This is a genomic window from Cellulomonas fimi, from assembly GCF_028583725.1.
GTDB classification, from domain to species: domain Bacteria; phylum Actinomycetota; class Actinomycetes; order Actinomycetales; family Cellulomonadaceae; genus Cellulomonas; species Cellulomonas fimi_B.
Genome location: NZ_CP110680.1, coordinates 3,908,389 through 3,966,059 on the forward strand (window position 1 = coordinate 3,908,389; position 57,671 = coordinate 3,966,059).

The 57,671-nt window shown below is 75.2% G+C and carries 53 protein-coding genes and 1 tRNA gene (2 of these 54 only partly in view); 19 read left to right on the plus strand and 35 right to left on the minus strand.

Annotation, left to right across the window (positions count from 1 at the left end; translation table 11 throughout):
- Together OOT42_RS17555 and OOT42_RS17560 are read left to right on the plus strand one after the other, a co-directional pair.
- Positions 1-547, plus strand: the 3' portion of a protein-coding gene (locus tag OOT42_RS17555) for a DedA family protein (protein ID WP_273652434.1). 104 nt of this gene lie to the left of the window's left edge; 547 of the gene's 651 nt are visible here — the last part of the coding sequence; the start codon falls outside the window, past its left edge; its stop codon occupies positions 545-547.
- Positions 548-581: 34 nt separating this feature from the next.
- The gene (locus tag OOT42_RS17560; protein ID WP_273652435.1) at positions 582-1,016 is read left to right on the plus strand and encodes a protein-tyrosine phosphatase family protein; all 435 of its coding nucleotides are present in this window, start codon (positions 582-584) and stop codon (positions 1,014-1,016) included.
- Positions 1,017-1,037: 21 nt separating this feature from the next.
- On the opposite strand, the gene OOT42_RS17565 is transcribed toward OOT42_RS17560, so the two are convergent.
- From OOT42_RS17565 to OOT42_RS17585, 5 genes are all read right to left on the minus strand, one after another.
- Positions 1,038-1,631: a DUF4203 domain-containing protein gene (locus OOT42_RS17565; RefSeq protein WP_273652436.1), complete on the minus strand. Its 594-nt coding sequence runs from the start codon at positions 1,629-1,631 to the stop codon at positions 1,038-1,040.
- An 87-nt stretch (positions 1,632-1,718) separates the two neighbouring features.
- The gene (locus OOT42_RS17570) at positions 1,719-2,750 is read right to left on the minus strand and encodes a LacI family DNA-binding transcriptional regulator (protein WP_273652437.1); all 1,032 of its coding nucleotides are present in this window, start codon (positions 2,748-2,750) and stop codon (positions 1,719-1,721) included.
- Positions 2,751-2,781: 31 nt separating this feature from the next.
- Entirely contained in the window at positions 2,782-3,681 is a 900-nt protein-coding gene (locus OOT42_RS17575) for a carbohydrate ABC transporter permease (RefSeq protein ID WP_273652438.1), read from the minus strand.
- Positions 3,678-4,643: a carbohydrate ABC transporter permease gene (locus tag OOT42_RS17580; protein WP_273652439.1), complete on the minus strand. Its 966-nt coding sequence runs from the start codon at positions 4,641-4,643 to the stop codon at positions 3,678-3,680. Before OOT42_RS17580 ends, OOT42_RS17575 begins: the two co-directional genes overlap by 4 nt.
- 121 nt (positions 4,644-4,764) lie before the next feature.
- Positions 4,765-6,087 carry an ABC transporter substrate-binding protein gene (locus OOT42_RS17585; RefSeq protein WP_273652440.1) on the minus strand — a complete coding sequence of 441 codons (1,323 nt, stop codon included), beginning with the start codon at positions 6,085-6,087 and terminating at the stop codon, positions 4,765-4,767.
- 228 nt (positions 6,088-6,315) lie between these two features.
- On the opposite strand from OOT42_RS17585, the gene OOT42_RS17590 reads away from it, so the two are divergent.
- The gene (locus OOT42_RS17590; RefSeq protein WP_273652441.1) at positions 6,316-8,361 is read left to right on the plus strand and encodes a beta-galactosidase; all 2,046 of its coding nucleotides are present in this window, start codon (positions 6,316-6,318) and stop codon (positions 8,359-8,361) included.
- A 136-nt stretch (positions 8,362-8,497) separates the two neighbouring features.
- On the opposite strand, the gene OOT42_RS17595 is transcribed toward OOT42_RS17590, so the two are convergent.
- The 6 genes from OOT42_RS17595 to OOT42_RS17620 all read right to left on the minus strand — a co-directional run bounded on the left by OOT42_RS17595 (position 8,498) and on the right by OOT42_RS17620 (position 14,006).
- Complete coding sequence (locus OOT42_RS17595) at positions 8,498-10,006, minus strand: hypothetical protein (RefSeq protein ID WP_273652442.1); 1,509 nt, start codon at positions 10,004-10,006, stop codon at positions 8,498-8,500.
- 109 nt (positions 10,007-10,115) lie between these two features.
- Positions 10,116-10,757, minus strand: a complete 642-nt coding sequence (locus tag OOT42_RS17600) for an RNA polymerase sigma factor (protein ID WP_273652443.1) — start codon at positions 10,755-10,757, stop codon at positions 10,116-10,118.
- Positions 10,758-10,850: 93 nt separating this feature from the next.
- Positions 10,851-11,417, minus strand: a complete 567-nt coding sequence (locus OOT42_RS17605; RefSeq protein WP_273652444.1) for a hypothetical protein — start codon at positions 11,415-11,417, stop codon at positions 10,851-10,853.
- 106 nt (positions 11,418-11,523) lie between these two features.
- Positions 11,524-12,999: a MinD/ParA family ATP-binding protein gene (locus OOT42_RS17610; protein WP_273652445.1), complete on the minus strand. Its 1,476-nt coding sequence runs from the start codon at positions 12,997-12,999 to the stop codon at positions 11,524-11,526.
- Positions 13,000-13,107: 108 nt separating this feature from the next.
- On the minus strand, positions 13,108-13,497 hold the full coding sequence (locus OOT42_RS17615; RefSeq protein ID WP_273652446.1) for an ATP-binding protein: 390 nt from the start codon (positions 13,495-13,497) through the stop codon (positions 13,108-13,110).
- 143 nt (positions 13,498-13,640) lie between these two features.
- Complete coding sequence (locus OOT42_RS17620) at positions 13,641-14,006, minus strand: VOC family protein (protein WP_273652447.1); 366 nt, start codon at positions 14,004-14,006, stop codon at positions 13,641-13,643.
- 195 nt (positions 14,007-14,201) lie between these two features.
- On the opposite strand from OOT42_RS17620, the gene OOT42_RS17625 reads away from it, so the two are divergent.
- From OOT42_RS17625 to OOT42_RS17645, 5 genes are all read left to right on the plus strand, one after another.
- The gene (locus OOT42_RS17625; protein ID WP_273652448.1) at positions 14,202-14,411 is read left to right on the plus strand and encodes a hypothetical protein; all 210 of its coding nucleotides are present in this window, start codon (positions 14,202-14,204) and stop codon (positions 14,409-14,411) included.
- Positions 14,408-17,308, plus strand: coding sequence for a helix-turn-helix transcriptional regulator (locus OOT42_RS17630; RefSeq protein ID WP_273652449.1), 2,901 nt, complete (start codon positions 14,408-14,410; stop codon positions 17,306-17,308). The genes OOT42_RS17625 and OOT42_RS17630 overlap by 4 nt, the downstream gene beginning before the upstream one ends.
- A 22-nt stretch (positions 17,309-17,330) precedes the next feature.
- On the plus strand, positions 17,331-17,888 hold the full coding sequence (locus OOT42_RS17635; protein ID WP_273652450.1) for an AAA family ATPase: 558 nt from the start codon (positions 17,331-17,333) through the stop codon (positions 17,886-17,888).
- Between the two features lie 84 nt (positions 17,889-17,972).
- Complete coding sequence (gene ligD, locus OOT42_RS17640; protein WP_273652451.1) at positions 17,973-19,043, plus strand: non-homologous end-joining DNA ligase; 1,071 nt, start codon at positions 17,973-17,975, stop codon at positions 19,041-19,043.
- A gap of 76 nt (positions 19,044-19,119) precedes the next feature.
- Positions 19,120-20,541, plus strand: a complete 1,422-nt coding sequence (locus OOT42_RS17645) for an MFS transporter (RefSeq protein ID WP_273652452.1) — start codon at positions 19,120-19,122, stop codon at positions 20,539-20,541.
- 64 nt (positions 20,542-20,605) lie between these two features.
- Here OOT42_RS17645 and OOT42_RS17650 read toward each other — a convergent pair whose 3' ends face one another.
- Positions 20,606-21,583 carry a M15 family metallopeptidase gene (locus tag OOT42_RS17650; RefSeq protein ID WP_273652453.1) on the minus strand — a complete coding sequence of 326 codons (978 nt, stop codon included), beginning with the start codon at positions 21,581-21,583 and terminating at the stop codon, positions 20,606-20,608.
- Positions 21,584-21,797: 214 nt separating this feature from the next.
- Here OOT42_RS17650 and OOT42_RS17655 point away from each other — a divergent pair, with 214 nt between their 5' ends.
- Complete coding sequence (locus OOT42_RS17655; RefSeq protein ID WP_273652454.1) at positions 21,798-22,808, plus strand: DUF3806 domain-containing protein; 1,011 nt, start codon at positions 21,798-21,800, stop codon at positions 22,806-22,808.
- A gap of 19 nt (positions 22,809-22,827) precedes the next feature.
- On the opposite strand, the gene OOT42_RS17660 is transcribed toward OOT42_RS17655, so the two are convergent.
- Positions 22,828-23,520, minus strand: coding sequence for a LiaI-LiaF-like domain-containing protein (locus OOT42_RS17660; protein ID WP_273652455.1), 693 nt, complete (start codon positions 23,518-23,520; stop codon positions 22,828-22,830).
- A gap of 127 nt (positions 23,521-23,647) precedes the next feature.
- On the opposite strand from OOT42_RS17660, the gene OOT42_RS17665 reads away from it, so the two are divergent.
- Positions 23,648-24,826, plus strand: coding sequence for an RtcB family protein (locus OOT42_RS17665; protein WP_273652456.1), 1,179 nt, complete (start codon positions 23,648-23,650; stop codon positions 24,824-24,826).
- 136 nt (positions 24,827-24,962) lie between these two features.
- Here the strand turns inward: OOT42_RS17665 and OOT42_RS17670 are convergent, their stop codons facing one another.
- The 13 genes from OOT42_RS17670 to OOT42_RS17730 form a co-directional block, all read right to left on the minus strand.
- The gene (locus tag OOT42_RS17670) at positions 24,963-25,250 is read right to left on the minus strand and encodes a hypothetical protein (RefSeq protein WP_273652457.1); all 288 of its coding nucleotides are present in this window, start codon (positions 25,248-25,250) and stop codon (positions 24,963-24,965) included.
- Positions 25,251-25,337: 87 nt separating this feature from the next.
- Complete coding sequence (locus OOT42_RS17675; protein ID WP_273652458.1) at positions 25,338-29,957, minus strand: FtsK/SpoIIIE domain-containing protein; 4,620 nt, start codon at positions 29,955-29,957, stop codon at positions 25,338-25,340.
- A gap of 71 nt (positions 29,958-30,028) precedes the next feature.
- Entirely contained in the window at positions 30,029-30,301 is a 273-nt protein-coding gene (locus OOT42_RS17680; RefSeq protein WP_273652459.1) for a WXG100 family type VII secretion target, read from the minus strand.
- Positions 30,302-30,396: 95 nt separating this feature from the next.
- On the minus strand, positions 30,397-33,222 hold the full coding sequence (locus OOT42_RS17685) for a LysM peptidoglycan-binding domain-containing protein (RefSeq protein WP_273652460.1): 2,826 nt from the start codon (positions 33,220-33,222) through the stop codon (positions 30,397-30,399).
- Positions 33,219-33,677, minus strand: a complete 459-nt coding sequence (locus tag OOT42_RS17690; RefSeq protein WP_273652461.1) for a pilus assembly protein TadG-related protein — start codon at positions 33,675-33,677, stop codon at positions 33,219-33,221. The genes OOT42_RS17685 and OOT42_RS17690 overlap by 4 nt, the downstream gene beginning before the upstream one ends.
- Positions 33,674-34,072, minus strand: a complete 399-nt coding sequence (locus OOT42_RS17695) for a TadE/TadG family type IV pilus assembly protein (RefSeq protein WP_273652462.1) — start codon at positions 34,070-34,072, stop codon at positions 33,674-33,676. The genes OOT42_RS17690 and OOT42_RS17695 overlap by 4 nt, the downstream gene beginning before the upstream one ends.
- 47 nt (positions 34,073-34,119) lie before the next feature.
- Positions 34,120-34,554 carry a TadE/TadG family type IV pilus assembly protein gene (locus tag OOT42_RS17700; RefSeq protein ID WP_273652463.1) on the minus strand — a complete coding sequence of 145 codons (435 nt, stop codon included), beginning with the start codon at positions 34,552-34,554 and terminating at the stop codon, positions 34,120-34,122.
- Positions 34,551-34,775: a hypothetical protein gene (locus tag OOT42_RS17705; protein WP_273652464.1), complete on the minus strand. Its 225-nt coding sequence runs from the start codon at positions 34,773-34,775 to the stop codon at positions 34,551-34,553. Before OOT42_RS17705 ends, OOT42_RS17700 begins: the two co-directional genes overlap by 4 nt.
- A gap of 69 nt (positions 34,776-34,844) precedes the next feature.
- On the minus strand, positions 34,845-35,765 hold the full coding sequence (locus tag OOT42_RS17710) for a type II secretion system F family protein (RefSeq protein ID WP_273652465.1): 921 nt from the start codon (positions 35,763-35,765) through the stop codon (positions 34,845-34,847).
- Positions 35,762-36,658 (minus strand): type II secretion system F family protein, encoded by an 897-nt coding sequence (locus OOT42_RS17715; protein WP_273652466.1) that lies wholly within the window; start codon positions 36,656-36,658, stop codon positions 35,762-35,764. Before OOT42_RS17715 ends, OOT42_RS17710 begins: the two co-directional genes overlap by 4 nt.
- Positions 36,658-37,968 (minus strand): CpaF family protein, encoded by a 1,311-nt coding sequence (locus OOT42_RS17720; protein WP_273652467.1) that lies wholly within the window; start codon positions 37,966-37,968, stop codon positions 36,658-36,660. The genes OOT42_RS17715 and OOT42_RS17720 overlap by 1 nt, the downstream gene beginning before the upstream one ends.
- Before the next feature lie 10 nt (positions 37,969-37,978).
- Positions 37,979-38,761: a hypothetical protein gene (locus OOT42_RS17725; protein ID WP_273652468.1), complete on the minus strand. Its 783-nt coding sequence runs from the start codon at positions 38,759-38,761 to the stop codon at positions 37,979-37,981.
- 2 nt (positions 38,762-38,763) lie between these two features.
- Positions 38,764-39,486, minus strand: coding sequence for an SAF domain-containing protein (locus tag OOT42_RS17730; protein ID WP_273652469.1), 723 nt, complete (start codon positions 39,484-39,486; stop codon positions 38,764-38,766).
- A 266-nt stretch (positions 39,487-39,752) separates the two neighbouring features.
- Between OOT42_RS17730 and OOT42_RS17735 the strand changes: the two genes are divergently transcribed.
- Positions 39,753-40,679, plus strand: a complete 927-nt coding sequence (locus OOT42_RS17735; RefSeq protein ID WP_273652470.1) for an FHA domain-containing protein — start codon at positions 39,753-39,755, stop codon at positions 40,677-40,679.
- Positions 40,680-40,746: 67 nt separating this feature from the next.
- Here OOT42_RS17735 and OOT42_RS17740 read toward each other — a convergent pair whose 3' ends face one another.
- Positions 40,747-41,772 carry a hypothetical protein gene (locus OOT42_RS17740; protein ID WP_273652471.1) on the minus strand — a complete coding sequence of 342 codons (1,026 nt, stop codon included), beginning with the start codon at positions 41,770-41,772 and terminating at the stop codon, positions 40,747-40,749.
- Complete coding sequence (locus OOT42_RS17745; RefSeq protein ID WP_273652472.1) at positions 41,766-42,365, minus strand: hypothetical protein; 600 nt, start codon at positions 42,363-42,365, stop codon at positions 41,766-41,768. Before OOT42_RS17745 ends, OOT42_RS17740 begins: the two co-directional genes overlap by 7 nt.
- A 200-nt stretch (positions 42,366-42,565) precedes the next feature.
- Here OOT42_RS17745 and OOT42_RS17750 point away from each other — a divergent pair, with 200 nt between their 5' ends.
- From OOT42_RS17750 to OOT42_RS17785, 8 genes are all read left to right on the plus strand, one after another.
- Positions 42,566-43,393: a hypothetical protein gene (locus OOT42_RS17750; RefSeq protein ID WP_273652473.1), complete on the plus strand. Its 828-nt coding sequence runs from the start codon at positions 42,566-42,568 to the stop codon at positions 43,391-43,393.
- Positions 43,390-44,835, plus strand: coding sequence for a hypothetical protein (locus OOT42_RS17755; protein WP_273652474.1), 1,446 nt, complete (start codon positions 43,390-43,392; stop codon positions 44,833-44,835). The genes OOT42_RS17750 and OOT42_RS17755 overlap by 4 nt, the downstream gene beginning before the upstream one ends.
- Before the next feature lie 9 nt (positions 44,836-44,844).
- On the plus strand, positions 44,845-45,129 hold the full coding sequence (locus OOT42_RS17760; RefSeq protein WP_273652475.1) for a hypothetical protein: 285 nt from the start codon (positions 44,845-44,847) through the stop codon (positions 45,127-45,129).
- Positions 45,126-45,767 carry a hypothetical protein gene (locus OOT42_RS17765; protein ID WP_273652476.1) on the plus strand — a complete coding sequence of 214 codons (642 nt, stop codon included), beginning with the start codon at positions 45,126-45,128 and terminating at the stop codon, positions 45,765-45,767. Before OOT42_RS17760 ends, OOT42_RS17765 begins: the two co-directional genes overlap by 4 nt.
- A gap of 40 nt (positions 45,768-45,807) precedes the next feature.
- Positions 45,808-46,245, plus strand: coding sequence for a DUF3093 family protein (locus OOT42_RS17770; RefSeq protein ID WP_273652477.1), 438 nt, complete (start codon positions 45,808-45,810; stop codon positions 46,243-46,245).
- Between the two features lie 408 nt (positions 46,246-46,653).
- Positions 46,654-47,925: a YibE/F family protein gene (locus OOT42_RS17775; protein WP_273652478.1), complete on the plus strand. Its 1,272-nt coding sequence runs from the start codon at positions 46,654-46,656 to the stop codon at positions 47,923-47,925.
- On the plus strand, positions 47,922-49,160 hold the full coding sequence (locus tag OOT42_RS17780) for a YibE/F family protein (protein WP_273652479.1): 1,239 nt from the start codon (positions 47,922-47,924) through the stop codon (positions 49,158-49,160). The genes OOT42_RS17775 and OOT42_RS17780 overlap by 4 nt, the downstream gene beginning before the upstream one ends.
- A gap of 86 nt (positions 49,161-49,246) precedes the next feature.
- Entirely contained in the window at positions 49,247-49,576 is a 330-nt protein-coding gene (locus OOT42_RS17785; RefSeq protein ID WP_273652480.1) for a ribonuclease E inhibitor RraB, read from the plus strand.
- 132 nt (positions 49,577-49,708) lie between these two features.
- On the opposite strand, the gene OOT42_RS17790 is transcribed toward OOT42_RS17785, so the two are convergent.
- The 7 genes from OOT42_RS17790 to topA form a co-directional block, all read right to left on the minus strand.
- Positions 49,709-49,784, minus strand: a tRNA-Thr gene (locus OOT42_RS17790).
- A gap of 79 nt (positions 49,785-49,863) precedes the next feature.
- Positions 49,864-51,441, minus strand: coding sequence for an alpha/beta hydrolase (locus OOT42_RS17795; RefSeq protein ID WP_273652481.1), 1,578 nt, complete (start codon positions 51,439-51,441; stop codon positions 49,864-49,866).
- 36 nt (positions 51,442-51,477) lie between these two features.
- Positions 51,478-52,035, minus strand: a complete 558-nt coding sequence (locus OOT42_RS17800; RefSeq protein ID WP_273652482.1) for a dihydrofolate reductase family protein — start codon at positions 52,033-52,035, stop codon at positions 51,478-51,480.
- Positions 52,036-52,111: 76 nt separating this feature from the next.
- Complete coding sequence (locus OOT42_RS17805) at positions 52,112-53,248, minus strand: DNA polymerase III subunit delta' (protein ID WP_273652483.1); 1,137 nt, start codon at positions 53,246-53,248, stop codon at positions 52,112-52,114.
- A complete protein-coding gene (gene tmk / locus OOT42_RS17810; RefSeq protein ID WP_273652484.1) occupies positions 53,245-53,943 on the minus strand; it encodes a dTMP kinase in 699 nt (232 codons plus the stop codon). Before tmk ends, OOT42_RS17805 begins: the two co-directional genes overlap by 4 nt.
- Positions 53,944-54,000: 57 nt before the next feature.
- On the minus strand, positions 54,001-55,005 hold the full coding sequence (locus OOT42_RS17815) for a Gfo/Idh/MocA family protein (protein WP_273652485.1): 1,005 nt from the start codon (positions 55,003-55,005) through the stop codon (positions 54,001-54,003).
- A gap of 64 nt (positions 55,006-55,069) precedes the next feature.
- Positions 55,070-57,671, minus strand: partial view of a type I DNA topoisomerase gene (gene topA, locus OOT42_RS17820; RefSeq protein WP_273652486.1) — the 3' portion only. It continues 149 nt past the right edge of the window; only the last 2,602 of its 2,751 coding nucleotides appear in the window; its start codon lies beyond the right edge, outside the window — the gene reads right to left on this strand; the stop codon is at positions 55,070-55,072.

The window sequence follows — 57,671 nt, forward strand, 5'->3', positions numbered from 1 at the left end:
CCCGCCGTTGCCCAGCGAGCTGATCCTCCCGCTCGCGGGCTTCACCGCCTCGCAGGGCGACCTCGTCCTGTGGCACGTCCTGGTCTGGACGACGACCGGCTCGCTGGTCGGCGCGCTCGTGCTGTACGCGCTCGGGGCGTGGCTCGGGCGCGCGCGGCTGCTGCGCGTCGCGGACCGGCTCCCGCTCGTGGACGTCACCGACGTGCACGCCGCCGAGTCGTGGTTCGCCCGGCACGGTCACCGGGCGGTCCTGCTGGGGCGGCTCGTGCCGATCGTGCGCAGCCTCGTGTCCGTGCCCGCGGGCGTCGAGCGCATGCCCCTGGCCAGGTTCGTCGTGCTGACGACGGTCGGCAGCGCGGTGTGGAACACGGCGCTGGTCCTCGCCGGGTACCTGCTCGGCGAGCAGTGGCACCGCGTCGAGGACGGCGTCGGCGTGCTCCAGAGGCTCGTCGTGCTGGCCGTGGTCGCCGGCCTCCTCGTCTGGCTCGTCCGCCGGCTCGCGGCGCGGTCGCGCGGCGACCGACCGCGGGAGGGCGCGGGGTGGTAGAGGTCGGAGCCGGGACGTGCGAGGGGGGACGGCGATGACGTGGCACCTGGGCGACGGGGTGGTCGAGCTTCCCGACGGGCGCCGCGTGCGCGGGCGCGGCCTGCGCTCGGCACCGCCCGCCGGGGCCGAGCCCGAGCTCGGCGTCTACCTGACGGCCGCTCCCCCGCCGGAGCAGGCGTGGGAGTCGCGCTGGGTCGCGTGGCCCGACTTCTGGCTGCCGCGCTCGACGGCCGACGCGGTCGCGGTGCTCCGCGAGGCCCACGAGCGCGCCGCCGCCGCACGGGTCGAGATCGCGTGCGACGGGGGCACCGGCCGGACCGGGACGGCGCTCGCGCTGCTCGCGGTGCTCGGCGGCGTGGCCCCGGAGGACGCGGTCGCGTTCGTTCGCAGCCGCTACCGGCGGCGTGCCGTCGAGACGCCCTGGCAGGCGCGGTGGGTCCGTCGCACCGGGCACCTGCTGCGCGGGTGAGCGGTCCCGCGCGCGGGGACGTCAGGTCGTGGTGGCGGCCGGGGCGCGCGGCGGGAGGCCGAGCTGCTTGCGGAACAGGCGGCGCTGGACGACCCAGCCCGCGGCGGCGAGCGCGACCCACGCGACCACCATGACCACCTGCTCGGCGCCCTCGTCGGGGTGGCGCAGCAGCCCGAAGACGGACGGCCACATCAGCGCGAGACCGCTCAGCGTGAGGCTCGCGCCCGCGAGCACGGTGAGCCACAGCAGCGCGCGGCGGTGGTACTTCTCGGCGAGCGTCGCGGACGCGATCGCTACGGACAGGACGAGGACGCCGCCGAGGACGACGCTGGTCCCGGACGACCCGAGCGCCGACCACAGCTTCGCGCCGATGACGGCACCCGCGGCGAGGCCGACGACGAACGTCGCGAAGCGGAAGACGAGCGACACCACGAGCCACAGCACGACCGCGACCCCGGCGGCGACGAGCAGCGCCGTCCCGGTGGAGGCACCCGTCGCGTCGGCCACGAAGTAGCCGAGCCCGAAGCCGGACGCGAGCAGCGCCAGGTTCACGGACCGGATCCCGAAGAAGCAGAGCAGCACCCCGACCGCCAGGACGACCAGTCCTGTGCCCATCGCGCACCCCCTCGCGTCGTCCCCAGGCTAGCGAGCGACGCCTGCGGCGCACCCTCCTCCACGGGTGAGACCAGGGTGCGCAGGAGGTCAGGCGCTGGAGCGCACGACGAGCGACGTCGGCAGGGTGATCGCGGCGGGCGCCTCGCCCTCGACGACCTCGAGCAGGAGGCGGACCATCTCGGACGCGATGCGCTCGAACGGCTGCCGCATCGTGGTCAGCGGCGGGTCGACGGTCGCGGCGAGGCCCGAGTCGTCGAACCCGCCGACGGCGACGTCGCCGGGCACGGAGCGGTCCGCCTCGCGCAGCACCTGGATCGCGCCCGCGGCCATGAGGTCGGACGCGACGAACACCGCGTCGAGGTCGGGGCGCCGCTCCAGGAGCTCGCGCATGCCGGCGGCGCCGCTCTCGCGCGAGTAGTCGCCGTGCGCGACGAGCGTCTCGTCGAACGCGTCGCCCAGCTCGGTGCGGTACCCCTCGAGCCGCATCTTGCCGCCGGGCGTGTCCAGCGGGCCGGTGATCGTCGCGACGCGGGAGCGGCCCTGGTCGAGCAGGTGACGCGTCATGCGCCGCCCACCACCGAGGTCGTCGGCCGCGACGTACCCGAGCTGGCCCTCGAACCCGAGCGGGATGCCGCAGGCGATCGTGGGGATGCCCTGGCGGACGAGCTCGGCGAGGACCGGGCTGCCGGCGTGCGACGAGATGAGCAGGACGCCGTCGACGTGCCCGGCGCCGACGTAGGACAGGACCTGGCTCTGCTCCTCGGGCGTGCCGGCGACCATGAGCAGCAACGGCATCGACCGGCCGGCGAGCGCCTGCGCGGCGCCGCGCAGCAGGATCGAGAACGTGGGGTCCTCGAACAGCAGGTGCTGCGGCTCGGTGAGCAGGAACGCGACCGAGTTGGACCGCCCGGTGACGAGCGACCGCGCGTGCTGGTTCATCGAGTAGCCGGTGGTGCGGATGGCCTCCTCGACGGCGGCGAGCGCCTCGGGCGACACCCAGTGCCCGCCGTTGATGACGCGGGACACGGTCCCGCGGGACACGCCGGCGGCCGCCGCGACGTCGCGGATCGTGGGGCGTCGGCGCGGCACGGGCGCGGCGGCGTCGGTCGTCGTGTCCATCGGACGGAACTCTATGCGTCGCACCACGTCGTCAGGCCTTCACCGAGCCGGCGGCGAGGTCGACCTTCCAGTACCGCTGCAGCGTGAGGAACAGCAGGGCGAGCGGGATGATCGACAGCAGCGCGCCGGTGATGACGGACGTGTACATCGCGGGCTGCGACGCCCCCTGGTTGAGCAGGCCGTTGAGGCCGACCGTGATCGGGTAGAGCCGGTCGTTGCCGAGCATGATGTACGGCAGCATGAAGTTGTTCCAGATGCCGACGAACTGGAACAGGAACACGGTGACCAGCCCGGGGCCCATGAGCGGCACGGCGATGCGGGAGAACGTGTGCCACTCGCTCGCGCCGTCGGTGCGCGCGGCCTCCAGCAGCTCGTCGGGCACGGACGCCCCGGCGTAGATGCGGCACAGGTAGATCCCGTACGGGCTGATGAGGCTGGGCAGCAGCACCGACCAGTAGGTGTTGGTGAGGTTGACCTCGGCGAGCAGCAGGTACTGCGGCACGGCGAGGACCACGCCCGGGACCAGGACGCCCGCGAGGATGAGGTTGAAGACGAGCTTCTTGCCGTGGAACGCGTACTTGGCGAGCGCGTACCCGGCCATCGCCGACACGATCACGGACAGCCCGGCGCCGACGCCGGCGTACAGCGCGGTGTTGGCCATCCAGCGCCAGTACAGGCCGTCGCGGTACGCGGAGAGGTCCGCGATGTTGTCGAACAGGTGCGTCGAGGGCAGGAACGTGAACGTCGAGAACAGCTCGGCGGCCGACTTCGACGACGCGACGAGCACCCACGCGACGGGCATGAGGCAGTAGAGGGCGCCGACGAGCAGCACGACGGTGCCGAGGACGGACGGGCGGACCTTGCGCTCGGGCCGCAGGGCCGGCGCCGGCGCCGCTGCCGTCGAGCGCTGCGAGGCGAAGGTCGTCGTCATCGGGACTCCTGGGAGAAGGCGCGGCCGTCCTGGACGATCCGCAGGAACAGGTAGGAGAACGCGAACGTCGCGAGCGCGATGACGACGGACGTGGCCGACGCCGCGTAGATGTCGCCGCGCGTGAACGCGTCGCGGTAGACCTTCATGAGCGGGCTCCACGTGGTGGAGATGGTGTTGCTCAGCGGCCGCAGCGTCATGGGCTCGGCGAACACCTGGAGCGTCGCGATCATCGAGAACAGGAACGTCAGGACGAGCGACGGCATGACGATCGGGATCTTGATCCGGACCGCGATCATCAGCTCGGACGCGCCGTCGAGGCGGGCGGCCTCGTAGAGGTCGGTGGGGATCGCCTTGAGGGCGGTGTAGATGATGATCATGTTGAAGCCGACGCCGCCCCACAGGCCGATGTTCGCGATCGCGAAGACGACGAGCCCGGGCGACATGACGTCGGGGACGTCCCAGCCGAGCTGGTCGAACACGTAGTAGAACGGGCTGACACGCGGCAGGTAGAGGAAGCCCCACAGCAGCGACGCGATGACGGCGGGCACGGCGTAGGGCAGGAAGATCGAGATCCGCGAGAAGCTCGTGGCGCGCGTGCGGCGCGAGTCGAGGAGCAGCGCGAACAGCAGCGCGAGGCCGAGCATGGTCGGGACGAGCAGCAGGCCGTAGACGGCGACGCGGCCCACCGAGGCGATGAACTCGGGGTCGTCGAGCGCGCGCGTGTAGTTGGAGAACCCGGCCCACACCTGCTGGCGGGCGCCCGAGCCGAGACCGAGGCCCTTGACGATCTCGGTGCGGAAGCTGAGGTAGACGGCGTACCCGATGGGCAGCGCCAGGAACAGCGTGAAGAGCGTGAGGGCCGGCGCGAGGAAGGCGTACGGGGCCGCGGTGCGTCGGCGGGGCCGACGGCGCCGGGTCGGTCCGCTCGTCGCGGCCGCGCGGGGCGGGGCGAGGGTGGTCACGTGGGGGTCCTTCCGTGGACGCGCGTTCGCGACGGGGTCGCGGGGTTGCCGTGGCGCGGTGAGCGCCGGAGCGGGGTGACGGGCGGCCGCCCGGCGGAGGGGTGCCGGGCGGCCGCTCAGGTCACTCCGTGACGTTGAAGCCGGTGTTCTTCAGGTCGTCGAGCGTCGTGGCCTGCATGGCGGTCACGGCGTCGAGGAACATCGAGGCGCTCTTCGCCTCGGCGGCCTTGCCGAACTCGTCGTTGTACGCGGAGTACGCGACGTTGACGTTCGGGCCGTAGGTGAACGGCTGCACGCCCTTCGCGGTCTCGGCGGCCAGCGTGTAGAAGTCGGCCTGGTTGGAGAAGAACTCGGGCGGGCTGGCGAGCGCCTCGGCCTGGCTCGGGATGTCGGCCGGGTAGAGGCCGCCCTCCGAGACGAGCAGGTTGACGCCCTCCTGGCTGGCGTTGAGCCACGCGATGAACTTCGCGGCCTCGGCCTTGTGCTTCGACTGCGACGTCACCGAGGTGGCGGAGCCGCCCCAGTTGCCCGTGGCGGAGTCGCCCTCCTCCCACTGCGGCATGGGGGCCATCTTCCACTTGCCCGCGGTGTCGGGGGCGTTCCCGGACAGGACGCCGGGCGCCCAGATCGCGGAGAGCCAGCCGACCTGCGAGCCGTCGTTGAGCGCGGCGTTCCACTCCGGGGTGTACATCGGCTTGTTGTCGATGACGCCCTTCTCGACGAGGCCGCCCCAGTACTCGGCGACCTTCTGCACGGGCGCGGACTCGATGTCGACGCTCCACGCGTCGCCGTCGATGCCCCACCACGACGCACCGGCCTGCTGCGTGAGGCCCGTGAACCAGCCGGCGTCGTTCGCGGAGAACGTGCCGAGGTACTTCGACGGGTCCGCGGTGTGCAGCTGCTCGGCGACCTGGGCGTACTGCTCCCACGTCGTCGGGACGGCGAGGCCGTACTGCGCGAAGACGTCCTCGCGGTAGTAGAACTGCATCGGCCCAGAGTCCTGCGGGACGCCGTAGACCGCGTCGCTGCCGAGCGTGACGGACTGCCACGTGCCCTCGGCGAAACGCTCCGCGGTGCCGTCGGGCAGCACGTCGGCGATGTCGGCGAGCGCGTCCTCGGAGACGAGCGTCGGGATCTTCTGGTACTCGGTCTGGAACAGGTCGGGCGCGCCCGAGCCCGCCTGGATCGCGGTGAGCAGCTTGGTGACGGCCGGGTCACCGCCGTCCTGCTTGTTGACGGTGACCTGGATGTCGGGGTTGGCCTCGTTCCAGACCGCTGCCGCCTCCTCCATGCCGGGGGCCCATGTCCAGAAGGTCAGCTCGACCTTCCCGCCGGAGCCGTCGGCCGGGCCGTCGCTGTCGTCGCCGCCGCTGGAGCACGCAGTCGCGAGCAGCGCGGTCGCAGCAACCGCTGCTGCGACGCGGATACCTGTGTGCAGGCGCATGTGACCTCCTCGTCAAGGGTCCGCCGCTGCGTCGCGACGGACTGGCGTCGTCTGTGACGCCGAGCCTGTGCGCGTTCACAGTGAAGGACCGCCAGGAGGGTTGTCAACCACCGTCACCCTGGTGTTATCTCTCCGTTGTGAACGGTCCCAGGCCGTCGGATGGCGGTTTCTGGGGCTGTGACCATTCTGTGATCGGTCCCAATGACCGCCCTGACCCGACGGAGCGTCATGCCTCAGCAGCCCCCCACCGGTCCCGCGCGCGCCAGCTGGCCGCTCGGCATGGACCGCATCGCCTACGGCGGCGACTACAACCCGGAGCAGTGGCCGCGGGAGGTCTGGGACGAGGACGTCGCCCTCATGCGGGAGGCCGGCGTCACCCTCGTCAGCGTCGGGATCTTCTCGTGGGCGATGCTCGAGCCCCGCCCCGGCGAGCACGACTTCGGCTGGCTCGACGAGCTGCTCGACCTGCTCCACGAGAACGGCATCCGCGTCGACCTCGGCACCCCGACCGCGTCACCGCCCGCCTGGTTCTTCGCCGCGCACCCCGACGCGCGCGTCGTCACCCGGGACGGCACCGTCCTCGGCTTCGGCTCGCGCGGCATGGCCGCCCCCACCCACCCGGCCTACCGGACCGCGGCCGTGAGCATCGCCGACGCGCTCGCACGCCGGTACGGCAGCCACCCCGCCGTCGCGCTCTGGCACGTCCACAACGAGTACGGCGCACCCGTCGCCGAGGACTACTCCCCCGCGGCCGCGACCGCGTTCCGCGCCTGGCTGCAGGACCGGTACGGCACGCTCGACGCCCTCAACGCCGCCTGGGGCACCGCGTTCTGGGGCCAGCGGTACGTCGAGTGGGCGCACGTCGACGTCCCCGCGGTCGCCCCGTCGGTGGTCAACCCCGCGCAGCGCCTCGACTTCGCGCGGTTCTCCGACCAGGCCCTGCGCGAGTGCTACGTCGCGGAGCGCGACGCGATCCGCGCGCACTCCGACATCCCCGTCACCACGAACTTCATGACGACCAACTGCCTGCCGGTCGACCTGTGGTCCTGGGCCGACGAGGTCGACGTCGTCGCCAACGACCACTACCTCGACGCCGCGGACGAGCGGTCCCACGTGGGCCTCGCGCTCGCCGCCGACCTCACGCGCTCGCTCGCACGCGGCAAGCCGTGGATCCTCATGGAGCACTCCACGTCGGCCGTGAACTGGCAGCCGCGCAACGTCGCCAAGCGACCCGGTGAGCTCGCACGCAACGCCTACAGCCACCTCGGGCGCGGCGCCGACGCGATCCTGTTCTTCCAGTGGCGCGCCTCCCGCTCCGGCGCCGAGAAGTTCCACTCCGCGATGCTCCCCCACGCCGGCACGTCGTCCCGCGTCTGGCGCGAGGTCACCGCGCTCGGCGGCGAGCTCGCCCGGCTCGACGAGGTGCGCGGCTCCACCGTCCGCGCCGACGTCGCGATCGTCTGGGACTGGCAGTCGTTCTGGGCGCAGGACCTCGAGTGGCGGCCGACCGTCGACCTCGACCACCGCGAGCGCGTCCTCGCGTACTACGAGCGGCTGTGGCGCGACGGCCTCACCGTCGACCTCGTCCACCCGTCCGCCGACCTGTCCGGCTACCGGCTCGTCGTCGCACCGGCGTCGTACCTGCTCACGGCGGCCGACGGTGACAACCTCACGCGCTGGGTCGCGGACGGCGGGACGCTCGTCGTCTCGTACTTCTCCGGGATCGTCGACGAGCACGACGCCGTGCACCCCGGCGGGTACGGCGCACCGCTGCGCACCGCGCTCGGCCTCACCGTCGAGGAGTTCCAGCCGCTGCGCGCCGGGCGGACCGTGCAGGTCGCCTGGTCGCACGACGGCACCACCGCCGACCTCGTGGGCGACGTCTGGGCCGACGACCTCGTGCTCGACGGTGCCGAGGTCGTCGCGACCTACGCCGACGGGCCCGTGGCCGCGCGCCCCGCGATCACGCGCCACCGCCACGGCGCGGGGACCGGCTGGTACGTCTCCACCCGGCTCGACGTCGACCAGCTCGCCGTCGTGCTCGACGCCGCCTACGCCGACGCCGGGATCACTCCCGCCGGGCTGCCCGAGGACGTCGAGGTCGTCCGACGGCACGGCACCGACGCGGACTACGTCGTCGTGGTCAACCACACCGACGCACCCGTCGCCGTCGCCGTCGACGGGACCGACCTGCTCACCGGGGCCACGGTGACCGGCACCGTGAAGGTCGCCGCGGGCGGCGTCGTGGTCGTCCGCGAGGCGCCCGGCCTCTGACGGCCCGCCTCCCGGTCCGGCGACCCCGCGTCGGGCACGAGCAAGGCCGGTCGGCGTCCCTCCACGCCGACCGGCCTTCGTCGCCCCCTGCTGCCCCCTGCCGCCCCCTGCCCCGCCGCTCGCGCGGCGGGACGTCTCAGCGCGCCGCCGCCGTGAAGTCCAGGTCGGAGTCCGCGACCGCCACGACGGTCCACGTCCGGCCGTCCGACGAGGACAGCTCGTACGTCGGCAGCAGCACCGCGGCGCCGTCGGGCAGCGTCGTGAGCGCGAGGCCCAGGCGTGCCGACTCGATCGTCACGTCCTCGACCGGCCACGCGAGCGGCCCGAAGTCCGGGGTCGCGGGCACGGTCGGGGCCTCGTCGGGCGCGGGCGCGATCTCGGCACCGGCCTCCGCACGCGCCATCCCGTCCGCCGCGAGCGGCATGATCCCGCCCGACGCCCCGAACCGCGGGTCGCCCAGCCGCTCGACGGCCGTGCGCGGGCTCACCACGTCGTAGTCGCCGAGCTCGACGACAGGTGCCAGCGAACCCCACAGCGACTGGACGCCGTCGCCCACGAGCGACACGTTCCACGCGACGCCCGTGCGCTGACCGTCGACCACCTGGTGCGCGGCGACCTGCACGAGCGCGGGCGACCCCGTGTCCGCCACGACCTCGAGCTCGTACGCCGCCGGGTCCACGCCCAGCGAGCGCAGCAGGTCGGACGCCTTCGCCTTCGCCGCGTCACCCGTCGGGGCCGCGGGCAGGTCCTGCCGGCACTCCGTGCCGAAGCTTGGGTCGACCTGCGCCCGGTCGACCGACGACGACGTGCCCGCTCCTTCCGCGCCGCCGTCGAGCGTCTCGGGGGCCGACGCGACGCACGCCCACGGGTCCTTCGACGGGTCGTAGTACGAGACGCTCGCGGTCCCGTCGGGCGAGAGCGACACGGTCGGTCCGGTGCCGTCCGTCGAGCCGACGGTCCACGAGCCGTACTCCTGCCGCGGCTCGCCCGCGACGCCGAGCGCCGCCGCGACCCGCGCGAGCGTCTCCTGCGAGAACGCCGACGCCGCGTCGAACGTCCACGCCGTCCCGGTGCCCGTCTCGTCGGACAGCCCGCTGCCCGCCGTGAACACGACCCGACCGCCGTACCAGGCCAGCTTCGACGTCGCCGCCGAGTCGTCGGCCGCCGCCCCCACGGACGCCATCTCGCGGCCCGCCATCGGCTGCTCGAGCGACATCGCCGGCGCCGCCGCGAGGTCCGACGAGGAGCCGCCGTCGCCCTGCGCCGCGACACCGGCCGCGAACCCGCCGCCGCCCACGACCGCGACGCCCGCGACCGCGGCCGCGACCGTGAGCCAGCGCGTGCGGGACCGCCGGGCCCGCGCCGCCGCGAGCTCGTCCGGCACGGTCAGCACCTCGACGGTCTCGCCGGGGACGGCGCCCGCGGCCTCGCCCACCGAGGCGGCGACGGCCGCGCGGATGCGGGCCGCGTCCGGCTCGACGCCCACGGCGGGGTCGGCCGCCCGGAGCCGGGCGAACGCCACGTCGTCGTCGGGGGCGCCGGTCTGCGGTCCGGCGCCCGTCGACGCGGCGGGCGGGGTCGTGGGGGTGCTCGGGGTGCTCGTCGGCTCGTCGGCCGGGGCGCCGGGCTGCTTGTCGTCGGACACGGTGTCTCCTGGGGCGCGTCGGGAACCTGCTCTGCCCTGCTTGTGTGCCGACCCGCCCCCGCCTTGCACGACCCGGTGGTCGCTCACCCGACGGACGGGCTCCGAGCGATCAGGCGTCGTCGTCGGCGTCGAGCGCGTCCCACGCGTCCCGGAGGCGGGCGCGCGCACGGCTCAGCGCCGCGTCCGCTCCGCCACGGGAGATGCCGAGCACGTCGGCGAGCGCCTGACCGGCCAGGCCCTCCCACGCGTTGAGCAGCAGGATCTGCCGGTCGCGCGCGGCCAGCGCGCCCAGGACCGCCCGGACCTGCTCGTCCCGCACCGCGACGACGGCCGGGTCGGTGAGGTCGAGCGTGTCGGGCACGTCCTGCACGGGCACCGGCCGGGCCTTGCGGACGTGGTTCGCGAGCACGAAGCCCGCCGTCCGGTACAGCCACGGCAGCTCGGCGCCGCGCGGGACGTCGTCGCGGCGGCGCCACGCCACCGTGAGGACGTCGGCCGTGAGGTCCTCGGCGTCCTGCCGGCCGACGCGTCGCACGACGAACCGGTGCACGGCCGTCGCGTGCTCCCGCACGATCGCGTCGAACCACACCCGGTCGGCCGGCGCGACGGGACCGGAGGGGCGGTCCGGCTCGCGGTCGGCGTCGTGCACGGACCCGTGCGCGGGGACGTCGTCGCGCGTCACGGGGCCGCCCGCCGGTGGCTCGTCGGCGGTCACGTCGTCGACCGGTGTGCTCGGTGTCGGCGTCGGCACGATGCTCCCGGGGGTCGTCGGAGGGTCCTCACCTGCTCTCTGTGCCGGGACCCGGCGATCTTGCACACCGCCGACGACGACTTCCGGCGCGGGCTACGCGACGGCGACCGCGAGCGACCGGCGCGCCTCGTCGAGCGCCCCGGCGAGCGAGCGCCGGGCGGCGACGGCGTCGAGCCGGACCAGACCCGCGCGGCCCGACCGGCCGAACTCGTCGACGAGCTCCGCGAGCAGGTCGCGCTCGACCAGGGGCTCGTCGACCTCCAGCACCGTGCCGCCCGCGTCGTGCACGACGAACGTGACCTGCGGGACGAAGCCCTGCGCGGGCGCGACCCGGAACCACGTGCCGTCGACGACGACCGGTGCGGGCATCGTCCGGCCCGCGACGCGGATGCCGCGCAGCGCGGCACGGACCGCGGCGGCGTCGTCGGGCCCGAGACCCTCGGCCGCGTCGACCTCGTCCAGGTCGACGAGCACGACGCACGCCGGTCCCGGCTCGTCCGCGCCCGGGTGCCAGGCGGCGTCGAGCTCGAGGGTGAGGAAGCCGTCGTGGACCGCGAACGCCGACCGGACCGCGTCGAGGCGCGCCGCGACGTCGAGCCCGCGCAGCGGGTTGCGGCGCGAGTCGCACACCGACCCGCACGAGCAGGAGATCGTCACCATGCGCACCAGGGTGCCTCCGACCACCGACATCCGCGCGGACGACCGGCGGCGCGGCGCCGATCCGCGCCGCCGCCGTCACGCCCGCGCGAGGCGGGCGCGCCGCGCGTCAGAGCCCGTCGGCGACGATCGCCGTCGCGCGCAGCCACGCGTCGCGCGTCGACGGGTGCAGCGCCTCGTAGTCGATCGGGCCGCCGGACACGAGCGCCTTGTCGTGCGGGACCTCGACGACGGCCCGGGTCAGCGCGCCGAAGTGGCCGCGCAGCCGCGTGCGGAGGTCCTTGTCGACCTTGGGCGACGGCGCGGACAGGATCGTCACCGCCCGGCGCACGGCCTCCTCGTGGCCCTTGGCGCGCAGCGCGTCGAGCGCCCACGCCGCGGACTGCGCGGTGTCCTCGCGGATCGTCGAGACGACGACGATCTGGTCGGCCGCGTCGACCGACGCCTGCCAGTTGGAGGCACGCATGTTGTTGCCCGTGTCGATGACGAGCACCCGGTAGAACCGCGAGAGCACCTGGTGCAGCGCGACGAACGACGCCGCGTCGACCGACGACAGCGACGCCGAGCTCTCGTCGGACGCGAGCACGTCGAACTGCTCGGCGGCCTGCGTCCGGACGAACCCGTCGAGGTCGCCGATGCGCACGGTCGCGCGCCCGCCGAGCCGCGGCAGGGCGTTGAGCAGGTCGACCGCGGTCCGCTGGTGCTCGGTGTGCGCGGACCGCCAGCCGAGCGTGCCGCGCGTCTCGTTGTTGTCCCACGCGAGCGTGTACCCGCCGCGCTGGATGCCGAACGTCGCCGCCAGCAGCATCGTGGCGGTCGTCTTGTGCGCGCCGCCCTTGGGGTTGACGACGACGATCGTCTTGGGCCCGTCGAACGTGCGCCGCACCGACGCGGACTGCGACCGGCGGTTGCGCTCGGCGCGGCCCGGGCCGGGCGAGATCGCGCCGAACGTGAGGCGGCGGACGCCACCGCGCCAGCCGTGCTCGGCCGGGCCGTCGGACGCGGGGTGCCGGGCGGCGAGCAGGTCGTCGAGCGTCGGCAGGGACGTCGCGTCCGACGCAGCCGCCCGGGTCGTCGCGGCGCCCGCGCGGGCGGTCGCGGAGCGGCCCGCCGAGGGAGCGGGCGCGGCACCGGCACCCGCGGGTGGCTCGGACGGCGCCGGCGTCGACGGCTCGGGCTCGACCGCGACCGGCTCGGCCGGTGCCGTCGGCGGCTCGACCGTGGCCGCCCCGTCGACGGGGGTCGGCGGCGGGCCGACGGGCGGGGCGATCGACGCGAGGTCGGCGGCGGCCGTCCCCTCGGGCGGCGTCGGGGTGCCCGCCTCGTCGACGAGCCCGTCGGGGTGGATCAGCAGGGACCACACGCCGTCGGGGTCGCGCACCTGCACGGGCAGCGGCGACCCGACCGACCCGGCCAGGGTCGCGATGCGCTGCGTGATGGCCGCCCCCGCCTCCTGGAGGTTCGCGGTCTGCACCTGCTCGATCACGCCGTCGACGGAGATCTCGCCCGTGCCGTCCTCGCGCACCTCGGCGCGGATCTCCGGCAGGCGCGTGGCGGCCGGTGCCTGTCCCTCGGTGTCGGTCATCAGTCGCCCTTCGCTGGCTGGTCGCACGTCCCAGAAACTACGCGCACCGGGCGTACGCCGCATCGTCGAGCCGCAGGCCAGACCCCGTCCCGACGTCCCGAGGGGTGGTCAGTCGGCGATGTCGAGCTCGAACCAGACCGTCTTGCCGGGGTGCCCGTCGGCCCGCGCGGTGGTCCCCCACGACTCCGCGAGCGCCTCGACGAGCGCGAGACCGCGGCCGCTCGGGGCCGTCGGCTCGGGGTGCGACACGGTCGGGTGGCCGCCGCCGTCGTCGGTCACGCCGACCCGCACGGTGCGCTCGCCGACGCTCACGTGCACGTGCACGAGCCCGTCGGACGGCCCGTGCAGCACCGCGTTCGACACGAGCTCGCCCGTCAGCAGCTCGACCACCTGGTTGACCGCGCCGGTCACACCCGACCCGGCCACGGTCCGCATGACCCAGTGCCGCGCGGCTCGCGGCGCGGAGCGCTCCGCGCGCACGACGACCTCGTCGTCCACCCGCCACTCCCGCCGGAGGCTCGCGGCGCTCCTCAGGTCTCGCACGTCACCCACCCGTCCAGGGTGCCCGAACGTCCGCCGTCGCGCCGGACGGACCGCGACGCGTCCGGGTGACGTGCACAGGACCTGCACGTCCGCGCCGGTCAGGCGCGCTGCTCGACGAGCCCGACGAGGTTGCCGTCGGGGTCCCGCACGAACGCCTGCCACTCGTCCGTGCCGGCCGGCCCGAGGGTGGCGTCGTCGTGCCGGAAGATCACGTGCGGCTCCCCCTCGACGGGCACCCCCGCGGCGCGCAGCCGCTCGACCGTCGCGGCGACGTCGTCGACGCGCAGGTACAGCAGCGCCGAGGGTGCACCGGTGTCGAGCAGCAGCCGGACCCCGTCGAGGTCGAAGAAGAGCAGGCCGGGCGGGTCGAACCGCGCGGTCGGTCCCCGGCCGAGCAGGTCCGTGTAGAAGGCGGCGGCACGGTCGAGGTCGGTGGCGCGCTGGGCCACCTGGACGAGGCTCATCCGCCCATGCTCCCGCGCGCGCGGCCGCCGGGACAGACCCGGACGTCGCCGCTGGTCACGTGCCTTCTGAGGTACCTCAGACGCGCCTCACCCGGATCGGACCGTCAGGACCGGTCGACCGACCGATCCGCGGCGGGGGGCCTCACGAGCATCGTCAAGGTCGTCGGAGAAGGCATCGCGAAGGAGGAGGACACCATGACCGAGCTCTGGGGACCGGCGCTCGACGCCGAGCTCGCGTTCCGTCGCGAGCAGCTCGTGCAGGCCGCGCAGCCGCGGAGGGCGGCGCGCGACACCACCCGTCCCGTGGCCGTCGACCGGCGCACCGTCCGTCCCGGCCACCGCCGGGGGGCAGCGGTGCGTGGGTGGCTGCTGCGAGGATCGGGGGCGTGGCACGTGGCCCGATGAGCACACCGTTCGTCGCCCGCGCGGCGCAGGTCTCCGAGCTGTCGGAGGGCCTGCGCCGCGCGGCTGCGGGCGACCCCGCGGCCGTCCTGCTCGCGGCGGACGCCGGGGTCGGCAAGTCGCGCCTGCTGCGGCACGTCGCGGACCTGGCCGCCGCCGAGGGGGCACGCGTCGTCCTGACGCACTGCGTCGACCTCGGCGAGATGGGCCTGCCGTACCTGCCGTTCACCGAGGCGCTCGTGCAGCTGCGCGACCTCGACCCGGCGGCGGTCGACGCGGTCGTCGCGCGGCGGCCCGCGCTGCGCCGCCTGCTGCCGGGCGCACAGGTCGTCGACGGTCCCGCGGACGACGCGGCGAGCCGGCTGCAGCTGTTCGACGGGGTCGTCGAGGTGCTCGCCGCCGTCGGGTCGGCCGAGCACCCGCTGCTCGTCGTGCTGGAGGACCTGCACTGGGCGGACGCGTCGTCGCGCGACGTCCTGCGCTTCGTCGTCTCCCGGCTGCGCGACCAGCACGTCCTGGTCGTCGGGTCGTACCGCACGGACGACCTGCACCGCCGCCACCCGTGGCGCCCGGTCGCCGCCGAGCTCGTGCGGCACCCGCGCGTCGCGCGCGTGGACCTGCCGCCGTTCGACGAGGACGAGCTGCGCGAGTTCGCGGCCGCCGTCGCGGGCGGCCCGCTGCCGGAGACGACGCTGCGCAGCGTGCTCGACCGGTCCGAGGGCAACGCGTACTTCGCGGAGGAGCTCGTCGAGGCGGGCGCGGACGGCGACGCGCTGCCGTGGTCGCTCGCCGACGTGCTCCGGACCCGCCTGGAGGTGCTGGACCCGGCGGTGCAGCACCTGGCCCGGGTGGCCGCCGCGGCCGGCCGACGCGTCACGGAGCCGCTGCTGCGCGCCGCGGTCACCGCGAACGGGCATCCCGACCTCGCGACGCCGGGCGCGCTGGACACCGCGCTGCGGGAGGCCGTGGCGCACCACGTGCTCGTCGTGGACGGCTGGCACATCGCGTTCCGGCACGCGCTGCTCGCGGAGGCCGTGTACGCCGACCTGCTGCCCGGCGAGCAGTCCGCGCTGCACCGGGCGTACCTGCGCGCGCTGCACGACGACCCGTCGCTCGGCACCGCGACACAGCTCGCGTGGCACGCGCTGCGGGCCCCCGACCTGCCCACCGCGCTGACCGCGTCGCGCGAGGCCGCCCGCCAGGCGCACGACCTGCTCGCCCCGGTCGAGGAGCTGCGGCACCTGGAGGTCGTGCTGCGGCTGTGGCAGGCCGTGCCCGAGACGACCGCGACGCTCGACGAGGACCACGTCGCCGTGCTCGACGCCGCCGCGACGGCCGCCGGCAAGGCCGGGCAGCTCGACCGGGCCGTGCAGCTCACGCGCGCCGCGGTCGACGAGGCCGCCGCCGACCCGGGCCGGCAGGCCGCCCTGCGCACGTGCCTCGCGCGGCACCTCACGAGCGCCGAGCGCGGCCGGGAGGCGATGGGGTTCGCGCGGCAGGCGGTCGACGGCCTGCCCGACGCGTCACCCGAGCGGGCGTGGGCGCTCGCGACGTACGCGCGTGCGGCGCTCAACTCCGACGAGGACGACGAGGCCGAGCGGGCCGCGACCGACGCGGTGGCCGTCGCACGCGAGGTCGGGGCGGTCGACGCCGAGGCCGACGCGCTCACCACGCTCGCGGTGCTCGTCGTCGACGACCAGGACCGCGCCGCGGGCCTGCTCGCGGACGCGCTGGTGCTCGCGCGGCGGTCCGGCGACCTGTCGACCGAGCTGCGCACCATGTACAACCTCGCGAACAACCGCTACTACGCGGGCGACGTCGCGCGTGCGACGGAGATCGGCGACGAGGCCGTCGAGCGCGCGCGGTCGTCGGGGATGGGCTGGAGCACCTACGCGATCGAGATGCTCATGCTCGGGCACCTCTTCCGGTTCGTGCAGGGCGACCTGTCCCCCGGGCCGGTCCGCACCGACATCCCCGAGCCGCTCGCGCCGACCGAGCGCCTGATGACGCTGTACGCCGCGGTCGCGCGCGGCGACGACGACGCCGTCGAGCGGGGCCGGGCCCTGGAGGCGCACTGGTCGCGCGACGGGATCGTCGCGCTGGTCGGCGGCGGCTGCACGGTCGACGCGCTCACGTGGCGCGGCGAGCTCGACCAGGCCGTGGAGCTCGCGCTGCGCGTCATCGAGCACCTCGGCCGCGAGTGGAGCGACTACTTCCTCGGCGGCATCTGGCTGTCCGCGCTGGCGCTGTCCGCGCTCGCCGACGCGGCCGCGCAGGAGCGTCTGCTCGGCCGGGACGTGACCGCCCGCGTCGCGCTCGGCGACCGCCTGCTGGAGCGTGCACGCACGACGGCCGACCGGGGCCGCCCGCGCGGCGGCGTGCTGGGGCCGGAGGGCCGGGCGTGGCTGCTGCGCGCGCACGCCGAGCACGGCCGGCTCGTCGGCGCGAACGACCCGCAGACGTGGCGCGAGACGCTCGGCGAGTTCGGCTACGGCCACCGCTACGAGCAGGCGCGGACGCGCTGGCGGCTCGCGGAGGCGCTGCTCGAGCACGGTGACCGGGACGCCGCGCGCGCCGAGGCCGCGACGGCGCTCGCGGAGGCCGACGCGATGGGTGCGGTGCCGCTCGCGACCGCGGTCCGCGGGCTCGCGCGACGCGGACGGCTCGAGCTGCCGGGCGTGCGGGTCGCGGGTGCGGACGTGCTCACCGCACGCGAGGTCGAGGTGCTCGGGCTCGTCGCGCAGGGCCTGTCGAACCGGCAGATCGGCGAGAAGCTCTTCATCTCGGGCAAGACGGTGTCGGTGCACATCTCGAACCTGCTCGCGAAGCTCGGGGTGTCCGGCCGGGCCGAGGCCGTGTCCGTCGCGCACCAGCGGGGGCTCATCGGCTCGGACGTCTGACGCACCGGTACCGTCTGTCCCCGTGATCGTCTGGCTCAACGGGACCCACGGCGTCGGCAAGACGACGACCGCCGCGCTCGTGCAGCAGCTTGTCCCGGACTCGCGGGTCCTCGACGCCGAGAAGGTCGGCGAGACCCTCATGGACATCTCCCCGGGGCTGCCCGCGACGGACAACTTCCAGCACTGGGACCCGTGGCGCCCGCTCGTGGTCGACACCGCGCGCCGCGTGCTGGAGTACACCGGCGGCACGCTCGTGATGCCCATGACCGTGCTGGTCGAGGCGTACTGGCGCGAGATCAGCGCGGGGCTCGCGGAGCACGGCATCCCGGTCCGGCACCTCGTCCTGCACGCCGAGCCGGACACGCTGCGGGCGCGCATCGCGGGCGAGCACGCCGTGCCGTCGCCGTTCCGCCTGCAGTACGTCGACGCCTACGCCGAGGCCGCGCGGACGTGGCTCCACGCGGAGGCCGAGGTCGTCGACACGACGCACCTGACCCCCGCACAGGTGGCCCGGCAGGTCGTCGACACCCTCGCCGACGGCGGCCCGGCCCTCGTGCCGTCGCCGGGCACCACCGCCTGACCGCGCGCACGACGCCCGCTCCGTCCCGCGCGACGCGCCGACCTGCACGGGCGCGTGTCGGGGGCCGGCCCTAGCGTGGGGCCCATGTCACCGTCGAAGACGCCCGCGGTCGAGCTCGACGTGCGCGGCCGCACGGTCCGCGTCAGCAGCCCCGACAAGGTGTACTTCCCCGAGCGCGGCCTGACGAAGCTCGACGTCGTCCAGTACTTCGTCGCGGTGGGCGACGGCATCCTGGGCGCGCTGCTCGACCGCCCGACGACGCTCGAGCGCTGGCCCAAGGGCGTGTTCGAGGGCGCCAAGCTCGCGACCCGCATGGACTCGACGGGCGACGCGTTCTACCAGAAGCGGGTCCCGCAGGGCGCCCCGGACTACGTGCGGACGGCACGCATCGCGTTCCCGAGCGGCCGGACCGCCGACGAGGTCGCACCCAGCGAGCTCGCGGTCGTCGCGTGGGCGGCCAACCTGGGGACGCTCACGTTCCACCCGTGGCCCGTCCTGGGCGACGACGTGGACTCTCCCGACCAGATCCGCATCGACCTCGACCCCCAGCCCGGCACCGACTTCTCCGACGCCGCGCGCGTCGCCCCGCACGTGCGCGAGCTGCTCGCCGAGCACGGCATGGAGGGCACACCCAAGACGTCCGGCGGGCGCGGCATCCACGTCTTCGTGCCGATCGAGCCGCGGTGGTCGTTCACCGACGCGCGCCGGGCGACCATCGCGTTCGGCCGCGAGCTCGAACGGCGCATGCCCGAGCAGGTCACGATGAAGTGGTGGAAGGAGGAGCGGGGCCAGAAGATCTTCGTCGACTACAACCAGATGGCCCGCGACCGCACCATCGCCTCCGCCTACTCGATCCGCACCAACCCGCGCGCGACCGTGTCCGCCCCGCTGCGCTGGGACGAGGTCGGCGACGTGCACCCCGACGACTTCGACGTCACGACGATGCCCGCGCGGTTCGCCGAGGTCGGCGACCTGTTCGCGCCGCTCGTCGCGCGCGCCGCGCCGCGCTACTCGATCGAGTCGCTGCTCGAGCTCGCCGACCAGCAGGAGCGCGACGAGGGTCACGGCGACCTGCCCTACCCGCCCGAGTACCCGAAGATGCCCGGCGAGCCCAAGCGGGTCCAGCCGAGCCGCGACCGTGACAGGCCCCGCTGACCCCACCGGCCCCGCACACCGGCCCGACGCGGGGCCCGCGACGGTCGTCCCGTACCGGTCCGCACGGGGACGGTGGGTGCTCGTCGCGACGGTGCTCGGGTCCGCGCTCGCGTTCATCGACGCGACGGTCGTGACGATCGCGCTGCCGCGCATCGCCGACGAGCTCGACGCGACGACCGCCGACCTCCAGTGGACGGTCAACGGGTACGCGCTGACCCTCGCGGCGTTCCTGCTGCTCGGCGGGTCCCTCGGCGACCGGTTCGGGCGACGGCGTGTGTTCCTCGTCGGGGTCGTCTGGTTCGCGGTCGCGTCGCTCGCGTGTGCGCTCGCGCCGACCGTCGGGCTGCTCGTCGCGGCCCGTGCCCTGCAGGGCGTGGGCGGCGCGCTGCTCACGCCTGGGTCGCTCGCGATCATCCAGTCGACGTTCGCGGGCGAGGACCGTGGCCGCGCGATCGGCGCGTGGTCCGGGCTCGGTGGCATCGCGGGCGCGGTCGCACCCTTCCTGGGTGGCTGGATCGTCGAGGTCACGACGTGGCGGTGGGTGTTCGGCATCAACCTGCCGCTCGCCGCCGTCGTCGTGGTCGTCGCGCTGCGCGCGGTCCCCGAGACGCTCGACCCCGGCGCGGTGCGGCGGCTCGACGTGGCGGGCACCGTGCTGGCAGCCGTGGGGCTGGCGGCGCTGACCTGGGCGTTCACCGCGTGGACCGAGGACGGCGCGCTCCGGCCGGCCGTCGCGGGCGTGCTCGCCGCCGGGGTGCTCACGCTCGTCGCGTTCGTGGTCGTCGAGTCACGGGCCGCGGCGCCGCTCGTCCCGCCCGCGCTGTTCCGCTGGCGGCCGTTCGCCGGCACCAACGCGGCGACGCTCGTCGTCTACGCCGCGCTCTCGGGCGTGTTCTTCTTCCTCGTCGTCACGCTCCAGGTCGTGTCGGGCTACTCGCCGCTCGCCGCCGGGCTCGCGCCCGTGCCCGTCACGCTGCTGCTGCTCGTGCTCTCGTCGACGTCCGGCGCGCTGGGCGTGCGGTTCGGCCCCCGGCTGCCGATGACCATCGGGCCGCTCGTCTGCGCGGTCGCCGCCGTGCTGCTCGCCGGCATCGGCCCGTCCGCGCCCTACCTGACGGCCGTCCTCCCGGGAGTGCTGCTGTTCGGGCTGGGCCTCGCCGCGGTCGTCGCGCCGCTCACCACGACCGCCCTCGCGTCCGCGCCCGACCGGCTCGCGGGCGTCGCGTCGGGCGTCAACAACGCCGTCGCGCGCGTCGCCGGGCTGCTCGGCATCGCCGTGCTCCCGCTCGTCGCGGGGGTGGGCAGCGCCGGTCTCACCGACCCGGACACCCTGGCCGACGCACACCGCGTCGCGATGCTCGTGTGCGCCGGGCTGCTCGCCGCCGGCGGGCTCGTCTCGCTGCTCACGGTCCCGTCGTCCGCGTCCGCCGTCCGCCCGCCCGCGGAGATCCCGCCCGACGACCGACCGCCGACCGCGCGGTCTGAACGCGCGGGCTGACCGTCGGCGACCCTGTCCGCCCGTGCGCCCGTTCGCCCGTGCGCACGAGGACCGATCGGGCGGTTCAGCCGCGGTACTCGAAGTGCCAGTACTCGGGGTTCGAGCCGTTCTGCCGTGCCCACGACGGCACGACCCACCCGTACGACGGACCGTTCGCGACGAGCCAGTCGCGCTGCGGCGTGCCCCAGCCGTACTCGCACGGCAGCTCCGGCACGTCCATCGCGAGCCCGGTCCCGTGCGACGACGTCCCCGGCACCGCCGCGACCGTCCCGAGCGCCTCGCGCATCGCCACCTGCGTCGCGTAGTCGCGGTACGTGAGGTCGAGGTCCAGGTCGTGCCCGAACCGGGCGCGGAACGCCACGTTGAGCCGCTCGAGCGCGGCGGTCGCGTCGTTGCGCAGGTAGTAAGGGGTGCCGCGCGGGTCGACGTCCCACGACACGGCCGCGAGCGCCGACGGCGGCAGCTTCCCGTTGGACCCGTCGCCGCCCTCCGTCGCGGGCGACGTGTAGAACGGCGGCCCGCTGTACGTGGTCTCGCACGAGGGCGGCGCGCTCGCCGGCGCGCCACCACCGGACGGCGCCGGTGAGCGGGTCGGACGAGCCGCCGCGGCCGCCTGCGCCTGCTGCCACTGCGCGTGCGCGTCCGCGACCGCGGCCTGCGCGGCACCGAGCGTCGCGGCGACGCGACGCGCCGTCGCGACCGACGGTCCGGGGTCCGCGGCCACCGCGTCCGCCTCGGCGAGGACCGTCGCGAGCGCCTGGCGCACGGCGTCGTCCGCGACCTTGCCCTCGGTCGTCGCGAGTGTCGCGCGCGCCTGCTCCGCGAGCGCCGCGAGCGCGGCGCCCGCCTCGTCGCGGGTCGTAGCCGTGACCGCACGACCGGCCGCCGCGTCCGACGCACCCCACAGCGCGACGTCGCCGTCCCACGAGCCGACGGCGTCGTCGACGCGGACCACCGCGGCCTGCTCGTCGCGCGCCCGGTCCTGGCGGTCGACGTGCGCCCACGCCCCGGCGGCACCGCCGACGAGGGCGACGGCGGCCACGGCTGCGGCGACGAGACGGAACTGGATGCGGGCTCCCGGGGACGAGGACGGCGGCCGTGCGGTGCCGTCGTTCGGCCGCCAGGCTAACCACGCACCGCGGCCCCTGCCCACCGCCCGCGGGTCACCGCCGGTATGCACGCAGGTCACGCCCGCCATACGGTGGAACCGCCGATCCCGGTCTCAAGAGCCCGCGCCGCGCCGACGATCCAGCCGTATGAGCGAGGACCGGACGTCCCCCGCGCAGGCCGCCACCGTGCCCGGCCTGCGCCCCCTCACGGTCGGCGAGCAGGGCCACCTCGACAGCCTCCGCGCCCACGTCCGCCGCAGCCGCACCGACCTGACCGACGTCGCCGACGTCGCCCGGCTCGTGCACGAGACGTACACCGGCTGGGCCGACGACGCCGGCGCGGCCGTGCCCGAGGGTGTCGTCGCGGCGCTCGGCGTCGTCGTCGGCGACCTCGTCGTCGCGCGCGCACCCGGCGCGCACTGGGTGCTGCGGACCGCGGGCCCGACGCCGACGCCGTGCGTCGTCTCGCCCGACGGCGAGGCCGCGGTCCTCCCGCTCGACGACATCCGCGCGCGCTGGGACATCGGCGTCACGCCCGACTGGGCGTCCGGCTACGTGACCGCAGCGGCCGCCCACCTCGCCGTGTCCGGCCTGCACGCCGAGGACGCCGTCGACGGCGGACCCGCGTTCGAGGTCCCGCAGCAGCGCACCCCCGCAGCGGCGTCCTCGCTCCCGCGCCGCACCGCCCCGCAGGCCGACGAGGCCGCGGCCGCGCCCGCGAGCGGCTACCGGACGCCCGGCGACCTGCCCGAGCCGCCGTCACCCGCCGCGCAGGACCTCGGGCTGCGGGCCCTGGAGCACGCGCTCGACGCGGTGCTCGGCGGCGAGTGCCCGCTCGTGACGTTCGCCATGACCCACGACGGCGTGCAGCGCGTCGTCCGGACGTTCCCGGGCGACTCCCGCGAGTCCGCCGACGAGGCGCGCGCGTGGATCCGCTCGTCGGGTGCCGTGTGCGCGGTCGTCGCGTGGGAGGGCGAGCTGCCGGGCGACGAGCCCGGGACGCACGCCGTCGTCGTCGAGGCGTCCGGCCCCGGCCGCCCGAGCATGGTGGTCGGCCACCGCTACGCGCCGGCGCGGTCCGGTGGCGAGGGTCGGGCGCGCGGTGCGCGTCCCGTCGGCGAGCCCGTCGTCGTCGGGCAGGGCGACCCGCTCCTCTGACGGCACGCCGCTCGCGGCGTCAGCGGGCGGGCGCGTCCAGCGTCTTGCCGTGCTTGATCTCGACGCCGCCCATGACCGCCGTGACGTGCACGAGCAGCTGCGGTGCGTTCGGGTCGAGCGGCGGCGTGGTCTTGTCCTCCCACCCGCCCAGCAGCGGCAGCCCGCTCACGTGCACCCGCCACGTCGGCGGCACCTTGATCTCCACGCCGGCCCACATGACGAACACCGCGATCTCCGCGCGGTCCACGATGTCCGCCGCCCGCAGGTCCAGCTCGATCCCGCCCATGAGAGCCGTCAGGCTGCCGCCCCGGAACTTCTGCGACCGGGTGCGCCGCTCCGAGCCCCACCACATGACGGTCGAGTTCACGACGTCGTCGTCCTCGCTCGCCCTGCCCACGCGCGTCAGCAGCGCGAGCCCGACGAGGATGATCGCGACGGGCCAGAGGATCTCCCACACCGAGAACTCGACGAGGTCGAGCGTCTGCAGCAGGAACAGGACGCCGACGGCGATGATGAGCGTCGGTCCCGCCCACGCGCGCGGCACGGTGACGAGCGCCGCGACCCCCACGCCGACGATGACGAGCGGCCACCAGTCCGCCGCGATCTGGCCGAGGTCCGCGGTGATCACGTCGAGCTGCACGAGCAGCGCGACCACCCCGAAGACGAGCAGCAGCGTGCCGAGGAACACCTGGACCGGCGGTCGACGCGTCATGACCGCACCGTAGCGGCGACCACCGGCGTGTCGGCAGGGGCCCGAGGTCCCGGGCCGGTGCGGCGCCCGGGTGACGGTCGACAATGAGGTGGGAGCCCCACCGCCGCCGCTGTCAGGATCGCGCACCATGACACGCCAGCACCTCACGAAGACGCTGGTCTCCTGGGCCTCGATCCTCGACGACAAGGCCCGCGACCAGGCCGTCGCCACGTCCACCATGCCCTTCGTGTACCCGCACGTCGCGCTCATGCCCGACGCGCACCTCGGCAAGGGCGCCACCGTCGGCTCGGTGATCCCGACCCTCGGCGCGCTGATCCCCGCGGCCGTCGGTGTCGACGTCGGCTGCGGCATGATCGCCGTCCGCACGCAGTGGACGGTCGAGCAGGTCCGCGCCGCCGGGTCGCTCACGCCGCTGCGGCAGCGGATCGAGCGGACCGTCCCGCTGTCGGCGGGTGCCGCGAACCAGCGCCTGACGCCGAGCGCGGAGGCGCGCGTCGCGACGCTCGAGGCCGCCGCGGAGAAGGCGGGCTTCGACCCCGGTGCCTACGCGGGACGGTGGGCGCTCCAGCTCGGGTCGCTCGGCTCCGGCAACCACTTCATCGAGGTGACCGCCGACGAGACCGGCACCGTCTGGCTGTTCCTGCACTCCGGGTCCCGGGGCGTCGGCAACAAGATCGCGCAGCACCACATCCGTGTCGCCGCCGAGCTCTGCCAGAAGTGGTGGATCTCCCTGCCCGACCGCGACCTCGCGTACCTCGTCGAGGGGACGCCCGAGTTCTGGGCGTACGTGCGCGAGCTGCGGTGGGCGCAGGAGTTCGCGCGGCTCAACCGCGAGGAGATGATGGACCGGGTCGTCGCCGCGATCGCCGAGCACATGGGCGAGGACGTCGTCGAGGCCGAGCGCGTCAACTGCCACCACAACTTCACGGAGCAGGAGACGCACTTCGGCAAGTCCGTGTGGGTGTCCCGCAAGGGCGCCATCCGGGCCCGCGCCGGCGACCCCGGGCTCATCCCCGGGTCGATGGGCACCGCGTCGTATGTCGTCGTCGGCAAGGGCGACCCGCTGTCGCTGTGCTCGTCGCCGCACGGCGCCGGGCGTGAGCACTCCCGGACCGCCGCACGGAAGCTGTTCACGCGCGACCAGCTCCGCGAGGCCATGGCGGGGATCGAGTACCGCGACACCGACGCGTTCCTCGACGAGATCCCGGCCGCCTACAAGGACATCGACCGGGTCATGGCCGACGCCGCCGACCTCGTCGAGGTCCGGCACGTCCTGCGTCAGCTCGTCAACGTCAAGGGCGACTGACCCCGACCGTCTCCCCGACGTCACCGTCCGGGTCCGGCGGCGCGGCACCACGCCGTCGCCGCCGGACCCGTCACGGACCCGGGCGGGCGCCGACGACTCCCGCGAGCGCGGTCAGACGCGGTACCAGCGGGCGCGGTCAGACGCGGTACCAGCGGGCGCCGTAGCGGCGCGTGACCGAGCGGCCGCTGATCTCGGCGAGCTCGTCCAGCCGTGCGAGGACGGCCCACCCGATCCGTCGCGCGGCCTGGTCGTCGTCCGCCTCGTACCGCACGGTGACGCGCGCCTCGCCGCGCACGACGTCCACGTCGTGCGCCTCGACCGCGGTCTGCGCGCGCGCCACGGCGACGGCCTCCGGCAGCACGTCAGGGGCCGCGACGCCGGGACGCGACGTGCTGACGGTGGCCCGGACGCGGTACGACGGCACGGCACCCCTCCCGGCAGGTCACGACGACGACCGCCGACAGGTGCGGCGGACGCCCAGCGTCGCACGCGGCGCTCGGGTGCGAGGACGTCAGGGCGTCGGCACCTGGACGAGCTGCCACGACCCCGCGCCCACGAGCAGGCCGCGGCCGGGAACGCCCGCACCGAGCGCCGACCGCGGCAGACGCAGCCCGAACAGGTCGCCGTCGTTGGGCGACGACGGCGCGAGCAGCAGGCCGTTGCGCGACTTCTTCATCGTCGCGGCGGGCCCGCGGTACCCGCTCGACAGCTCGTCGGCCGACCCCGCCGCGACCACCAGACCGGGCCGGTCCCGGAGCGCGCCGAGGTGCGCGACGATCGCGTCCGCGAGCGGCCCGTCGGTGCCGACGAGCTCGAGGTCGTCCACCAGCAGCACCGTCGGGGTGTCCCCGGCGGGCACGAGGCCGGCGAGCAGCGCGGTGATGTCGTCCCGGGACGCGTCCAGGTCGAGCGACCCCAGGACCCCCGGGTGGCCCGCGAGGTCGCGCAGCGGGCTGCGGCGCGGCGTGACGATCCCGACGGTCCAGCCGCGCTCCAGCGCGGACGTCCCCATCGTGAGCAGCGTCGTGCTGCGCCCGGACCGGCGGGGCCCGACGACGAGCACCCCGGGCCCGTGCTCCTCGGTGTCGAGCCCGAACAGCGTGAGCGAGTCCCCGCCGACGCCGGCCGGCAGCGTCGTGCGGCCGAGCGGGTCGCCGCCGAGCGCGAGCGCCTCGGCGAGCGTCAGGCGGGTCGGGAGCGGGTCGACGCGGAACGGGACCTGCGCCGCGGGCGTCGACGCGGTGCGCGGGTCGGCGGCGTGGCGGGCCGTGGCCTCACGGGCGAGGCGCTGCAGCTCGGCGACCTGCGCCGGACCCGACGTGTCCTCGACCAGCAGGGCCACCTGCAGCTCCTGGCTGCCCTGCGACCGGAACGCGCGCCCGTCGGGCAGGTTCGTCGGGACCTCGCGCGGCGCCAGCCCGACGGCGCCGTAGTCCCCCACGTCGGACATCGGCAGCATGACGCGGTCCTCGGTGAGCGTCGACACGCGCCCGGCGAGCAGCGACCGGTCGCCGCTCACGACGACCTTGACGCCCGCACCCGGACCCTCCTGGAGGATCTGCGTCCAGAGGTCGAGGAGCGCCCCGGCGTCGTAGTCCTCGAACGCCTGGACGAACCCCTCCCACCGGTCGAGCAGCACCAGCAGGTACGGCAGCCGGTCGTCGGGCGCGACGCCCGCGCGCTGCTCGGCGACGTCGGCGAACGACTGCTCGGCGAGGACCTGCTGGCGGCGGGAGATCTCGGCGCGCAGCCGCCGGGTCAGCCGGGCGACGCGGTCGGGCTGGTCGCGCGGCACGACGGCGCCCGTGTGCGGCAGCGCCACGAGCGGGAGGAGCGCGTTGTTCCCGAAGTCGAGGCCGTACACGTGCACGTCCCGCGGCGACAGGCGCTCGGCGACGGCGGCCGCGAGGGCGCGCAGCACGCTCGACCGGCCCGTGCGCGGGGCGCCGACGACGGCCAGGTTGCCGGCGCTCTCCAGGTCGTAGCCGGCGACGTCCCGGCGCTGCTCGGCGGGCAGGTCGACCAGGCCGTACGGCAGGTGCAGCGGTCGCGCGGCGAGCGCGGCACCGCCCTGCGCGGCGAGGTCGGCGGTCGTGACCGTGGTGGGCAGGGCCGGCAGCCACGGCGGCGGGGGCGCGGCGACGCGCGCGAGGTCGGCGGCGGCGCGCACCGCCTCGACGAGCGCCGCCAGGTCCGTGGGGGCATCGTCGTCGTCGCGCTCCGCTCGCGGCGGGGCGGCGGGCGGGCGACCCACGTCGCCCCACGTCAGCGGCGTGAGCGTCACGCTGTCCGACGGACCGGACGCGCCCGGCGGGCGACCGCCCACCCGCGACGACTGGAACGCGACGAGGCTCGCGTGTCCCAGCCGCGCGTACGCCCGACCGGGCAGGCTCGGCGGGATCTCGGCGGCGTCACCCGACTCGATGACGTCCTGGCTGTCGTTCTTGTCGGTGACGCGCAGCGCGATGCGCAGGTTGGTGTTCGACTTGATCTCGGCGCTCACGACGCCCGCGGGACGCTGCGTCGCGAGCAGCAGGTGCACGCCGAGCGACCGGCCCCGGCGCGCGATGTCGACGAGGCCGGTGACGAAGTCCGGCAGCTCCGCGACGAGCGCCGCGAACTCGTCGATGACGATCATGAGCCGGGGCATCGGCGCGTCGTCGGGTGCGCGGCCCGCGAGGTAGTCCTCGATGTCCTTCGCGCCCGCGCCCGCGAGCTGGTGCTCGCGGCGGCGCAGCTCGGCGGCCAGGCTGTCGAGCGCGCGTCGCGTCAGGTGCTCGTCGAGGTCGGTGACCATGCCGACGGTGTGCGGCAGGAGGTGGCAGTCCTTGAACGCGGCGCCGCCCTTGTAGTCGACGAGGACGAACGTCATCTCGTCCGGGCGGTTCGCGACCGCGAGGGACGCGATGAGCGTCTGCAGCAGCTCCGACTTGCCCGAGCCCGTGGTGCCCGCGACGAGCCCGTGCGGGCCGTCGGCACGCACGTCGACGGTGAACGGCCCGTCGGTCGTCTCGCCGATCACCGCGCGCGTCGTGCGGCCGCCGCGCGCCCACACCTGCGCGACCGCCTCGGCCCGCGGCGGGTCCAGGTCGAGCACGTCGAGCAGGCGGGACGACGTCACGAGCGTCGCCGCGAGGTCCTCCGAGCTGATGTCGCGGATCGGGGCCAGCGACCGGCCGAGCCGCTCGAACCAGCCGCGCGGCACGACGTCGGCCCGGACGCCGTCGACCGGCTGCCGGCCCGCGACCGACACCGTCGTCCGCGGCCCGTCGACCACGACGACCGCCTGGCACTCCTCGGGGAGCTGCCGCTCCTGCTCGTCGACGCAGACGAACAGCACGCCGACCGACGGCCCCTCGCGCAGGAGCGTCACGAGTCCGGGGAGCAGCCGGATCCGCCGGGCCCCGTCGAGGACGACGAGGACCGGTGCCCCCACCGGCTCGCTCCGCATCCCGTTCCCCCGTGCGGCCGCCCGGCGGCGCTCGACGAGGTCGAGCAGCTCGGCGACCCGGCGGGCCGTCGTCTCCTCGTCGTTGCCGACCGCGGCGACCGGGCCCGCGTCGCGGCGCGCGTGCGGCAGCCAGCGCACCCAGCTCCACGCGTCGTCGCCCTGCCCGTCCGTGAGCACGACGACCGAGACGTCGGCGGGCGAGTGCGCGGTCACGACCTGCGCGAGCATCCACGCGGCGACCGCACGACGCTCGTCCGGGGGTCCGGCGACGCCCGTGACACCGGCGGCGGCGAGCGGGACCGCGACGGGCACGTCGGCGGCGCTCCAGTGCTGCTCGCGCTCGTGGTCCTCGCGCGCCGGGTCGTGCAGCGACACCTCGCTCTGCACGTCCGCGGTGCCGATCCGCGCGAGCATCCAGTCGGGGTCGGTGCGTCGCCGCTCCCACAGCCGGGCGCGCGGGCCCGTCGCGAACAGCAGGACGGAGGCCGGGTCGGGGAGCTCGCGGCGGCGCGCGGCGCTCTCCTCGCCGAGGGCGTCGTACGCCTGCCGCTCGATGCGGGCCGTGCGCTCCGCGTAGGTGCGGACAGCCTCGACGTGCTGCGTGCGACGCGTGCCGCGGGAGGAGACGTAGTTCGACACGGCCATCATCGGCGACAGCACCATGATCACGAGGCCGTAGGGCGACTTCGTGAACAGGTACATCGCGACGCCCATGACCAGCGGCAGGACCATCATCGCCAGCGGGAACCGCAGCTTGTCGGGCGTCTTCGGCTCGGCCGGAAGGCGGAAGTCGGTGGGGCGCAGCGGCGGCAGGAGCCGCGGAGGCCGGTTGTAGTCGAGCGCGGCGCCCGCGGGCGACGGCGACAGCGACGCGTCGGCGGGCAGCACGTCGGCGGTCTCGAGGACGACGTCGCCCACGACGAGCGACTCGCCGGGCCGCCACGGCCGCGGGCCGTCGAGCGCCGTGCGGTCGACGTGGACGAGCGGGCGGTCGAGCTCAGGGTCGACCTCGACGACGCCGTCGAGCCCACGGCGGGCGTCGGCGAGGCGTCGCGTGTACCGCTTCGACGCCTTGCGGGGGGTCGCGTCGGCGTCGGGACGGCGGACGACGATCGGCCCCTCGAGCGGGCGCCGTCGCGCCGGGGCGGGCCGGGTGACGCCGAGGACCGACGGCTCGGGGTGCAGCGTCCGCGACCCGTCGAGACCGACCTCGAGCACGACCGCGCGCGCCGGGACGTCGCCCTCGACGCGCACTGACGCGGACGCCCCGCCACCGATCTCGTGACGGCCGACGCCGAGCCGGTGCACGCGGCCGGCACCCGGGCCGGACACGACCCGCACCTCGCACGCGCCCAGCGGCTCGTCCCAGGGGTCCCCGGGGTCGGCGCCGACGCCGACGACCGAGCCGTGCCGCAGAGGGGAGGTCTCGACCGGCTCGTCGGGGTCGAGCACGCGTCCCCGGGACCAGAGCGGCGGCGCGTCCTGGTCCCACGGCCGGACCTCGACGACACCGAGGTGGCCCGATCCCCGCGGCACGACACGCGCGTGCACCCCGGACGTGTGCGCGGCGACGGCACGGGCGACGTCCCGCACGCGCGCGCCGGGCGCGCAGTCGAGCACGACGTCGACCGGCTCGGACGCCGCGTCGGGCGCCGCACTGAGGATCAGTCGCACTCCCATGCCCTTCTCGCCGCGGCCTCGCCGCAGACACGTCCGGCCCGCCGCGACGGGCGGGCCGGACGTGTCGTCGCTCAGATGCGGTCGCCCTCGCCGGTGGCCGCCGCGATGTTGTTGTGGTTGGTCCGCACGTCGCTCGCGGCGCCGTCGAGCGCCTCCTGGAGGCGGTCGAGGTTGGTGCGGTAGTCCTGCCACAGCGAACGGAAGTCGTCCGCGTACTTGCCGGTCCACTCCGTGGCGTTCAGCCCCTGGTCGACGTGCGACTTGATGTCTGCGGCCTGCTGCGCGTTCTGCTGGAACGTCTTGAACAGCGCCTGGAGAGTGCTGAGCTCGGCACCAACTGCCACGGTGGTTCCTCCTCGGTAGGAGCGCCGCCCGGTCGGGCGGCGCGACATGCGGACATTACCGGCAAACCCCGCCACGCCGGGCGGGGGTGTTCGTGCTAGGCCCCCGCCCCTCCGGCCTCGGACGACTGCGGCGCGAGGTCCTCGACGACCGCCAGGGTCGCCGGGCTCATGGCGTGGACACCGGCCGCGCGCAGGGTCGCCGCGAGGTCGCCCGCCGCCTGCCGGACCGCGTCGGGCCCGCCGACGAGCGACGCGGCACGCATGAGGTCGCGCCACAGCAGCTCCTCGGTCGGCGCGAGGCGCAGCCCCGCCCAGGCGGCGGCCTGTGCGGCGCCCGGGTCGTCGTCGTGGTGGCACAGCAGCACGAGCCGGTGCACGGCGTCGACCAGCAGGGCCCGCGACGCCCGCTCGAGCCGCACACGCGCCAGCCACGCGTAGCGCCCCGGGGGCCGCACCGACAGCACCGTGCCGCTCGCGAGGTCGAGGGCGGCGGCGAGGTCCGCGCGCTCGGCCTGCGGGCTCGCCGCACCGCGGGACCGTGCGAGCAGGGTCGTGACGACGTCCCAGTCGACGACCACCTCGGGTCCGAGCGCGACGCGGCCGTCCGCACCGCGGAGCAGCCGGGGACGTCCGGTCGCGTCGGTGCCGAGCCAGCGGACCGCCCGCTCGAGCGTGCCCTCGCGCACCTCGGCGGTCACCCCGCCGGGCCACAGCGCGGCGGCGAGCACGTTCGCGTGGACGCCCTCGGGGTGCAGCGCCAGGAAGACGACGAGCTCGGTCAGCAGCGCGCGCCGGCTCTCCTCGACGACGCCGGGGCTCTCGACCCGGGGCTCGCCCAGCACCAGGACGCGCACGGGTGCCGCCGCGAGGTCGGCCGGGGTCCGCGGCCGCAGCGGCGCGGCGACGTCGGGCCGGTCCACGGCCCCTTCGTGCGCGACCGCGCCGTGCCGCGCGTCGAGGGCCGGGGCGGGCTCGGGCACCTCGGTGAACAGCTCGCCGAGGGCCGCCACCTGCCGCGACGTGAGGCGGTTGGACTGCACGTCGACGCCCAGCAGCCGGGCGACGAGCCGACCGTCGGGCTGCGCGACGAGCTGCCAGCGCGCGCCGGGCAGGTCGCCGACGCACACGACGCCGAGCGGCGACCGGCGGTCCGTCGTGGCGACCGCGACGACCTGCTCGGCGAGCGCACCGGTCGGCGCCGCGCCGAGCACGAGGTACTCGGGCACCCACGCCGTCGCACCGTCCGGCCGCACCCGCCCGGACAGCACGTCGCCGTCGTGCGTGCCCGCGCGGCGACCGTCGAGCCGGTCCAGCACGTCGGACGCGGACGCGGCGCGCGCGTACCGGCCGCCAGGCAGCGCGTCGAGGCCGTCGGGCAGGTCGACGCCCGTGACCCGCAGCCCGTCGGACCAACGGTTCGTCGCGAGCTCGGCCGCGAGCGCGGTCGCCACCTCGCGCGCCACCTGCGGGTCGCCGACGACGCTCACGGGTCCCTGCGCGCTCTCGAGGTCCAGCAGGACGTCCCGGCCCTGCGTGTCCCGGCCCAGCGAGACCAGCCCGGGGAACGGGGCCGGACCGCCGGCCTGCGCCGCGTCGACGTCGTCCGCGGCGAGCCGCCACGTCGAGCCGTCCGCCGCCGCCTGCCAGGGCGCCGGCGCGCCGGGCGTCGACGGGGACAGCCGCAGCTCGAGCGCGTCGTCGGAGACGACGGCGGCGACGACACCGGGCAGGGGTCGACCGGCCTCGCGGTGGGCGGCCGCGAGCTGGCGCAGCCCACGGTCGAGCAGCAGCGCACGGCGCGGGTCGGCACCGACGCGCAGCGCGACCTCGAGCTCGACGGCGTCGTCCGACGGCTCCCCCGTGCGGTGGCGGCGGCGCAGCCGGTCCAGCGCGGCGAGCAGCCCGACGGCGAGCAGTCCGCCGCCCACGAGGAGCGCGGTGCTCGACGTCGACGCGTGCACGGCGTCCGCGACGGGCGGGGCCTGCGCGTCGTCGGCCGCGGGCGCGTGCTCGGCCGGCGGCGCGGGCGCGACGGGAGCGGGGGCCTCGGGCGCGGGCGCGACGGGGGTGACCACGGCGGTGACGCGCTCGACACCGGTCGCGTCCTCCGGCATGACCAGCAGCCAGTTCGGGTAGATGAGCCGCTCGAGCGTGAGCTCGTGACCGTCGGGCTGGTCGCGTCCCTTGTTGAGCTCGAACACCTCGCTGTACCGGCGGCCGTCGCCGAGGGTCCGCTCGGCGATGTCCCAGAGGTTGTCGTGGTAGCGCCCGTCGGGCACCTTGACCACGTACACCCGCTGGCCGAGGAGCTCGGCGCCCTCTTCGGGGCTGAGCTGGACGTCGCCGAGCCAGTACGTCGTCTCGCCCTGCGCGGCCTCGGCCTCGGCGGGCGCTTCGGTGACGGCCGCGACCGCCGCGACCTCACCGGCGACGGCGGGCGCCGAGATCGCGACACCGACGTCGCTGTGCGCGGGCGAGTGCGGCGCCACGGCGGCGGACGCCTGACCGGCCGCGGTCGCCAGGAGCAGGACCGAGACGACGAGCGTGCGGGCCAGCCGCTGGCTCGGCCCGGCGAGCGGCACGCGCGCGGGCAGCCCGACGCCCGAGAGCGCGGAGCGCAGCTCGACCGCGGTGCAGATCGTGAACTGGAGCCAGGCGAGCCAGACGATCCACACGAGCACCGCGAGGAGCTGCTCGACGCCGATGGTGCCCGTGAGCGCGTCCAGCGACGGCAGCGAGCGCGGGATCGCCGGCGCGGCGTCGAGCGCCAGCAGCCCGGCGGGCACCCCGACGACGAGCAGGAGCAGCAGCACGGCGGACAGGACAGACGACGCGACGCGGCGCGGACGCTGCTCGACGTCCGCCTGGAGGAACCTGCCCGGCCCGGTCTCGCGGTCCGACCGCAGCTCGGTCTCGTTCACGGTGCTCCCCCGATCTCGGTGACGATCCCGACCGCCGCGCGCGCGGTCGCGCTGCCCTCGACGGTGAACGTGTCGACCCCCGCCAGCTGCAGCAGGACCGTCGGCACGACGTCCTCGACCTCGACGGTGACCTCGTCCTGCGCCGCGGTCACCGTCATGCGCCCGGGTGCGTACCCACGCACGGACAGGAAGTCGACGGCCGCGTCGCGTGCGGCGCCCGGGTCGATCCGCGCCTCGCCCGTCGCGCGCAGGTGGGCGACGTCGAGCTGGTTGGCCGCGGCGCGCGCCGCCTGCTCCGCGTCGTCGACGATCGCGACGCGCGCGTTGACGGCCCGGCCGCCGTCCGCGACGAGGCCGACCACGGCGAACAGGACGAGCACGATCCCGATCACGAAGACGGAGGCCGACCCCTCGTCGGCCCGGGGTCGGGGCGGGCGGCGGTCGCGCACGGTCATGCTCCTGTCCTGCGGTACCGGTCCACGGGCGCGGCCGACGACGCCTCGACCTCGACCGTCCCGGGGAGCCCGAGCATGCCGAGGTCCGACCAGGACACGGTGCAGGCGACGTCGACGCGGACCACCTCCCCGGCCGCGAACGTGCCGCCGAGGTCGACGGGGTCGCACGTGAGCGACGCCGGGGTGCCGGCGGCGGCGGTCGCCCGCGCGGCCGCGAGCGCGCTCGCGCCGTCCCGCTCGAGCGTCGCGGCGCGCACCGCCTCCCGCGCGATCGCCTCCGCCTCACCCTCGGCGGACACGTACCGCCCGGCGGCGACGACGAGCAGCGCCACGAGCAGCAGCACGGGCACGAGCACGACGACCTCGACGGCCATCGAGCCGCGGTCGTCCCGCACGGTCCGTCCTCCCACCGGGGGCCGCCTGCGTCCGTCCGCCGGGCGCGTCACTGGTCCGCCCGGAACCGCTCGACGGGACCCTGGACGACGGCGCTCACCCGCGGCGCCAGGCCCTGCACGATCTCCTTCGAGCGGGCCGAGACCTCGACCCGCACGGAGTCGGGGGTCGGCCGGCTGATCTCGACGTCGAGGTCCAGCAGGTTCGGGCCGCCGATCAGCTCCGCGAACTCGACCGCGCGAGCGCGGGCGGCCGTCTCCGACTCGGGCGTGCCGCCGCCGGTCCGCACGACGCGCGCGGTCTCGCGCGCGACGGCCCCGACGAGCTGGTTGCCGTGCCACGTCAGCGCGAACTGCACGGTCACGAGGATCACGAGCATGAGCAGGGGCGTGTAGACGGCGAGCTCGATCGAGCTCGCGCCACGGTCGCCCCCGCCGCCCGCGTGCAGCCGTCGGCGGATCGGGGTGGGGAGCGGAGCGGTCACGGTCCGCCCGGGGCGTCGGGCATCTCGATCGACTCCGCGGCGTCGTTCGCGAGGTTGTAGATCACCGTGCCGACCACGCCCGCGAGCAGCACGAGGACGCCGGTGATGATGACCCACTCGATGACGGACGCGCCGGCGTCCTCCGCGAGGCGGGCGCGCTGGTAGCGGCGTCGCAGCTCCATGACGAGGTAGTCGACGACTCCCCTGTGGGGAAAGGTCATGTCAGCACCGTCCTTTGTCGAGTGTCCGTCTCGTGCGGTCGTGGCCCGTCCGCTCGTGCCGTGGGCGGGTCACGTCTGGCCCATCACGCTCTGCAGCGCCGGGTAGAGGAGGAAGACGAGGAAGCCGACGGCCAGCAGGAGCTGCGCGACGAGCATCGACTCGGAGCTCTCGCCCGCCTTGCCCTCGGCCTCCGCGAGCTCCCGTCGGCGCATCGAGCCCGCGCGCGCCGCGAGCGAGTCGCGCACCTTCGCGCCGTCCTCGGCGACGAGCGCGAGCGCGGCGGCGAGGTCCCGCAGCTCGTCGACGCGCAGCTCCGTGCCGAGCCCGCCCAGCGCGGACCACGGCGTCTCGCCGCGCAGCCGCGCACCGCCGAGCGCGTCCCGGATCCGCACCATCGCCCACCCGTCGCTGAGCTCGGACGCGCCCTGCAGCGCCTCGGGGACGCCGCGGCCGGCCGCGAGGCTCATCGAGACGAGGTCGAGGAACGACCCGACGACGTGCCGGAAGTCGCGGCGCCGTGCGGCGGCCTGCGACCTCACCGCGAGCCACGGGACCGCCGCGGCGCCGACGCCGACGAGGAGCGAGACGAGCAGCGGCACGGACAGGTTGACGTCCACGTGCAGCGCCACGAGCACCGCACCCACGACGAGCGGGGCGAGGAAGCCCCCGACGAACGCGAGCACCGTGCGCGCGAGGAACGCGTCGAGCGTGAGTCCCGTCATGGCGAGGTCCGCGCGGAGGGCGTCCAGCGGCAGGCCGGTCGCCGTCACGCGGCGTGCAGCCTCGCGGCCGAGGGCGAGCTGCCAGCGCGCCCCCTCCCCGGCCTTCGGGTCCACGCCCACCGCACGCGCGTACGCGCGGCTCTGGCGCCGCTCCTCGTCGAGCCGGGCGAGCGCGCTGCCGGCGTGCGTCGGCGGGGGTGCGAGCACGACGACGAGCAGGAGCACACCGAGGCCGACGACGGCCCCCGCGAGGAGCACGAGCGTCACGACGCACCCCCCACCGGCGTCTTCGCGTCGACCTGCGGCTGACCGTGGCGGTCGGACGTCGCGACGAGGAAGCGGGCCGGGACGTCGACCCCCGAGAGGCGCTTCATCCACCAGAACCCGGCGGCGAAGAGCGCGATGACGACCACGAGCACCGCCTGCCCGGTCGGGGTGCCGTACGGCGCGACGTACGTCGGGTTCAGGATCGCGAGGCCGAAGATCATGAGCAGCGAGAAGCCCATGACGATCTGCGCGGACCGGCGCGTCGAGGACCGGCCCGCCGACACGCGCTGACGCATGTCGAGCTCGGCGCGCGCGGACTCCGACACCGACGTGAGCACCTGCCGCAGACCCGGGCCGCGCAGGCGCGAGTTGAGGATCAGCGCCGCGACGACGAGGTCGGCGCTCGGGTCGTCCAGGTCGTCCGCGAACCGCTGGAGCGCCGTGCCGAGCGGCACCCGGACACGCAGCCGGTCGACGAGCATGCGCAGCTGCGGCTGGATGGTCGGCGACGCCGCGTAGACGGTCGCGGGGATCGCCTGCTCGAGGCCGACCGCACCGGCGATCGTGTCGCGCAGCGACTCGGCCCACGACGCGAGGCCCTCGAGGCGTGCCATCGCCTGCCGCTCCGCCTTCGCCCCGCCGAAGAGCGACGTCCACGACAGCACGAGCGCCGCGGCGGCGACGGCCGCGACGGGCCAGCGCGTCACGACGAGGACCACCACGGCCGCGACGGCCGCGAGGAGCGCACGGCGCCCGAGCCGGTCGACGAGCGACGGGCCGCCGTGCACGACGCCCGCCTCCCGCGTCCGCGGTCGCAGCGACTCGACGAGCAGCGCGATCCCGAGGCCGACGACGGCCCCCGCGAGGACGATGAAGACGGTCGACGGCGCCATCACAGACCCCGCATCGCGTAGCCGGGCGAGTACCCCACGGCGACGAGCTCGTCGAGGCAGGCGATGGGCGCGGACGCGACCGCGACACCGTCCGGCCCGGGCGCGAAGACCTCGCTGGACAGCACGCGGCCGTCGATGCCGTTGACCTCGCGGATGCTCGCGACGAACCGGCGCAGCCGCCCGCCGTGCAGGTAGTCGTTCTGCTTCTGCACGAACACGACGAAGTCGATCGCGCCGGCGATGAGCATCATCGTCGCCTCGACGGGCAGGCGTTCCTGCGACTGGATCGCGTACGTCGAGATGCGGTTGAACACCTCGATCGACGAGTTCGCGTGGATCGTCGACAGCGAGCCGTCGTTGCCCTGGCTCATCGCGTTGAGCATCGTGACGATCTCGTCGCCGAGCACCTCGCCGACGATGACCCGGCTGGGGTTCATGCGCAGGCTGCGGCGCACGAGCTCCGCCATGCTGATCGCGCCGTTGCCCTCGGAGTTCGGCAGCCGCTCCTCGAACGCGACGACGTTCGGGTGCAGGTCGGGGAACTCCCCGAGGCCGAGCTCGAGCGCGCGCTCGACGGTGATGAGCCGCTCGTGCGGGCGGATCTCGTTGGCCAGCGCCCGGAGCATGGTCGTCTTCCCGGCGTTGGTCGCGCCCGCGATCATGATGTTCTTGCGCGCCGCGACGGCCGCCGACAGGAACGCCGCGACCTCGTTGGTCACCGAGCCGAGCCGCACGAGGTCGTCGAGGTGCACGCGCGACAGGCGCGCCCGCCGGATCGAGATCGAGGGGCGCGCGCAGACGTCCATGACCGCCGACATGCGGCTGCCGTCGGGCAGGCGGATGTCGAGCTGCGGGTTCGCCGAGTCGAACGGGCGGCTCGACAGGCCCGAGTACGCGCCGAGGATCTGGATGAGCTCGACGAGCTCGTCGTCGGAGTCCGCCACGGGCGGCATGCGCGCCTCGCGGCCGTCCGCGTACTGCACGAAGACGTTGTCGCACCCGTTGATGTCGACGTTCTCGACGTCGCGGTCGTCGAGCAGCGGCTGGAGGCGGCCGACGCCGTAGAGCGCGGCGTGGATGCCCGACGCGAGCTCGCTCTCCTCGACCGGCGACGGCGGCGTGCGACCCGCGGCGATCTCGGCCCGCGCGTACGCGTCGAGCACCCGGTTGACGACGGCCCGCGCGAACTGCCGCTCGTCCTGCCCGGACATCTGCGCCACGCCCGCCGCGGCGTCGTCGCGACGCTGCCGCGCGAGGACGTCCGCGACCTCCTCGCGGAGCCGGCGCACCAGCGCCTGGTCGACCGCCACGCGCGCCCCCTCAGATCCCGGCCCGCACGGCGCCCTGCGACGCGGCGAGGTCGGACACGGGTGCGACGAGCTGACGGACGGACCGCACGAGCAGCGAGCGCTCGACGCCGCGGTCGAGACGGCCGGCGACGACGTCGGCGGCGCGCTGGTCCTCGGCGACCTGCCCGACGACGGTCACGGGCAGCCCCTCGTGCGCGAGGAGCTGCGCGAGCTCGGTGAGCGACCGGCGGTCCCGGCTGTCCGCGACGAGCGCGACGCCGAGGGCGGGCATCCGGCGGGTCGAGGTCGCGCGCATCTGGGCGAGCCAGCGCAGCCGCTCGCGCAGGTGCGCGTACGACTCCAGGCGCGGGCGCGCGAGCAGCACGAGCACGTCGGCCGCCGCGACGACGGGCATCACGGGACTGCCGGCGTGCACCCGCCCGCAGTCGACGACGACGTCCCGCGTCGGGTGGTGCGCCAACGCCGCCGCGAGCGCCGGCACCGCCGGCGCGATCCCCGTCATCTGCTCGGGGCTGGTCACGCCGCACAGCACGTCGAGTCCGCCCTCGATCTGCTGCAGGTGGTCGTCGAGGCTGTCGTTCGCGAGCCCGCGACGCGCGTCGGCCGCGAGCGACAGGATCCCGCGCTCGGGGTCGAGCGGCCCGCGCGCGGCCGTCCGGCCCAGCAGCGACACGTCCCCGCCGGCGGGGTCGGCGTCGGCGAGCACCACGTCCGAGGGCCACACGCCGGCGAGGACGCGCGCGGTCGTGCTGACCCCGGGCGAGCCCTTCGCGGAGCCGATCGCGACGAGCACGGTCAGCCCCCCTGACCGACGACCGGCGTCCCGCGGCTCACGAGGACGGCCGAGAGCGACGCCTCGGCGGCCGCCGCGGCCAGCTCGGCGCCGTCCGACTCGTCGACGATGAACGTCGCGGTCACCTGACCGCCGTTGGCGCCCTCCGTCGGGGTGGTCGCCGAGCTCACGAGCGCGTCGGCCACGAGCACGGTGCCCTTGCCGTCGGCGACCCGGACGAGCTGGACGACGTCCCCCGCGACCAGACCCGACGCGGGCGCGCGCCCCTCCTCGAACGACGCACCGACCGCGACCTTGCCGTCCTGCAGCGTGCGGGTCGTGGTGAGCATCGACGTGTCGACGAGCTGGCCCTTCGTGACGGCGATGCGCGCGAACTGGCCGACGACGAGCTCCTGCTGCGACGCGGGCACCAGGAGGGTGCCCTCGGACGCGACGGGCGTGGTGGCGAGCGCGTCGGCGGTGATCTCCTCGCCGACCGCGATGTCCCGGGCCGCGACCAGCACGGGGACGCGCTCGTCGGCGCGCAGGGCGAGCAGCCCGGCCGCCGCGGCACCGCCCACGATGAGGAGCACCGCGAACGCCGCGAGCAGCGGGCGCCGCTCGCGCGGCGCGTGCGGGAGCCGATCGGCGCGGACCGCACCGGCCGACCTCATCCCGCGCTCGTCACGGGCGCGGCGGCGGTCCTGCGCGGCCACGCCCCCGGGCGTGCTCGTGTTCACCGTCATCGATGGGGGTCCAACCTCACGCTGCGAGCGGATCGTTCAAGGACTGCACGACTATAGGGGCAAATCGGACGGCCACGGTCGCGCCCGGTCGGGGTCTCGACCGGTCCCGGCGCGTCTACCATGGCCGCCGACCACAGCCCGAGGAGGCCTTCCATGCCGACGAGCGCGCACTTGCCTGCGGCGACAGCTCCCGCGCGACGAGGCACCGCACGCCCGTCCGCAGGCGGCACCCGGTGACCGCACGCCCGCACAGTTCACCGGATCGGGTGGCGACCGTCCCGGCGACCTGGCCGCTCGTCCGGGCACAGCTGCGACCCGACGGCACCGGGACCGTGCACGTCAACGAGCACGCCTCCGCGTGCGCCGCCGCGTCCACGGACCGGCTGCGGGCCGGTGCGCTCGCGCGCGCGGTCGCGGTGGCCCGGACCGTGGGGCGGCCGGTCCGCGTCGTGCTCGCCGACGCGAGCGGCGCGGTGCTGCTGGCCGCACACCCCGACGGCACGCTGCGGACCCTCCCCGCCGAGGGCGCCGGTGCGCCCGTGGACGTCCCGCCCGCGCCCTGCCGCCGGTGCGGGTCGGACCAGCCGGTCGTGGCGCTGGCGTGCGCGGCGTGCGGGACGCTCGAACCGCTGCGCGTGGAGACCGAGCCGGTCGCCCTGCTCGAAGCGGCGACGCTCAGCCGGCCCGACGAGGCGCTGCTCGCGTCGCTCCCCGCACCGCGGCCCGTCCCTGCCCTCCCGACCGCCCCGGACGACGCCGGGCACCAGGAGTCGGGCGACGTCCTGCCGGGCACGCTGTCACCGGTCGCCGTCCCCGGTCTCCCTCCCGAGGCCGAGGCGGCGCGGACGGCGCGCGACGCGACGACTCCGTCGCGCGGGCCCGTGCTCGTCCTCACCGTCGACGGTGGTCCGCCGGTGCGCGTCCCCGGCGGTGCGTCGCTCGGCCGCGACCCGGTGGCCCCCACCGGGCGGACCCCCGTGCGGGTGGTCGGGGCGACGGTGTCGAAGACCCACGCGCTCGTGGACGTCGAGCCCGACGGGACCATCCTGGTCACCGACTTCAGCTCGACGAACGGGACCCACGTGCTGCTCGACGCGCCCGTGCGGCTGGTCCCGCACACGCCGGTCGCCGTGCCTGCCGGGACCGTGGTGCTGCTCGGCGAGGTGCGCTGCACGCTCGGCCTGAGCACCTGAGCGGCTGAGCGGCTGAGCGCTGACGCGAGCGCGGACGTCTCCGGCCCGCGCCGCCGCACCGGAGACGTCAGCGCGAGACGACGCCCTGGATCTCGGCGACCGGGATCTCGCTCGTCGCGGAGATCGTCTGCGCGGGCAGCGCCGTCGGGTTCGGGTCCTCCGAGGAGACCCACGACGCGGTCCACGTGGCCTGCGCGGTCAGCGTCGCGGTGGGCTGCGACTGCCCCGCCTTCACGGGCTGGTTCGCGCTGGACCGGAAGAACCGCAGCGAGCACGTCGTGGACGCCGCGCCCCCGCCCCACGGGGTGCCCGTGTCGGGGCAGGTCACGGACTCGGCGCCGGGTGCGCTGACCTGCAGCGCGGAGAGCGCGGCGTCGACGCGCGCCCACGTGCCCGACGGGATCTGCGCGGTCACCGAGACCGTGGTGGCGGCGTCCTCGACCCACACCCAGGTGTCGGCGCCGACGACCGTCGCCCCGGTCCCCGTCATGCTCGGGTTCCAGCGGATCGTCCCGCGGGGCAGGTCCATCGACTCCGACGCGATCTGCGCGAGCACCTCGGGGTCGACGTCCGCGTCCTGCGGCGGCACCGGGTCGGTCGGGCCGACCCAGATCGCCGGGTGGGAGAGGTAGTACTCCGTCGCGACCTCGCCGGGGACATCGGCGCGGCACGACGCCTCGTACCAGTGCCCCTCGGTGTCGGTCGCGTGGTCCTCCCAGCCCTGGTGCAGCAGGCCCTGGTTCGCGAAGTCGTCGAGGGTGTCGGACTCGCGGGCCTCCCCGCCGAGCTTCCAGTACTCGTAGTACTGCGCGCCCGTCGGACCCCGGCCCATCCAGCACAGGGGCGCGACCGTGCGCGTCGTGGTGCTGCTGAACGTCCGGCCACCCGACGTCGACCCCGACTGCGACACCGTCACCTGGATCGACCCGCCCGACGACCCGCCGCTCGTGCCGGTGCCCGAGCCGCCGCCCGAGTCGCCGGGACCCGCGGTCTCCTCCTGCCCGAAGGGCGGGTCCTCCGCCGCAGCAGCCGTCACCTGGGCGAGGACCAGCGCGGCCGCCAGGCCGAGGACGGCGGCGGGCCGCCTCAGCATGTCCCCGACACCTCGTTGGTGGCGACCAGCCACCGGTCCTCACCGGGTACGCGGGTCAGGGTGTAGGACTTGTGCTTCTTCTCGCCGAACCCCGCCTCCGCGGGCGTGTAGGTGCGGGTCGCGTCCGCGAACGTGGCCTGCGAGAAGTCCTCGCAGATCTCGCCGGTCGCCTGGTCCCCCGTGACGACGACGTCGCCCACGCGCGTCTCGAGGACGCCGCCGATGGAGGCCTGGATCGCGGTGTTCTGGTCGACGACCTTCTGCATGGCCCCCTGCAGCTCGGGCGAGGCGATGACGGAGAAGGCAGGGCTGACCGTGTTGGTCCGCATGGTCCGCCAGTACTCCTTCTCGTACGTGGCGAGCCAGTTGTAGACGTCGGCCTCGTCGCCCGTGAGCGTCGGCACGTCGGTGAACACGATCCCGAGCTCCGGGTCGGACAGGTCGTCCACCTCCGGCTCGGCGGTCGGGGTGGCGCTCGGCGTCGGGGTCGTGGTCGGCGCCGCGGTGAGGCCTGCGGGCTCCTCCGCCCCGCCGCACCCCGCGAGCAGGCCCACGACCAGCGTCGACACCACGACCACCACGATCCGGCTCATCTGCGCCCTTCCCTGCGACCACGGCTCGGCGACCGAACCGACCGATACCGTACCGAATGCCCCGTACGGACGCGGCGCCCCGGCGACCCCTCCCGTGGCGGGCGCCGTCCCAGGCCACGGTGGACGAGCGGTCACGCCACCTGCGTGGTCACCACTAGGGTGCTGTCCGAAATCGGCGGATTCGAAGGGTGGACGTGAGCATGGCTCGTCTGGACGTCGTGCGGCGCAGGGTCGCCCTGAGCGAGGACGAGCTCGAGACGCTCCGCCTCCTGCACAACGGGGAGCCCGCACCCGAGGAGGCGCGCGCCGCGCTCGTGGCGTCCGGCGTCGTCGACGAGGACGGCGCGGTGCACCCGCTGGTCGTGGACCTCGTCCGGACGGTGACCGACCCGATGATCCAGGCCGCCGTCGAGTCGGCGGGGCCGCAGGGGCCGACGCTCGCCGTGCTCGCGGTGCGCGAGGAGACGGTCTGGTACACGGACCCGTGGCCCCAGGGCGACGAGGAGGCGGTGTACTGCCAGGACGAGCTGCCGCAGGTCCTCTGGATCCTCGCCCGGCTCGCCGGCCTGCGCCGCCGCGAGGTGCCGAAGATCGCGACACCGTTCACGGTCCCGCTGCGCGCGGTGGACGCGGTCGTCCAGACGATGGGCCTGACCGACGACACGTGGGAGCCGGCCAGGGTCGTCGCCACGGCGCAGCTCGAGCGCTTCTTCGGCGAGGTCGCCGAGGCGGACCGCTCGATGCTCCTCGCGACGCTGTCCTTCCTGGAGTCGACCGCGCGCGTGAGCCTCGTCTGGGGCCCGGACCCCGCGACCGACTCCCGTGGCCTCGCGCTGTGGGACTGCGGGCCGGGCGGGTACTGGGTGCGCGAGCAGCCCGCGGAGCCGCTGCACGCCGAGGACGTCACGCCGGACACGCTCGCCACGTTCCGCCCGGTGTCCGGCGGCGAGGTGTGGCAGCTCCTCGCGGGCCTCCTGCCGTCGTCGGGCGACCTGCGCTCGGTCCTGGCCCGGGTCGGCGCATCGTGACGGTCAAGGTCGACAAGGAGGTCCTGGCGGCGACCGTCGTCGCGCTCGAGGACCTCGCCGAGGACCTGCCGGCGCTGTTCTCCCGCGCCTCCGCCCTCGACGCACGCGTCGACCTCGCGGGCCTCAACGGTGCCGAGCAGTGGGCGCGTGACGTCTCGAAGGACCTGCGCCAGCGGATCGGCGTGCTCGAGCACATGGCGCAGGCGAACCCGACGTTCGGGGGCGTCAGCATGACCGCCGACCAGGCGGCCGCGATCGCGGGCCAGTCGATGTCCGTCGAGGACGCGCTGATCGCGGTGCACGCGACGAACACGGCCCCGAACGCCTGGAACGACACCGACCCCGCCAACCTCGCCGAGTGGTTCGAGCAGCTCCAGGCCGAGGCGCTCGAGAAGCTCGCCGGGATGACCGACAGCGAGCAGGCCACGGCTCTCGTCGACGCGTACCACGACGTCCAGAACTTCGTCGTCGGTGGTGGCGCAGCGGTCGCCGCCGCCGGGACGCTGTTCTTCCAGGGCGGCCCCGCGCTCGCGCGCTGGCTCGCCGACCGCAAGATCATCCAGCCGGGCCTCGCGGCGCTCGCGGAGTCCGACGCCGCCTGGGCGAACCGGCTCTCGGCGGCCCTCACGGCGGCGGACCGCCGCGGGCTCGCCGGCAAGGTGCCGTTCAAGTACCCCGGCTCGTTCGTCCCCAACACCGTCGGCAACTACCTGCTCAAGCTCGCGCCGACCGTCGAGGACTTCGACGCGTGGGTGACCCGCATGTCCTCCGCGACGCAGACGTACGCGGTGAACGGCGAGATGCAGCCCACGCTCCTGGCCAAGCTGCTGCAGAGCGAGAAGGGCGTCCAGGCGACGACCTGGGTCTCACGGGTCCTCGGCACGACGCGCACCGGGCAGCTCGCGACCCGGCTCGCCACGTGGGGCAACGCGATCGTCGGCAAGCCGTGGATCAACCCGGCGACGGGTGTCGTCGTCGCGCGCGGCGCCGGCAACCTCCTGACGATGGCGAACCAGTCGGGCGTCACGACGATGCTCCGGACGGCGGGCGGGCTGCGGGTCCTCGGCGTCGCGGGCAGCGCCTTCGCGACGGTCGACGGTGCCGTCGGGCTCTACAACAACTTCGACGAGAACAACCGGCTCTGGTCCGAGGGCGGCACGAAGGGCAAGGCGCACGTCATCGGCGAGTACGCCGAGACGGCGTTCAACGCGTCGATGACCGCAGCCCTCATCGCGCCCAACCCGGTGACGCTCGGCCTGGTCGCCGTCACGGGTCTCGTCTGGGCAGGAGCGGAGGTCGTCGAGCACTGGGACGACATCACCGCGGCGTACGACACGGCCGTCGACTGGGCGGGCGACCGGGCCGAGGAGGCCGGCGAGTGGGTGGGTGACCGGCTCGACGACATCAAGGAGTCCGACCTCAACCCCATGAACTGGTTCTGAGAGGGCGCGATGACATCGACCGAGCTCTACGCCAAGGCGCAGGCCCTCGACGCCCTCGCGGCCGACGTCGAGACCGCGATCGACCCCGCGAAGTCGATCGCCGACTCGCCCGACTGGGAGTGCGCGAACGCGACGGACGTCCGCGGCGCCCTCAACCGCTGGCGGTCGGCCGCGCAGTCGGCCGCGCGCAACCTGCGTGACGAGGCGTCCCGGGTGCGCGGCGAGGCCCGACGGGCCGAGGAGCGTGAGGAGCAGGAGGAGCGCGACGCGCGCCGCGAGAGGCAGCCCCAGTGACGGCCGTCGACGTCTGGGCGCCGCTGGGCGTCGCGGGCGTCGTGCCGGTCGTCGACGAGCTGAGCATCCCCGACTTCCACCACATGCCGAAGGACGTCCCGTTCGCCGCGCGCACGAAGGTCGACGTCGCCGGACACCAGGTCACGGTCGTGTGGCGGCACCGCGTGCTCGTCGCGTCGCTCGCCGACGACGCGGCGCCGGGCGGCGCACGGGAGATCGCCAGCGGCTTCCGTCAGCCCGCGACCGGCGGCCCGGACAGCATCCTGTGGAACTTCGTCCTCATGCCCGTCGACGTGCTCGGCGAGACCGTCTCGCTCGACCGCGAGCGCGACGGGCGCGACCGGTGGCAGCTGCGGGTGTCCGGACCGGCCGGACGCTCCTGGCGGTGGCGGCCGGCGGGCCGGATCTTCGCCGACCGGATGGAGCTGACCCGGTCGGACGACACCGCCCCCGTCGTCACGCACCTGCTGCGTCCCGTCCCGGGCCGCCCGGGCACGGCGTCCGGCCCGCCGGAGGTGCGCTGGGAGGCGTCGGCCGGCCTCGCGGAGGTGCTGCTCCCGCTGCTGTGGGTGCTCGACCGGGCGCACACGTGCCTGCTCCCGAAGACCCAGCGGGTCCTGCGCGGGGAGTTCCTGTGACCTCCGCGGGTGGCGACCGGCCGGACCCTAGGATGTCCCGGTGATCCGGTACGAGGAGCGCGCGTCGCGTCGCCGTTCGACCCTGACCCTGGTCGTCGTCTGCGCCGTCCTGTGGGTCGGCCTGGCGCTGACCGACGCCGGCCCGGGCTTCGCGACGATCGTCGTGAGCATCGTCGCCGTGATGGGCGCGGTCCTCGTATGGAGCGTCGGCCGCTACACGAACATCCGCGTGACCGACTCCGAGCTGCGGGTGGGCCGCCTCAAGGTCCGCCTCGCCGACCTGTACCCGGGCGTCTCGCAGCCCGGCGAGGTCGTCGAGGGCAAGCTCGCCGGCGGTCAGTGGGGCGCGACCGCGTCGACGGCGCACCCGCGGATCGTCGCCCTGACCCGGCGTGACGGGCAGCGCGTCATCGTCTCGACGAAGGACCCCGACGCCTTCCGCGCCGCCCTCGACGCCGTGCTCGCCGAGCACCACTGACGACCGGGCACGACGGCCACCCGAGGCCCCGCGGTCCGGGCCGGCCGCGGCATGCTCCTCACCGACCGCTCGGCACCCGCGTCCGCGTGCGGGCGTGACCGCACGACCGGGACCTTGGTCCGGCGTCCCCGTCGCCGTGAGCGGCGATGCTGCAGGCAGTGCCCCACGACGGCGCACGCCGTCCTCCGGCGGCCAGGCGACGTGGGGTCCGACGGAGGTCGGGCGACGTGGCTGTGGCGACCGCGACCCGTGAGCCTCCGGTGGGCGGCCCCTCCCCCTCGGGGCCGCCCACCCCCGTCGGACGTCTCCCCCTCCCGTGTCCCCTGCGTCCACGCCCGCGTGCCTCCGGACGGGCCGCGCGCGGCGCGTCGGCTCCGCCGCCGCCGGGACCGTGGATGATGCTGGGGCGTGCCCCACAGCCACCTGTCGACCGTGACCGCGCCCGACGAGGCTGCGACGGCTGACCCCGCCGCCCTGCGCCGGACCGCGACGCGCGCGCGTGGCTGGCTCGCGGCCGTGCTGGGGCCCGTGCTGCTGCTGACGCTCGCCGGCGCGTGGTGGCTGTGGCCGTCGGCGGACGCACGCCCGCCCGTGCTCGACACGACCGGCCCCGGCGTGACGTACACGACAGGCGCGATCACGGAGGTCCGGCCCGACGCCACGGGGATGGACCAGGCGACCGCGCGCCTGGCCGACGGCGAGGTCGTGGACCTGCACGTGCCGCCCGAGTACGTGCCCGAGGTGGCGGTGGGTGACCGGGTGCGGGTCGCGGCGCTGTCGACGGCGGACGTCGGGGACCTCACGGACGTCACCGCGCAGCCGACGCTCTCGACGACGTACCTGTTCGTCGACTTCGAGCGCGGGCCGCCGATGCTGCTGCTGGCCGCGGTGTTCGCCGGGCTCGTCGTGCTCGTGGCGCGCTGGCGCGGGCTCGCGGCGCTCGCGGGGATGGTGGTCGGCCTGCTCGTCGTCGGGGTCTTCACGCTCCCGGCGCTGCTCCAGGGCCGGCCGGCGGTGCCGGTCGCGCTCGTGACGAGCGTCGTCATCATGTACGTCGTGCTCTACCTGGCCCACGGCGTCTCGGTGCGCACGTCGACCGCGCTCGCGGGCACGCTGGTCGGGCTCGTCGCGACGGCCGCGATCGCGTCATGGGCGAGCGGGTCCGCGCACCTCACCGGCCTGTCGGGCGAGTACGCGCTCGACCTCATGTCCGCGGCGCCCGAGGTGCGGCTGCGGTCGGTGCTGCTGTGCGGCATGGTCCTGGCCGGTCTGGGCGTGCTCAACGACGTCACGATCACGCAGGCGTCGGCGGTGTGGGAGCTGCACGCGGCACGACCGGGCAGCACGTGGCGCGAGCTCGTCGGGCGCGGGATGCGGATCGGGCGCGACCACATCGCGTCGACCGTCTACACGATCGTGTTCGCCTACGTCGGCGCGGCGCTGCCGCTCGTGCTGCTCGTCAGCCTCACCGACCGCGGGCTGCTGGGCGTGCTGAGCAGCGGGGACATCGCGGAGGAGGTCGTGCGCACGCTCGTCGGGTCGATCGGGCTGGTGCTCGCGATCCCGGTGACGACGGTCCTCGCGGCGGCCCTCGTCCGGCGCAGCGCGATCCCGTCCGGTGGTCCGACGGGCGAGCCGACGATGCAGGACGACGACGACCGGACCACGGTGGGGTCGTGACCGTCGACGCACCACCGACCTCGCGCGCCCGCCGCACCGGGACGCCGCGCACCGCCGTCGTCCTCGTCGTCCTGGTGGTGCTCGCGACGCTCGGCGCGGTGGTCGGCACGATCGTCACGTGGCCGACCGACGAGCGCCGGCCGGAGACGGGCTTCGTCGAGGTCGACGTCGAGCGCGTCGCCGCGACCGTCACGGGCTCGCGCTGGGACACGTGCGACGGCACCGTCGAGGACATGGCCCCCGACGGGTCGGTCCCGTCGACGGTCCGCTGCCTGCACGTGACCGCCGAGGTCGACGCCGGGAGCGAGGCGGGCACGTCGGTCGAGGTCATCGCGACGTCCGGTCTCACGCGCGCCGACGTCCCGCCCGGCACCGCCGTCGTCCTGGAGCACTACCCGGCCGACGTGAACGGGGACGAGGTCTGGGCGTGGGGCGACTTCCGCCGGGGCGTGCCGCTCGCGACGTTCGCGCTCGCGTTCGCGCTGGTCACCGTTCTGGTCGCCGGGATGCGTGGGTTCCGGGCGCTCGTCGGGCTCGCGATCGCGTTCGTCGTGCTCGCGGTGCACCTCGTGCCCGCCCTGGTGCAGGGGCAGCCCGCGCTCGTCGCGACGCTGTCGGCCGCGACGCTCGTCGTCGTCGCCGTGCTGTACCTCGCGCACGGGCTCTCGCTGCGGACCACGACCGCGCTGCTCGGCACCCTCGGCGGCCTGCTGATGGTCACGGTGCTCGGCGTGATCGGCGCCCGCGCGGCCCACCTGCACCCCGGCTCGACCGAGGACACCTACCAGCTCGCGCGCCTGCTCGGCGACGACGGCGTGCGGATCCTGCAGGGCGTCTTCCTCAGCGGCGTCGTGCTCGCGGGCATCGGCGTGCTGAACGACGTGACGATCACGCAGGCGTCCGCCGTGTTCGAGCTACGCGCGTCCGACCCGACGGCGTCGTGGCGCGGGCTTTTCACGCGCGGCATGCGGATCGGCCGCGACCACATCGCGTCGACCGTCTACACGATCGCGTTCGCCTACGCGGGCGCGTCCCTGCCCGTCCTGCTGCTGCTCGAGCTCTACGACCAGCCGCTCGGCCTCACGCTCACGTCGGGCGCGTTCGCCGAGCAGATCGTCAGCACGCTCGCGGGGTCGATCGGCCTGGTCCTCGCGATCCCCCTGACGACGGCCGTCGCCGCCGTCGTCGCCGCGCGGCTCGCGCCCGGCCGGGTGCACGGCGGCCACGCGCACTGAGCCGTACGGACGGCGCACCGCAGCCGGTCGCGACGACGCCCGCGAAAACGGCCTGGCTCGGCGCCCCGATCCGCCATCATGCGTCCATGGCGGAGAACCTGGATCACCAGCTCGCGATGACCGCGGACCTCGTCGAGCACATGCGCGCGATCGGCGACAAGGTCGACGTGCCCCGGCAGGTGGACCACCTCGCGTTCTTCCCCAAGCGCGCGGCGGACGCCGTCGTCGCGGACCTGACGGCCGCCGGCTTCTCGGTGGGCGAGGCCCAGCGCCGGCTGTTCAAGGTGGGCGTCGAGTTCCACCGCACCGACGCGTGCGACCAGGAGTCGGCCGCCGCCTTCACGCGCGACGTCGTCGGCATCGTGAACCGGCACGGCGGCTCCTACGACGGCTGGTCCTCGATGGTGCAGCGCTAGCCCGACCGACCGGCCCGGGCTCGCCCCCCGACGACACAGCACTCCCGTCCGGGAGGGATCCGCGAACGGGGCGACAGACGAAGAACCCGCGCCGTCGCAGGCGGTGATGCCTGATCGGACGCGGGTTCCCGGTGGAGCCGCCTTGGGGAATCGAACCCCAGACCTTCTCATTACGAGTGAGACGCTCTGCCGACTGAGCTAAGGCGGCGTCGCCGTCACCGTGGGCGGACCCTCGGATCGACGAGCGCGCCCACTGTACCCGGCGCAGGGCCCTGGCTCCAAAGCGGCTAGCAGCGCTTGCCCTCGGGCGGGACGGTGCCGGTGAGGATGTACGCGTCGACGGCGTCGGCGATGCAGTCGTTCGACGACCCGTACGCCGTGTGGCCCTCGCCCTCGTAGGTGAGCAGCGTCGCGGTCGACAGGGTCGTGGCGAGCTTCTCGGCCCACGCGTAGGGCGTCGCGGGGTCGTTCGTGGTGCCGACGACAAGGATCGGGGCGGTCGCGTCCTTCGCGGAGTAGTCGTCGAGCCCCCCGACGACGGGCACGGGCCAGTCGGCGCAGATCGTGCCGCCGTAGGAGAAGAACGAGCCCATGGTCGGCGCGACCGCCTGGATCCGCTCGGCCTGCGCGCGCATCTCGGCGGGGTCGGCGCTCTGCCGGTCGTCGAGGCAGCCGATCGCCCAGAACGCCTCGGTCGCGTTGGTCGAGTAGGTGCCGTCGGCCTCGCGGTCGAAGTAGGCGTCGGCGAGCTGCAGCAGGATCGAGCCGTCGTTGTCGCGGATCGCGGCGTCGAGCGCCTGCGTGAGGTAGGGCCACGACGGCTGCGAGTACAGCGGCAGCGCGATGCCGTAGAACGCGAGCGAGCCGGTGACGCGGCGGTCCGTGCCGGTGGGCAGCGGGTCGGCGGTCGCGTGGTCGAGCAGCGCGCGGATCTGGCCCATCGCCTGGTCGACGTCACCCGTCAGCGGGCAGCGGGCGCCGGCGAGGCAGTCGGCGACGTACGCACGCAGCGCGTTCTCGAAGCCCTGCGCCTGCCCCTCGGCGAGCTCGTCGGCGGTGAGCGTCGGGTCGAGCGCGCCGTCGAGGACGAGCCGGCCGACGCGCAGGGGGAACAGCGCCGCGTACGTCGCGCCGAGCTGCGTGCCGTACGAGAAGCCGAGGTAGGAGAGCGCGTCGTCGCCGAGCGCGGCGCGCAGCACGTCGAGGTCGCGCGCGGCGCTCACCGTGTCGACGTGCGCGAGCGTCAGGCCGGACCGCTCCTGGCAGGCCTCGCCGACACCCCGGAAGACGTCGATCGCCGCCTGGATGCCCGCGTCGGTCGAGTAGTCGGCGTCGTACGCGACCACCGTGTCGAGGTCCGGTCCGTCCATGCACGCGATCGGGCTCGACCGCTGCACGCCGCGGGGGTCGAACGCGACGAGGTCGAGCTGGCGCAGCACGTCCTCGCTGATCATCGACGCGGCCTGGTCGATGAAGTCGACACCGGAGACGCCCGGGCCGCCCGGGTTGACGAGCAGCGACGCGACGGCGGATCCCCCGGTCGCGGGGCGGCGGGCCAGCGCGATGCCGATCGTGGCGCCCGACGGGTCGGCGTAGTCGAGCGGGACGGTCGCGGTCGCGCACTCGCCCTGCGCGCACGTCGTCCACTCGAGCTGCTGGTCGTAGAAGGGTGCCAGCGCCTCGTCCGGTGCGCCCGACGTCGCGGCGGACGTCGGCACCTGCGCCTGGTTCTTCGCCGGGACGCACCCGCCGAGGACGAGCACGACGACGGCGCTCAGCGCGGCGACGACGACCGCGGCACGCCGACGCGCGCCGGCGCGGGCGGGGGCGACGGACGGGCGGGACGAGGGGGTCGTGACGGGCACGCGCCTACGGTAGTCGGCGCGCCTGTGCGGCCCGGCTCATGCCCGCCGCGCGTACCGCAGATGGACCACTCCCTGCGAGAAGGTGCGCTCCTCGACGAGCCGCAGGTCGAGACGCAGGCCGTCGGGCAGGAACCGCGTGCCGCCGCCCACCGCGACCGGGACGACGAACAGCAGCACCTCGTCGACGAGCCCTGCGCGCAGCGCGTGCGCCGCGAGCCCTGGCCCGCCGATCGACACGTCGCGCGGCGACGCCTCGACCAGTGCGCGCACCGTCGCGGCGTCGAAGGCGCGCTCCAGGCGCGTGCGCGCGGTCGTCACCGCGTCGAGCGTCGTCGAGTAGACGACCTTGTCGGTGTCCTGCCAGACGGCCGCGTAGTCGAGGATCACGTCGGGCGCGTCGGGCAGGGTGTGCGCCGTCTCCCAGAACTGCATCACCTCGTACATCCGCCGGCCGTACAGGTACGTGCCGACCGGGCGTTCGAGGTCGTTGACGTACGCGTGCACGTCGTCGGGGGGCCGCGCCCAGTCGAACGCCCCGGTCGCGTCGGCGGTGTACCCGTCGAGCGACGTGATCCCCGCGTAGAGCAGCGCCACGACGTCCCCTCTCGCCTCCAGCGGCCCCTCCGGGACCGCCGTCCTGCGCCGCGCGTCCGGCCGCGGCCCCGTCCCGTCAGCCCTGCGGTCGCAGCGCGATCGCCATCGCCTCGACGGCGAGCAGCGGTGCGACGTTCCCCGCGATGCGCGTGCGCGCCTGCCCGACGGCGTCCATGCGGCGCAGCGTCTGCTCGGGCGTGCTCTGCCCGGCGAGCGTGCGCACCGTCTCGGCGTGCTCGACGTTGACGAGCTCGCCCCCCGCACCGAGCTGCACGACGAGCACGTCCCGGTAGAGCGACAGCAGGTCGACCATCGCGCGGTCCAGCACGTCGCGCTGCGCGCGCGTGGCCCGGCGCTTCTGCTCCTCCTCGAGCTGGCGGACCTGCGAGCGCAGCGCGGGCGGCAGCGTCGTCGCACCCTCCGCCCCCAGGGACCGCAGCAGCTCGGCCTTCTCGGCGGCGTCGCGGTGCTCGGTCGCGGCCTTCGCGTCGGCCTGCGCGGTCTCGACGAGCTCGCCGGCCGCGAGCACCGCGTCGCCGACCCCGCGGATCTTGGCGGCCACCGCCAGCACGGCGGACCGGCGGGCGCGCGCCTCGGGGTCGCGCGCGAGGCGGCGCGCGATGCCGACGTGGCTCTGCGCGGCACGCGCGGCGACCCCCGCGACCGCCGGGTCGACCCCGTCGCGCGACACGAGCAGCGCCGCGACAGCGTCGACCGGCGGCACGCGCAGCGCGACGGACCGGCTGCGCGAGCGGATCGTCACGAGCACGTCCTGCGGGCTCGGGGCGCACAGCACCCACACCGTGCGACCCGCCGGCTCCTCGATGGCCTTGAGCAGCGCGTTGCCGCTCGTGTCGTTCAGCCGGTCGGCGTCCTCGACGACGATGACGCGCCAGCGCCCCTGCGACGGCGAGCGCTGCGCGAGCTCCACGAGCGGGCGGACCGTGTCGGCCCGGATGACGACGCCCTCCGTCGCGACGTAGGTGACGTCGGGGTGCGTGCCGCCGAGCGTCGTCGTGCAGTCGTGGCAGCGGCCGCAGCCGCCGTCGACGCACTGCAGCGCGGCGGCGAACGCGCGGGCCGCGTTGGAGCGGCCGGACCCGGGCGGGCCCGTCAGCAGCCACGCGTGCGTCATGGCCGACGGGTCCTCGACCGCGGTGCGCAGGACGTCGACGGCCGGCTCCTGGCCGACGACGTCGTCCCAGACGCTCACGACGACACCGCGCTCTCGCCGGCGGAAGGGACGGCCGTGCCCTGTTCGACGACGTCGCCGGCCGACTGCTCGCCCGCCGCCGCGAGCAGCTCCTCGACACGGTCACCGATCACCGCGGCGAGCGCGTCGGCGGGGCGCGTCGCGTCGAGCACGAGCCAGCGGTCGGGGTCGGCCGTCGCGCGGTCGAGGAACGCGAGCCGCGTGCGGCGGTGGAAGTCGTCGCCCTCGCTCTCCAGCCGGTCGGGTGCGCTGGTCAGGCGCGCACGGCCGACGTCGGGGTCGAGGTCGAGCAGCACGGTGAGCGCGGGCAGCAGGCCGCGCGTCGCCCACAGGGACAGGTTCTCGACCTCGTCGGCGCCGAGCTCGCGGCCCGTGCCCTGGTAGGCGACGGACGAGTCGAGGTAGCGGTCGGTGACGACCACGGCCCCGCGCTCCAGCGCCGGCCGCACGAGCGACGCGACGTGGTGCGCGCGGTCCGTCGCGTACAGCAGCGCCTCCGTGCGGGCGTCGACGTGCTCGCCGTGCAGCACCGCGTCCCGCAGCGTCTGGCCGAGCGCCGTCCCGCCGGGCTCACGCGTCAGCACGACCTCACGACCCTGCGCGCGCAGCCGCTCGGCGAGCAGCCGGGCCTGCGTCGACTTGCCGGCGCCGTCGCCGCCCTCGAACGACACGAACAGGCCCGCAGCAGAAGTCACTGCGTCAGGGTAGCCGCGGCCACCCACGACCGACGCGCGCCCCCACCGCGCCGGCGGTCACTCGCCGGGGTACACGACCCCGACCTGCCGCCGGACCTCGTCCATCGTCGTCATCACCGCGAGCGTGTCGTCCCACGTCAGGCGCGGGCTCTCGACGTCGCCGGCGGCGACGCGGCGCGCGACCTCGGCGGCCTCGAACTGCAGGCCCTTGGTGCCCGGCTGGTCGAACGTCCACACGCGCCCGTCGGTGCGCTGCACGCGGAACGACGTCGGCGTGTAGAACGAGCCCGCGACGTGGATGTGGCCCTCGGTGCCGCTGATGAGCGCGACCGTGGGGGTGCGCGACCACAGCGTCGTCGAGAGGGTGGCCTGCGCGCGGTCGCCGTAGGACAGGACGATCGAGACCTGACCGTCGACGCGCGTCTCCGTCAGCGCGCCGACCGCGTGCACCGCGTCGGGGACGCCGAGGAAGTCGTGCGCGAACGACACCGGGTAGACGCCGAGGTCCAGCAGCGCACCGCCCGCGAGCTCGGGCGCGAACAGGCGGCTGGCGGGGTCGAACGTGAACGCCTGCCCGTGGTCGGCGGACAGGTTGACGATCTCGCCGATCTCGCCCGCGTCGATCACCTGGTGCAGCGCGGCGACGTGCGGCAGGAACCGCGTCCACATCGCCTCCATGACGAAGACGCCGGCCTCGCGCGCGGCCGCGAAGACCTCCTGCGCCTCGGCGACGTTGCGCGTGAACGACTTCTCGACGAGCACGTGCTTGCCGGCGCGGATCGCGAGGAGCGCGTGCTCGCGGTGCTCGGAGTGCGGCGTCGCGACGTAGATCGCGTCGACCTGCGGGTCCTCCACGAGCTGGCGGTAGCCGACGTGCGTCGTGGGGATGCCGTGCGCCGTGGCGAACCGCTCGGCGCGGTCCCGGTTGCGCGAGCCGACGGCGACGAGCTGCGCGCGCGTGTGCTCCCGGACGGCGTCGGCGAACGCGGCGGCGATGCCGCCGGCGCCGAGGATGCCCCAGCGGATCGGCGGTGCGGTACGGGGGTCCTCGGTGCGAGCCATGGCCGACAACCTAGCGCGACGAGGTGGACGGGTCCTGGTCGGGGCCCGCCCACCTGGCGCGCGGCTACTTCTTGGTCGCGGCCTTCGCGCGGGTGGTCGTGCGGCGGGCGGGCGCCTTCTTCTTCGCCGGAGCCTGCGCGCGCTTCTCGGCGAGCAGCTCGACGGCCTGCTCGGGCGTGATCGACTCGGGCGTGACGTCGCGCGGGAGCGTGCGGTTCGTCTCGCCGTCGGTGACGTACGCACCGAAGCGGCCGTCCTTGACGACGATCGGCTTGCCCGAGGTCGGGTCGTCGCCGAGCTCACGCAGCGGCGGCGCCGCGGTCGCACCACGGCCACGCTTGGGCTGCGCGTAGATCGCGAGCGCCTCCTCGAGCGTCGTCGTGAACAACGCCTCCTCGGACGCGAGCGTCCGCGAGTCGGTGCCCTTCTTGAGGTACGGGCCGTAGCGGCCGTTCTGGGCCGTGATCTCGGCGCCCGACTCGGGGTCGACGCCGACGACGCGGGGCAGCGACAGCAGCTTGAGCGCGTCGTCGAGCGTCACGGTCTGGAGCGACATCGACTTGAACAGCGACGCCGTGCGCGGCTTCGGCGCGGCAGCCAGGGCCTTCTTGCGTGCGGCGGCCGACAGCGACGGGTCGAGCTCGGGCTCGGGCAGCAGCTCGGTCACGTACGGGCCGTAGCGGCCGTTCTTCGCGACGATCGTCGTGCCCGTCGACGGGTCCTCGCCGAGCACCAGGTCACCCTCGGGCTGCGTCTCCATGAGCTCGCGCGCCTTCTCGACCGTGAGCTCGTCGGGGGCCAGGTCGTCGGGGACCGACGCGCGACGCGGGTTGCCGTCCTCGCCGAGGACGTTCGCGTCCTCGAGGTACGGGCCGTACCGGCCGACGCGCAGCGTGAGCCCGTCGCCGATCTCGATCGAGTTGACCTCGCGCGCGTCGATCTCACCGAGGTTCGCGACGAGGTCGCGCAGACCTTCGCCCTCGCCGGGCAGCGCCGGGTCGCCGAAGTAGAACTGCGCGAGCCAGTCGCTGCGCGCCTTCTCGCCCGACGCGATGAGGTCGAGGTCCTCCTCCATCGAGGCCGTGAAGTCGTAGTCGACCAGGCGGTCGAAGTTCTCCTCGAGCAGGCGCGTCACGGCGAACGCGAGCCACGACGGCACGAGCGCCTGCCCGCGGGACGTCACGTAGCCGCGGTCGAGGATGACGGAGATCGTCGCCGCGTACGTCGACGGGCGCCCGATCCCGCGCTCCTCCAGCGCCTTCACGAGCGACGCCTCGGTGTAGCGCGGCGGCGGGGACGTGCGGTGGCCGTCGGCGGCGAGGTCGCGCGCGGTCAGCGGGTCGCCCTCGGCCATCGTCGGCAGGCGCGACTCGCCCTTCTCGCCCGAGGCGCCCTCCGCGGCGTCGTCCTCGTAGCGGGAGACGTCACGGCCCTCCTCGTACGCGGCGAGGAAGCCGCGGAAGGTGATCACGGTGCCGGACGCCGAGAACACCGTCTCGACCGGGGCGTCGCCGACCGACGTGCCCGCCGTGGGCGTCGCCGTCGCCGCGATCCGGACCGACGCCGTCTGCCCGCGCGCGTCGGCCATCTGGGACGCCACGGTCCGCTTCCAGATGAGCTCGTACAGGCGGAACTGGTCGCCGGTGAGCTCGCGCGCGACCTGGGCGGGCGTGCGGAAGTGGTCGCCCGCGGGGCGGATCGCCTCGTGCGCCTCCTGCGCGCCCTTCGCCTTCGACGTGTAGACGCGCGCCGCGTCCGGCACGTACTCCGGGCCGTACAGCTCGGACGCCTGCCGGCGCGCCGCGTCGATCGCCTGCGACGACAGCGCGGGCGAGTCGGTCCGCATGTAGGTGATGTAGCCGTTCTCGTACAGCGTCTGCGCGGTGCGCATCGTCTGCCGCGACGACATGCGGAGCTTGCGGGACGCCTCCTGCTGGAGCGTCGACGTCGTGAACGGCGCGGCGGGGCGGCGCGTGTACGGCTTGGTCTCGAGGCTCGCGACCGACCAGGCCGCGTCGTCCAGGCCCGCGACGAGCGCGTGCGCCGCGGCCTCGTCGAGGTGCACCACGTCGCCGCCGCGCAGGCGGCCGCGGTCGTCGAAGTCCCGGCCCGACGCCACGCGCCGGCCGCCGACACCCGTGAGGCGCGCGGAGAACTGCGGCTGGGTCGCGTCCTCGACGGCGAACGTGCCCGTCACGTCCCAGTAGTCGGCGGCGACGAACGCCATGCGCTCGCGCTCGCGCTCGACGACGAGCCGCGTCGCGACCGACTGCACGCGCCCCGCGGACAGGCCCTGCCGGACCTTGCGCCACAGCACCGGGCTGACCTCGTACCCGTACAGGCGGTCGAGGATGCGGCGGGTCTCCTGCGCGTCGACCAGGCGGTCGTCGAGGTCACGCGTGCTCTGCAGCGCCCGCTGGATCGCCTCGCGCGTGATCTCGTGGAACACCATGCGCTTGACGGGGACCTTGGGCTTGAGCTCCTGCAGCAGGTGCCACGCGATGGCCTCGCCCTCGCGGTCCTCGTCGGTCGCGAGGTAGAGCTCGTCGGAGTCCTTCAGCAGCTTCTTGAGCTCGCTGACCTTCTTCCGCTTGTCCGGGTCGACCACGTAGTACGGGACGAAGCCGTTGTCGACGTCGACCGCGAACTTGCCGAACGGGCCCTTC

Coding starts and splice junctions, on each gene's coding strand:
- OOT42_RS17705 (WP_273652464.1), bottom strand. CDS start 34,775: ATGACCTTTCCCCACAGGGGAGTCGTCGACTACCTCGTCATGGAGCTG.
- OOT42_RS17560 (WP_273652435.1), top strand. CDS start 582: ATGACGTGGCACCTGGGCGACGGGGTGGTCGAGCTTCCCGACGGGCGC.
- OOT42_RS17630 (WP_273652449.1), top strand. CDS start 14,408: ATGAGCACACCGTTCGTCGCCCGCGCGGCGCAGGTCTCCGAGCTGTCG.
- OOT42_RS17575 (WP_273652438.1), bottom strand. CDS start 3,681: ATGACGACGACCTTCGCCTCGCAGCGCTCGACGGCAGCGGCGCCGGCG.
- OOT42_RS17715 (WP_273652466.1), bottom strand. CDS start 36,658: ATGGCGCCGTCGACCGTCTTCATCGTCCTCGCGGGGGCCGTCGTCGGC.
- OOT42_RS17620 (WP_273652447.1), bottom strand. CDS start 14,006: ATGAGCCTCGTCCAGGTGGCCCAGCGCGCCACCGACCTCGACCGTGCC.
- OOT42_RS17655 (WP_273652454.1), top strand. CDS start 21,798: ATGAGCGAGGACCGGACGTCCCCCGCGCAGGCCGCCACCGTGCCCGGC.
- OOT42_RS17625 (WP_273652448.1), top strand. CDS start 14,202: ATGACCGAGCTCTGGGGACCGGCGCTCGACGCCGAGCTCGCGTTCCGT.
- OOT42_RS17565 (WP_273652436.1), bottom strand. CDS start 1,631: ATGGGCACAGGACTGGTCGTCCTGGCGGTCGGGGTGCTGCTCTGCTTC.
- OOT42_RS17570 (WP_273652437.1), bottom strand. CDS start 2,750: ATGGACACGACGACCGACGCCGCCGCGCCCGTGCCGCGCCGACGCCCC.
- OOT42_RS17610 (WP_273652445.1), bottom strand. CDS start 12,999: ATGACCGACACCGAGGGACAGGCACCGGCCGCCACGCGCCTGCCGGAG.
- OOT42_RS17690 (WP_273652461.1), bottom strand. CDS start 33,677: ATGACCGTGCGCGACCGCCGCCCGCCCCGACCCCGGGCCGACGAGGGG.
- OOT42_RS17785 (WP_273652480.1), top strand. CDS start 49,247: ATGGCGGAGAACCTGGATCACCAGCTCGCGATGACCGCGGACCTCGTC.
- OOT42_RS17740 (WP_273652471.1), bottom strand. CDS start 41,772: ATGCTGAGGCGGCCCGCCGCCGTCCTCGGCCTGGCGGCCGCGCTGGTC.
- OOT42_RS17660 (WP_273652455.1), bottom strand. CDS start 23,520: ATGACGCGTCGACCGCCGGTCCAGGTGTTCCTCGGCACGCTGCTGCTC.
- OOT42_RS17675 (WP_273652458.1), bottom strand. CDS start 29,957: ATGGGAGTGCGACTGATCCTCAGTGCGGCGCCCGACGCGGCGTCCGAG.
- OOT42_RS17605 (WP_273652444.1), bottom strand. CDS start 11,417: ATGGTGACGATCTCCTGCTCGTGCGGGTCGGTGTGCGACTCGCGCCGC.
- OOT42_RS17760 (WP_273652475.1), top strand. CDS start 44,845: ATGACATCGACCGAGCTCTACGCCAAGGCGCAGGCCCTCGACGCCCTC.
- OOT42_RS17730 (WP_273652469.1), bottom strand. CDS start 39,486: ATGACGGTGAACACGAGCACGCCCGGGGGCGTGGCCGCGCAGGACCGC.
- OOT42_RS17750 (WP_273652473.1), top strand. CDS start 42,566: ATGGCTCGTCTGGACGTCGTGCGGCGCAGGGTCGCCCTGAGCGAGGAC.
- OOT42_RS17590 (WP_273652441.1), top strand. CDS start 6,316: ATGCCTCAGCAGCCCCCCACCGGTCCCGCGCGCGCCAGCTGGCCGCTC.
- OOT42_RS17745 (WP_273652472.1), bottom strand. CDS start 42,365: ATGAGCCGGATCGTGGTGGTCGTGGTGTCGACGCTGGTCGTGGGCCTG.
- OOT42_RS17665 (WP_273652456.1), top strand. CDS start 23,648: ATGACACGCCAGCACCTCACGAAGACGCTGGTCTCCTGGGCCTCGATC.
- OOT42_RS17585 (WP_273652440.1), bottom strand. CDS start 6,087: ATGCGCCTGCACACAGGTATCCGCGTCGCAGCAGCGGTTGCTGCGACC.
- OOT42_RS17815 (WP_273652485.1), bottom strand. CDS start 55,005: ATGGCTCGCACCGAGGACCCCCGTACCGCACCGCCGATCCGCTGGGGC.
- ligD (WP_273652451.1), top strand. CDS start 17,973: ATGTCACCGTCGAAGACGCCCGCGGTCGAGCTCGACGTGCGCGGCCGC.